At 66.6% G+C, this 54,672-nt stretch carries 58 protein-coding genes and 2 tRNA genes (2 of these 60 only partly in view); 38 read left to right on the top strand and 22 right to left on the bottom strand.

Translation table 11 applies throughout. The annotated features are described in order from the left end of the window. The 4 genes in view from ileS to ndk are tightly spaced (at most 39 nt apart) and all read left to right on the top strand, a layout consistent with a single transcriptional unit that may run on beyond the window. Positions 1-2,286: the 3' portion of an isoleucine--tRNA ligase gene (gene ileS / locus QNO03_RS03480; RefSeq protein WP_289601894.1), read on the top strand. Its footprint begins 1,017 nt before the window's first position; the window shows 2,286 of its 3,303 coding nt (coding positions 1,018-3,303); its start codon lies beyond the left edge, outside the window; it ends in the stop codon at positions 2,284-2,286. Then, positions 2,283-3,662: a bifunctional folylpolyglutamate synthase/dihydrofolate synthase gene (locus QNO03_RS03475; RefSeq protein WP_289601893.1), complete on the top strand. Its 1,380-nt coding sequence runs from the start codon at positions 2,283-2,285 to the stop codon at positions 3,660-3,662. Before ileS ends, QNO03_RS03475 begins: the two co-directional genes overlap by 4 nt. Positions 3,663-3,672: 10 nt before the next feature. Further along, complete coding sequence (locus QNO03_RS03470; RefSeq protein ID WP_229948759.1) at positions 3,673-4,149, top strand: DUF4233 domain-containing protein; 477 nt, start codon at positions 3,673-3,675, stop codon at positions 4,147-4,149. A 39-nt stretch (positions 4,150-4,188) separates the two neighbouring features. Next, positions 4,189-4,605, top strand: a complete 417-nt coding sequence (ndk, locus tag QNO03_RS03465; protein WP_289601892.1) for a nucleoside-diphosphate kinase — start codon at positions 4,189-4,191, stop codon at positions 4,603-4,605. A gap of 82 nt (positions 4,606-4,687) precedes the next feature. On the opposite strand, the gene QNO03_RS03460 is transcribed toward ndk, so the two are convergent. Next, a complete protein-coding gene (locus QNO03_RS03460; RefSeq protein WP_289601891.1) occupies positions 4,688-5,788 on the bottom strand; it encodes an SDR family oxidoreductase in 1,101 nt (366 codons plus the stop codon). Positions 5,789-5,912: 124 nt separating this feature from the next. Between QNO03_RS03460 and QNO03_RS03455 the strand changes: the two genes are divergently transcribed. After that, on the top strand, positions 5,913-6,551 hold the full coding sequence (locus QNO03_RS03455; RefSeq protein WP_289601889.1) for a CG0192-related protein: 639 nt from the start codon (positions 5,913-5,915) through the stop codon (positions 6,549-6,551). A gap of 7 nt (positions 6,552-6,558) precedes the next feature. Here QNO03_RS03455 and QNO03_RS03450 read toward each other — a convergent pair whose 3' ends face one another. Beyond that, positions 6,559-7,218 (bottom strand): vitamin K epoxide reductase family protein, encoded by a 660-nt coding sequence (locus tag QNO03_RS03450; protein ID WP_289601887.1) that lies wholly within the window; start codon positions 7,216-7,218, stop codon positions 6,559-6,561. A 438-nt stretch (positions 7,219-7,656) separates the two neighbouring features. Here QNO03_RS03450 and QNO03_RS03445 point away from each other — a divergent pair, with 438 nt between their 5' ends. From QNO03_RS03445 to QNO03_RS03375, 15 genes are all read left to right on the top strand, one after another. Continuing rightward, positions 7,657-10,962: an Rne/Rng family ribonuclease gene (locus QNO03_RS03445; RefSeq protein WP_289601886.1), complete on the top strand. Its 3,306-nt coding sequence runs from the start codon at positions 7,657-7,659 to the stop codon at positions 10,960-10,962. A 342-nt stretch (positions 10,963-11,304) separates the two neighbouring features. After that, the gene (rplU, locus tag QNO03_RS03440; RefSeq protein WP_146361875.1) at positions 11,305-11,616 is read left to right on the top strand and encodes a 50S ribosomal protein L21; all 312 of its coding nucleotides are present in this window, start codon (positions 11,305-11,307) and stop codon (positions 11,614-11,616) included. 84 nt (positions 11,617-11,700) lie between these two features. Further along, the gene (gene rpmA, locus QNO03_RS03435) at positions 11,701-11,964 is read left to right on the top strand and encodes a 50S ribosomal protein L27 (RefSeq protein WP_104053918.1); all 264 of its coding nucleotides are present in this window, start codon (positions 11,701-11,703) and stop codon (positions 11,962-11,964) included. Between the two features lie 107 nt (positions 11,965-12,071). Next, positions 12,072-13,649 (top strand): GTPase ObgE, encoded by a 1,578-nt coding sequence (gene obgE / locus QNO03_RS03430; RefSeq protein ID WP_289601882.1) that lies wholly within the window; start codon positions 12,072-12,074, stop codon positions 13,647-13,649. A 54-nt stretch (positions 13,650-13,703) separates the two neighbouring features. Further along, complete coding sequence (gene proB / locus QNO03_RS03425; RefSeq protein ID WP_289601881.1) at positions 13,704-14,915, top strand: glutamate 5-kinase; 1,212 nt, start codon at positions 13,704-13,706, stop codon at positions 14,913-14,915. Beyond that, positions 14,912-16,228 carry a glutamate-5-semialdehyde dehydrogenase gene (locus QNO03_RS03420; RefSeq protein WP_289601880.1) on the top strand — a complete coding sequence of 439 codons (1,317 nt, stop codon included), beginning with the start codon at positions 14,912-14,914 and terminating at the stop codon, positions 16,226-16,228. The genes proB and QNO03_RS03420 overlap by 4 nt, the downstream gene beginning before the upstream one ends. A 120-nt stretch (positions 16,229-16,348) precedes the next feature. Then, positions 16,349-16,582, top strand: coding sequence for a hypothetical protein (locus tag QNO03_RS03415; protein ID WP_229948743.1), 234 nt, complete (start codon positions 16,349-16,351; stop codon positions 16,580-16,582). 35 nt (positions 16,583-16,617) lie between these two features. Then, positions 16,618-17,241: a nicotinate-nucleotide adenylyltransferase gene (gene nadD, locus QNO03_RS03410; protein WP_269437828.1), complete on the top strand. Its 624-nt coding sequence runs from the start codon at positions 16,618-16,620 to the stop codon at positions 17,239-17,241. Between the two features lie 66 nt (positions 17,242-17,307). Beyond that, complete coding sequence (locus QNO03_RS03405) at positions 17,308-18,621, top strand: hypothetical protein (RefSeq protein WP_289601879.1); 1,314 nt, start codon at positions 17,308-17,310, stop codon at positions 18,619-18,621. A 24-nt stretch (positions 18,622-18,645) separates the two neighbouring features. Then, on the top strand, positions 18,646-19,032 hold the full coding sequence (rsfS, locus tag QNO03_RS03400; RefSeq protein ID WP_229948739.1) for a ribosome silencing factor: 387 nt from the start codon (positions 18,646-18,648) through the stop codon (positions 19,030-19,032). A gap of 10 nt (positions 19,033-19,042) precedes the next feature. Beyond that, positions 19,043-19,726, top strand: coding sequence for a histidine phosphatase family protein (locus QNO03_RS03395; RefSeq protein WP_289601878.1), 684 nt, complete (start codon positions 19,043-19,045; stop codon positions 19,724-19,726). A gap of 126 nt (positions 19,727-19,852) precedes the next feature. Further along, a tRNA-Ala gene (locus QNO03_RS03390) sits at positions 19,853-19,928 on the top strand. 49 nt (positions 19,929-19,977) lie between these two features. Next, positions 19,978-20,053 (top strand) — tRNA-Ala (locus QNO03_RS03385). A gap of 171 nt (positions 20,054-20,224) precedes the next feature. After that, a complete protein-coding gene (pnuC, locus tag QNO03_RS03380; protein WP_289601877.1) occupies positions 20,225-20,887 on the top strand; it encodes a nicotinamide riboside transporter PnuC in 663 nt (220 codons plus the stop codon). Between the two features lie 82 nt (positions 20,888-20,969). Continuing rightward, on the top strand, positions 20,970-21,704 hold the full coding sequence (locus QNO03_RS03375; protein ID WP_289601876.1) for an NUDIX hydrolase: 735 nt from the start codon (positions 20,970-20,972) through the stop codon (positions 21,702-21,704). Between the two features lie 31 nt (positions 21,705-21,735). Here the strand turns inward: QNO03_RS03375 and QNO03_RS03370 are convergent, their stop codons facing one another. The 3 genes from QNO03_RS03370 to QNO03_RS03360 are packed head-to-tail and all read right to left on the bottom strand — an operon-like array spanning position 21,736 to position 25,120. Next, positions 21,736-22,437, bottom strand: coding sequence for a lysoplasmalogenase (locus QNO03_RS03370; RefSeq protein ID WP_289601875.1), 702 nt, complete (start codon positions 22,435-22,437; stop codon positions 21,736-21,738). Between the two features lie 56 nt (positions 22,438-22,493). Next, positions 22,494-23,801 (bottom strand): D-arabinono-1,4-lactone oxidase, encoded by a 1,308-nt coding sequence (locus QNO03_RS03365; protein ID WP_289601874.1) that lies wholly within the window; start codon positions 23,799-23,801, stop codon positions 22,494-22,496. Then, positions 23,798-25,120 carry an amino acid deaminase/aldolase gene (locus tag QNO03_RS03360; protein ID WP_289601873.1) on the bottom strand — a complete coding sequence of 441 codons (1,323 nt, stop codon included), beginning with the start codon at positions 25,118-25,120 and terminating at the stop codon, positions 23,798-23,800. The genes QNO03_RS03365 and QNO03_RS03360 overlap by 4 nt, the downstream gene beginning before the upstream one ends. A gap of 176 nt (positions 25,121-25,296) precedes the next feature. Here QNO03_RS03360 and QNO03_RS03355 point away from each other — a divergent pair, with 176 nt between their 5' ends. Continuing rightward, complete coding sequence (locus QNO03_RS03355; protein WP_229948725.1) at positions 25,297-26,394, top strand: fatty acid desaturase family protein; 1,098 nt, start codon at positions 25,297-25,299, stop codon at positions 26,392-26,394. A gap of 62 nt (positions 26,395-26,456) precedes the next feature. Then, positions 26,457-27,530, top strand: coding sequence for an App1 family protein phosphatidate phosphatase (locus QNO03_RS03350; protein WP_289601872.1), 1,074 nt, complete (start codon positions 26,457-26,459; stop codon positions 27,528-27,530). A 40-nt stretch (positions 27,531-27,570) separates the two neighbouring features. On the opposite strand, the gene QNO03_RS03345 is transcribed toward QNO03_RS03350, so the two are convergent. Further along, entirely contained in the window at positions 27,571-28,671 is a 1,101-nt protein-coding gene (locus tag QNO03_RS03345) for an FUSC family protein (RefSeq protein WP_229948716.1), read from the bottom strand. 40 nt (positions 28,672-28,711) lie between these two features. Then, positions 28,712-29,650: a LysR family transcriptional regulator gene (locus tag QNO03_RS03340; RefSeq protein ID WP_289601871.1), complete on the bottom strand. Its 939-nt coding sequence runs from the start codon at positions 29,648-29,650 to the stop codon at positions 28,712-28,714. A 440-nt stretch (positions 29,651-30,090) separates the two neighbouring features. On the opposite strand from QNO03_RS03340, the gene nrdH reads away from it, so the two are divergent. The 4 genes from nrdH to nrdF all read left to right on the top strand — a co-directional run bounded on the left by nrdH (position 30,091) and on the right by nrdF (position 34,111). Next, positions 30,091-30,336: a glutaredoxin-like protein NrdH gene (gene nrdH / locus QNO03_RS03335; protein ID WP_227901614.1), complete on the top strand. Its 246-nt coding sequence runs from the start codon at positions 30,091-30,093 to the stop codon at positions 30,334-30,336. Positions 30,337-30,437: 101 nt separating this feature from the next. Further along, positions 30,438-30,947 (top strand): class Ib ribonucleoside-diphosphate reductase assembly flavoprotein NrdI, encoded by a 510-nt coding sequence (nrdI, locus tag QNO03_RS03330; RefSeq protein WP_442860252.1) that lies wholly within the window; start codon positions 30,438-30,440, stop codon positions 30,945-30,947. Then, on the top strand, positions 30,917-33,082 hold the full coding sequence (gene nrdE, locus QNO03_RS03325) for a class 1b ribonucleoside-diphosphate reductase subunit alpha (RefSeq protein ID WP_269437827.1): 2,166 nt from the start codon (positions 30,917-30,919) through the stop codon (positions 33,080-33,082). The genes nrdI and nrdE overlap by 31 nt, the downstream gene beginning before the upstream one ends. Before the next feature lie 54 nt (positions 33,083-33,136). Then, positions 33,137-34,111: a class 1b ribonucleoside-diphosphate reductase subunit beta gene (gene nrdF / locus QNO03_RS03320; RefSeq protein WP_229948712.1), complete on the top strand. Its 975-nt coding sequence runs from the start codon at positions 33,137-33,139 to the stop codon at positions 34,109-34,111. 82 nt (positions 34,112-34,193) lie between these two features. On the opposite strand, the gene QNO03_RS03315 is transcribed toward nrdF, so the two are convergent. Further along, a complete protein-coding gene (locus QNO03_RS03315) occupies positions 34,194-34,652 on the bottom strand; it encodes a DUF2975 domain-containing protein (protein ID WP_289601869.1) in 459 nt (152 codons plus the stop codon). Between the two features lie 134 nt (positions 34,653-34,786). On the opposite strand from QNO03_RS03315, the gene QNO03_RS03310 reads away from it, so the two are divergent. From QNO03_RS03310 to QNO03_RS03295, 4 genes are read left to right on the top strand one after another with little or no spacing between them, the layout of a single operon-like run. Next, complete coding sequence (locus tag QNO03_RS03310; protein WP_289601867.1) at positions 34,787-35,392, top strand: DinB family protein; 606 nt, start codon at positions 34,787-34,789, stop codon at positions 35,390-35,392. 9 nt (positions 35,393-35,401) lie between these two features. Further along, a complete protein-coding gene (locus tag QNO03_RS03305) occupies positions 35,402-36,370 on the top strand; it encodes an ABC transporter ATP-binding protein (RefSeq protein ID WP_289601866.1) in 969 nt (322 codons plus the stop codon). Then, the gene (locus tag QNO03_RS03300) at positions 36,367-37,161 is read left to right on the top strand and encodes an ABC transporter permease subunit (protein WP_289601865.1); all 795 of its coding nucleotides are present in this window, start codon (positions 36,367-36,369) and stop codon (positions 37,159-37,161) included. The genes QNO03_RS03305 and QNO03_RS03300 overlap by 4 nt, the downstream gene beginning before the upstream one ends. A 56-nt stretch (positions 37,162-37,217) precedes the next feature. Beyond that, entirely contained in the window at positions 37,218-37,679 is a 462-nt protein-coding gene (locus tag QNO03_RS03295) for a hypothetical protein (RefSeq protein WP_289601863.1), read from the top strand. 24 nt (positions 37,680-37,703) lie between these two features. Here QNO03_RS03295 and arfB read toward each other — a convergent pair whose 3' ends face one another. The 4 genes from arfB to QNO03_RS03275 form a co-directional block, all read right to left on the bottom strand. Next, positions 37,704-38,126: an alternative ribosome rescue aminoacyl-tRNA hydrolase ArfB gene (gene arfB, locus QNO03_RS03290; RefSeq protein ID WP_289601861.1), complete on the bottom strand. Its 423-nt coding sequence runs from the start codon at positions 38,124-38,126 to the stop codon at positions 37,704-37,706. Positions 38,127-38,196: 70 nt separating this feature from the next. Next, positions 38,197-38,742, bottom strand: a complete 546-nt coding sequence (locus QNO03_RS03285) for a DUF1697 domain-containing protein (protein WP_289601860.1) — start codon at positions 38,740-38,742, stop codon at positions 38,197-38,199. A 20-nt stretch (positions 38,743-38,762) separates the two neighbouring features. Continuing rightward, the gene (locus tag QNO03_RS03280) at positions 38,763-39,545 is read right to left on the bottom strand and encodes an alpha/beta fold hydrolase (protein ID WP_289601859.1); all 783 of its coding nucleotides are present in this window, start codon (positions 39,543-39,545) and stop codon (positions 38,763-38,765) included. A gap of 97 nt (positions 39,546-39,642) precedes the next feature. After that, a complete protein-coding gene (locus tag QNO03_RS03275; protein ID WP_289601858.1) occupies positions 39,643-40,071 on the bottom strand; it encodes a VOC family protein in 429 nt (142 codons plus the stop codon). Positions 40,072-40,170: 99 nt separating this feature from the next. Here QNO03_RS03275 and QNO03_RS03270 point away from each other — a divergent pair, with 99 nt between their 5' ends. Continuing rightward, complete coding sequence (locus tag QNO03_RS03270) at positions 40,171-41,154, top strand: helix-turn-helix transcriptional regulator (protein WP_289601856.1); 984 nt, start codon at positions 40,171-40,173, stop codon at positions 41,152-41,154. 15 nt (positions 41,155-41,169) lie between these two features. Here the strand turns inward: QNO03_RS03270 and QNO03_RS03265 are convergent, their stop codons facing one another. The 5 genes from QNO03_RS03265 to QNO03_RS03245 form a co-directional block, all read right to left on the bottom strand. Further along, a complete protein-coding gene (locus QNO03_RS03265) occupies positions 41,170-41,736 on the bottom strand; it encodes an MOSC domain-containing protein (RefSeq protein ID WP_289601855.1) in 567 nt (188 codons plus the stop codon). Positions 41,737-41,767: 31 nt separating this feature from the next. Beyond that, positions 41,768-43,072 carry a Y-family DNA polymerase gene (locus QNO03_RS03260; RefSeq protein WP_289601854.1) on the bottom strand — a complete coding sequence of 435 codons (1,305 nt, stop codon included), beginning with the start codon at positions 43,070-43,072 and terminating at the stop codon, positions 41,768-41,770. Further along, a complete protein-coding gene (locus QNO03_RS03255) occupies positions 43,065-43,484 on the bottom strand; it encodes a LexA family protein (protein WP_289601853.1) in 420 nt (139 codons plus the stop codon). Before QNO03_RS03255 ends, QNO03_RS03260 begins: the two co-directional genes overlap by 8 nt. A gap of 106 nt (positions 43,485-43,590) precedes the next feature. Next, on the bottom strand, positions 43,591-44,109 hold the full coding sequence (locus QNO03_RS03250) for a TM2 domain-containing protein (protein WP_289601852.1): 519 nt from the start codon (positions 44,107-44,109) through the stop codon (positions 43,591-43,593). A gap of 82 nt (positions 44,110-44,191) precedes the next feature. Continuing rightward, positions 44,192-45,199 carry an NAD-dependent epimerase/dehydratase family protein gene (locus QNO03_RS03245; protein ID WP_289601851.1) on the bottom strand — a complete coding sequence of 336 codons (1,008 nt, stop codon included), beginning with the start codon at positions 45,197-45,199 and terminating at the stop codon, positions 44,192-44,194. A gap of 130 nt (positions 45,200-45,329) precedes the next feature. On the opposite strand from QNO03_RS03245, the gene QNO03_RS03240 reads away from it, so the two are divergent. Then, positions 45,330-46,175: an aldo/keto reductase gene (locus QNO03_RS03240; protein WP_289601850.1), complete on the top strand. Its 846-nt coding sequence runs from the start codon at positions 45,330-45,332 to the stop codon at positions 46,173-46,175. Positions 46,176-46,200: 25 nt separating this feature from the next. Further along, the gene (locus QNO03_RS03235) at positions 46,201-46,545 is read left to right on the top strand and encodes a hypothetical protein (RefSeq protein ID WP_289601849.1); all 345 of its coding nucleotides are present in this window, start codon (positions 46,201-46,203) and stop codon (positions 46,543-46,545) included. Positions 46,546-46,586: 41 nt separating this feature from the next. Here the strand turns inward: QNO03_RS03235 and QNO03_RS03230 are convergent, their stop codons facing one another. After that, a complete protein-coding gene (locus QNO03_RS03230) occupies positions 46,587-46,916 on the bottom strand; it encodes a hypothetical protein (RefSeq protein ID WP_289601847.1) in 330 nt (109 codons plus the stop codon). 77 nt (positions 46,917-46,993) lie between these two features. Here QNO03_RS03230 and QNO03_RS03225 point away from each other — a divergent pair, with 77 nt between their 5' ends. Next, positions 46,994-47,698 (top strand): SOS response-associated peptidase, encoded by a 705-nt coding sequence (locus tag QNO03_RS03225; RefSeq protein ID WP_289601846.1) that lies wholly within the window; start codon positions 46,994-46,996, stop codon positions 47,696-47,698. A gap of 70 nt (positions 47,699-47,768) precedes the next feature. On the opposite strand, the gene QNO03_RS03220 is transcribed toward QNO03_RS03225, so the two are convergent. Beyond that, a complete protein-coding gene (locus QNO03_RS03220) occupies positions 47,769-48,743 on the bottom strand; it encodes an aldo/keto reductase (RefSeq protein WP_289601844.1) in 975 nt (324 codons plus the stop codon). Positions 48,744-48,841: 98 nt separating this feature from the next. On the opposite strand from QNO03_RS03220, the gene QNO03_RS03215 reads away from it, so the two are divergent. The 3 genes from QNO03_RS03215 (at position 48,842) to QNO03_RS03205 (ending at position 51,251) form a co-directional block, all read left to right on the top strand. Further along, positions 48,842-49,627, top strand: coding sequence for a thioesterase family protein (locus QNO03_RS03215; RefSeq protein ID WP_289601843.1), 786 nt, complete (start codon positions 48,842-48,844; stop codon positions 49,625-49,627). 3 nt (positions 49,628-49,630) lie between these two features. Further along, positions 49,631-50,371: a lipoate--protein ligase family protein gene (locus QNO03_RS03210; protein ID WP_289601841.1), complete on the top strand. Its 741-nt coding sequence runs from the start codon at positions 49,631-49,633 to the stop codon at positions 50,369-50,371. Between the two features lie 100 nt (positions 50,372-50,471). Continuing rightward, the gene (locus tag QNO03_RS03205) at positions 50,472-51,251 is read left to right on the top strand and encodes a pullulanase X25 domain-containing protein (RefSeq protein WP_289601839.1); all 780 of its coding nucleotides are present in this window, start codon (positions 50,472-50,474) and stop codon (positions 51,249-51,251) included. Here the strand turns inward: QNO03_RS03205 and QNO03_RS03200 are convergent. The 3 genes from QNO03_RS03200 to QNO03_RS03190 all read right to left on the bottom strand — a co-directional run bounded on the left by QNO03_RS03200 (position 51,248) and on the right by QNO03_RS03190 (position 54,312). Continuing rightward, complete coding sequence (locus QNO03_RS03200; protein WP_289601838.1) at positions 51,248-52,687, bottom strand: lipase maturation factor family protein; 1,440 nt, start codon at positions 52,685-52,687, stop codon at positions 51,248-51,250. The genes QNO03_RS03205 and QNO03_RS03200 overlap by 4 nt on opposite strands. A 61-nt stretch (positions 52,688-52,748) precedes the next feature. Then, complete coding sequence (locus QNO03_RS03195; protein ID WP_289601836.1) at positions 52,749-53,432, bottom strand: SDR family NAD(P)-dependent oxidoreductase; 684 nt, start codon at positions 53,430-53,432, stop codon at positions 52,749-52,751. Between the two features lie 157 nt (positions 53,433-53,589). Next, the gene (locus QNO03_RS03190; RefSeq protein ID WP_289601834.1) at positions 53,590-54,312 is read right to left on the bottom strand and encodes an SDR family oxidoreductase; all 723 of its coding nucleotides are present in this window, start codon (positions 54,310-54,312) and stop codon (positions 53,590-53,592) included. A gap of 61 nt (positions 54,313-54,373) precedes the next feature. On the opposite strand from QNO03_RS03190, the gene QNO03_RS03185 reads away from it, so the two are divergent. Further along, positions 54,374-54,672 carry the 5' portion of a MerR family transcriptional regulator gene (locus QNO03_RS03185; RefSeq protein WP_229948651.1) on the top strand. 58 nt of this gene lie beyond the right edge of the window, so only the first 299 of its 357 coding nucleotides appear in the window; its start codon is at positions 54,374-54,376; its stop codon lies beyond the right edge, outside the window.

Raw genomic sequence — 54,672 nt, 5'->3', positions numbered from 1 at the left:
ACCGACACCGAGAAGTGGGGCACCGCCAACGCCTGGCAGATCGTCACCGCTGACTATGTCACCACCACTGACGGCACCGGCATCGTCCACCAGGCACCCGCCTACGGTGAAGATGACCAGAAGGTCTGCGAGGAATACGGTATCCCCGTAATCCTCTCCGTGGATGAGGGCGGCAAGTTCCTGCCCATGTTCGGCACCGGGGAACTCGCCGACATCGCCGGACTGCAGGTCTTCGACGCCAACAAGCCGATCACCAAGGTGCTCAAGGCAGAGGGCCGGCTGCTGCGCCAGGCCAGCTACGAGCACAGCTACCCGCATTGCTGGCGCTGCCGGAACCCGCTGATCTACAAGGCGGTCTCCTCCTGGTTCGTGGAGGTCACCAAGATCAAGGACCGCATGGTCGAACTGAACCAGCAGATCAACTGGATCCCGGACAACGTCAAGGACGGCCAGTTCGGCAAGTGGCTGGAAAACGCCCGCGACTGGTCCATCAGCCGCAACCGCTACTGGGGCAGCCCCATCCCGGTCTGGGTGTCGGACGATCCCAACTACCCGCGCACCGACGTGTACGGTTCGCTGGCCGAGATGGAAGCCGACTTCGGCCGGCTGCCGCTGAACAAGGAAGGCCAGCCGGACCTGCACCGCCCGTTCATCGACGAGCTGACCAGGCCCAACCCGGACGACCCCACCGGCCAGTCCACCATGCGCCGCGTGGAGGACGTCCTGGATGTGTGGTTTGACTCCGGGTCCATGCCGTACGCCCAGGTGCACTACCCGCACGAGAACGCCGACTGGTTCGAGAGCCACAACCCCGGCGACTTCATCGTCGAGTACATCGGCCAGACCCGCGGCTGGTTCTACACCCTGCACGTCCTGGCCACCGCACTGTTCGACCGCCCGGCGTTCCGCAACGTCATCAGCCACGGCATTGTCCTGGGCTCCGACGGGCAGAAGATGTCCAAGTCGCTGCGCAACTACCCGGATGTGTCCGAGGTGCTGGACCGCGACGGTTCCGACGCTATGCGCTGGTTCCTGATGGCTTCCCCGATCCTGCGCGGCGGCAACCTGATCGTCACCGAACAGGGCATCCGCGACGGTGTCCGCCAGGCCATCCTGCCGCTGTGGAACGTCTGGCACTTCTTCAGCCTCTACACCAACGCCGCGGACAACGGCAACGGTTACGAGGCCAAGGCCTGCTACGACTCCAGCGAGCCGCTGGACCGCTACCTGCTGGCCGCCACCGGCGACCTGGTCCGCGACATGGGCGCTGCGCTGGACTCCTACGATGTGTCCGTGGCGTGTGAGATCCTGCGCGCCTACATGGACACGCTCACCAACTGGTACATCCGCCGCAGCCGTACCCGCTTCTTCGAAGAAGACACCCAGGCCTTCGACGTGCTCTACACCTGCCTGGAGACCGTGTGCCGGGTGGCAGCTCCGCTGCTGCCGCTCATCGGCGAGGAAATCTGGCGCGGCCTTACCGGTGGACGCTCGGTGCACCTGACCGACTGGCCGGACGCGGACCTCTTCCCGAGCGACCCCGCACTGGTGGAACGCATGGAAGCCACCCGGCGGATTGCCTCCGTCGGTTCCTCCCTGCGCAAGGGCGCGAACCTGAGGGTTCGCCTGCCGCTGTCCGAGCTGACCGTCGTCGCCCCGGACGCGAAGGCATTGGCCGGCCAGTTCGCCGCGATCATCGCTGACGAGCTGAATCTGAAGAATGTCCGTCTTGTGGACGCCTCCGACGCGGATCCGGCCGAGTTCGGCATCAGCCAGAAACTCGTGGTCAACGCCCGCGCCGCGGGTCCCCGCCTGGGTAAGAACGTGCAGACGGCCATCAAGGCCGCCAAGTCCGGTGACTGGTCCGTGGACGACGCCGGTGCGGTCACCGCCGGCGGCCTCGCCCTGGAGCCGCAGGAGTACACGCTGGAGACCGTCGTCGAAACGGGCGAAGGGGAATCCGCGAAGGCGGTTGCCGTGCTTCCCGGCGGCGGCTTCCTGGTGCTCAACACGGAGGTCACTCCGGAACTGGCTGCCGAAGGCGCCGCCCGTGATGCCATCCGCGCCATCCAGCAGGCCCGCCGCGACGCGGACCTGCACATCAGCGACCGCATCCGGACCCGCGTCACGACGGGGGAGCAGGAAGCGGCCGCGCTCGAAGCCAACGCCGGCCTCGTAAAGGCCGAAACGCTCACGGACGAGCTGATTGTCACCGGCGGCCTCGCCACCGGCGACACAGACGCCGACAGCGAGAAATACATCGTCACAGTGGAGAAAATCTCATGAGTTCAGCAGACACCCCGTCCGGTTCCATCGACGGGTTCTCCGTGGAGAGCGTTTATGCCGAACTGCTCAGCCGCGCCCCGGAGAACAAGATGGAGCCGCGCATGGCTCCGCTGTTCCGGGCGATGGAGGTGCTGGGGGAGCCGAACAAGGCGTTCCCGATCATCCACATCACCGGCACCAACGGCAAGACGTCCACGGCCCGCATGATCGAGGCCGGACTGCGGGCCTACGGGCTGCGCACCGGCCGGTACACCAGCCCGCACCTGAGCAGCGTCACCGAGCGGATCAGCATTGACGGCGAGCCTGTCAGCGATGAAACGTTTGTCCGGATCTGGGATGAAATCCACCCTTACCTGGACATTGTCGACGCCGAGCTGGAGGCCGCGGGCGAGCCCCGGCTGACCTACTTCGAAGCAGTGACCATCCTGGCGTTCGCCGTATTCGCGGACGAGCCCGTGGACGCAGCCGTGATCGAGGTGGGCCTTGGCGGCATCACCGACGCCACCAACGTGGGCGACGGCTCGGTGTCCGTGGTGACTCCCATTTCGCTGGACCACACTGAGCTGCTGGGTGACGACGTCGCCGACATCGCCCGGGAAAAGGCCGGCATCATCAAGGAGGACGGGTTCCTCATCAGCGCTGCGCAGCCCATGGAGGCCGCACAGGTGCTGCTGGAAAAGGCACACGAGGCCGGCGTCCCGTTCCGCTTCGAAGGCGTGGAGTTCGGTGTGGAATCGCGGGTCATGGCCGTGGGCGGGCAGATGATCACCGTCAACGGCCTGGCCGGCCGCTACGAGGACCTGCAGGTGCCGCTGCACGGCGCCCACCAGGCCGAAAACGCCGCGGTTGCCGTAGCCGCGCTGGAGGCCTTCATCGGCGGCGGAACCAAGGAGCTCGACGTCGAACTGCTGCGCACCGGGTTCCTGACCGTCACGTCGCCCGGCCGCCTTGAGGTGGTGCGGACCGCTCCCACGATCGTGGTCGACGCCGCACACAACCCCGCCGGTGCCAAGGCGGCAGCCGCGGCGCTGCGCGAGGCGTTCAACCTCACCACGCTCGTCCTGGTCGTGGGCATCCTGGCGGAGAAGGACGCCGTCGGGATCCTCAGCGAGCTCCGGGAGGAGCTCGGCGACCTGGTCAGCGGTGTGGTGCTGACCCAGTCCAGCTCGCCCCGGGCCATCCCGGCCGAGGAACTGGTCCAGGACGCCGTGGATGCCGGCTTCGCGGATGAAGACATCCAGGTCGAAGCCGGCCTGGACAACGCCCTCGAATGGGCCGTGGCCAAGGCCGAGGAGAACAACGACCTCTCCGGCGGCGTGCTCGTGGTCGGTTCCATTACCGTGGTCGCGGAAGCGCGCACCCTCCTCGGAAAGTAGGCATGCAGCTATGGCAAAACTGACCAAGGCGCAGCGCGAATGGCGCCCGGGCATGCCCAAGAAGCGCCGTTCCATCAAGGTGATGTTCGCATCCACGGTCCTCACGCTCGAAGCGTTCGTGGTCCTGTTCGGGACGCTCGCCGTTTTCGGCGTGCACCGCGACACTGTTTCCCCGCCGCTGCTGCTCGGCGGCGGACTGCTGCTGGCAGCGGCGATGATCGGAACCTGCGCCGTGCTCTCCAAGCCTGCGGGGCCGGCGATCGGCTGGATCCTGCAGCTGGTGCTCATTGCCACCGGTTTCCTGGACGCCATGATGTTCCTCGTGGGCGGGCTTTTTGCGCTGACCTGGTGGTACGGGCTGCGCGCCGGCCAGCGGCTGGACCGGGAGAACCGTGAACGCGACCGGATGCAGGCGGAATGGGAGAAAGCACATCCCGAAGAGGGGGATGCGGCTGCGGCCCCCGAACCACCCGTCGGCACCGACTAGGCTTAGAACCGATATCCGACCGTTCCAAGGAGATACCCCGTGAGCACCGAGCGCACACTTGTCCTGATCAAACCCGACGGCGTTGAGCGCCGGCTCACCGGCGCCATCCTGGCGCGCATCGAAGCCAAGGGTTACACCGTGGCGGAATTGAAGAAGACCGAGGCCACCCGAGAAATCCTCGAAGAGCACTATGCCGAGCACCAGGGCAAGCCGTTCTACGAGCCGCTGGTGGAGTTCATGCTCAGCGGTCCGGTCGTTGCCGCCGTCCTCGAGGGACAGCGCGTGATTGAAGGCTTCCGGTCCCTGGCCGGAACCACCGATCCGACGACGGCGGCCCCGGGCACCATCCGCGGCGACTTTGGCCGCGACTGGGGTACGGCAGTGCAGCAGAACCTGGTCCACGGCTCCGATTCGGCGGAATCCGCGGCCCGCGAAATCGGCATCTGGTTCAGCTGACACCGGCTTTAGCGTAAATAAGACAGGGAAAGGGCCGGCACCCATGAGGTGCCGGCCCTTTCCCTGTCTTCGATGCTCGAAGCTACGGGATCAGCTTTTCGTCCCGAAGGCGAGCAAAGAGTGCCTTGAAGGCATCCTCGGTACGGCGGTAGCCGGTGAAGCCCGCCACCCGGCTCTTGCTCATGTCCGTCAGCACCTCGACCTTCCGGCCCAGATCGGCATCTGTGTGCCACCACGAGGCCAACCGTCCAAGGTCGGGTTCGGCCAGGCCGTGACGGTCCGCGATCTTGGTCCAGGCATCGGACATGCCGGCCATCTGCTCTTCGAGCGGCCGCGGAGCGGACTCGTAACCGACCGGCTCGACGCCGAACTCCGCGGCGAGCCGCGGCCACAGGGAGCGCCAGCGGAAGACATCGCCGTTGACCACGTTGAAGGCCTCGTTGGCGGTCTGCTCATCCGTAGCCGCCCAGAGCATGTGCTCCGCAAGCAGTCCGGCGTCGGTCATATCGGTGACCGAATTCCACTGGGTCTCCGAGCCCGGGAAAACAAACGGCATCCCGAGTTCGCGGCACAGGGTCGCCTGCACGGCCAGGGTCTGGCCCATGTTCATGGCGTTGCCGACAGCGAAGCCGATGACAGTGTGGGCGCGGTGGACGGACCAGGCGAAGCCCTGCCGTTCGGCGGCCTCCATCAGTTCGTCTTCCTGGGCGTAGTAGAAGTTCTCGACCGGCAGGCGGGGCTCGTCTTCGGAGAACGGGGTGTCCGGCATGGGGCCCTCACCGTAGGCTTCAAAGGGTCCCATGTAGTGCTTGAGGCCGGTCATCAGGGCAACGTGCTCCAGCGGGGCGTCCGCCAGGGCGGTGAGCAGGTTGCGGACCATGGCCGAGTTGACGGCGATGTTCTGCGCCTCCGTCTCCTGCCGGGACCAGGAGGTGAAGAACACATGCGTCGGCTTCGCGCCTTCCAGCGCCTTGGCCAGGGTTTCGGGGGAGCTCAGGTCTCCGGCCACCGGTACGACGGCGGGGCGCGCCGGATCGGGGGCGCCGGGCTTCCGCGACAGGGCCAGGACTGTCCAGCCCTGATCCTCGAGCAGGTCCACCAGTGCGGCTCCGGCGATTCCGGTGGCACCGGCGACCAGCGCCGTGCGGGGGGATTCCTGGCGGGCAGGAATGGTTCTGAGCATGGTTCTCCTCATAAGTTGAAATGCAGCGCTGCGGTGCAAACGTCCGTACGCCTTCCCTTGCGGCAACGGCGAAGCGCCTGGGGAAATTCCTGACGGCTGCCGGAAAGACGCCTAGGCTATGCGCATGGCACTTATATACGACGCTGAACTGCGCCCGGGCAAAATGGAACTCATTTCCGGATGGCTTCCCGGAACCTGGTGGTTCCCCTCAACAGAGCCGGTCCCGGTCCAGAAGCTGGGGTCCTTCCGGTTCGACGACCCCGAGGGTGAGGTGGGCATCGAAACCACCATCGTGGCGGCCGGATCAACAGTGGTGCAGGTTCCGCTGACCTACCGGGGCGCGCCGCTGGAGGGCGCGGAGGAATTTCTGATCACCGAAATGGACCACTCGGTCCTCGGCCGGCGCTGGGTCTACGACGCCCTTGGCGATCCCGTCTACGCCCGGGCGCTGGAGGCCGCCGTGCTCGCGCGGCAGCCGCAGGCGGTCCAGTACATGGACAACGACGGCGTCCGTGAAGTGCTGCCCGAGACCATGCGGGTCAGCAGTACGGGAATGCCCAGCGGTGCCGAGCTGGTGGATGCCCCTGCCTCCGAGCCGGAGGGCTGGGCAGCTTCGGTCCTGACCTCGGGTGGCTGGGAGTTCTCCGTGGTCCGGGTGCTGGATCTGGACGGCCGCACGGCGCCTGATCCCGCGCTCACGGCGACCTGGAAGGGGCAGGACATTCCGGTGGTGCTGGCCTGGGGCCTCCCGCTGGGCAGCTGAGCGGGAGCTAGCCGCCCACGAACGAGTTCAGGAACCGGAAGAAGATGGACGCGGCCGTCGCGATCCAGAGCAGGACGACGATCGGCCAGGACCAGTCGGTAAGGAACCGGACCAGGTTCGCCGGTGCCGGGATGGTACCGGCGGCCAGGTTGCGGATGGTGGTGAAGACAAACAACGGAATCATGGCTGCCCAGACCACGATGCAGTAGATGCATAGGACGTAGATGTCGAACAGGGCCTGGCTCCACAGCCACACCACGAACACCATGCCCAGGGTCACGCCGATCTGCAGTTCGATCCAGTACCACCGGGCAAACTGCGCACCCGCCAGCAGTCCTGCGGCGGTGGTGATCACCACTGCAAAGGCCACGATGCCGATCAGCGGGTTGGGAAAGCCGAAAATCGAAGCCTGCCAGGTCTGGAACACGGTGCCGCAGGAAACCCACGGGTTGATGTCGCAGCTGGTGATGTAGTCCGCGTCGGCATAGACGCGGAGGCGCTCAATGACCAGGATTCCCGACGCGATCCAGCCGACGGCCGCGGTGAGGAGCAGGGTCCAGATGAAGGACCGGCGTTCCGGCCGGACCGCCGGAGCAGCTGTTGTCCCGGCGCCGGAGGCTTCGGCGGGAACGGTTCCGGGAGATGGACGGGCTGCGCTGGAGGGCACGGAAGCTCCTTACGGAGGAGGTGTCGGAAGTAACTATCTGCCTCGAGTCTATGCGCAGAGACGGGCCAAAAAGGCGGCCGTATGCGATAATGAAGCTTGGCTGATGGCGGAACCACATTCCGTCACCGGTCCAGCGACAGGCTTCCGGTTCTGCCGGTGACGCTTCCCATGTAGTTAGCCCATCAATCCGGATGGGAACCAGGGAATCCGCCGGACAGACCTACCCATGGCCGTAACGAAGATTATCCGTTCCACGGGGGTAGCAGGAAAAGCGCCGCTGGTCTTCGAGTGATACCGCGCCCCACAGCTGGCGCGACCTCGGATGACATCCAGACGACTTCCGGCTGGCGGGATGGCTGCGATGCCACCGCACAGCCGACACATTGCCTTGGGGCATTGGAATGTGGCCAGTGCCGCAGGGCCGGAGCTTAGGCCTAAATGAATAATCAGAACGAATTGACCAGTGAACTGAACGCAGAAGCTGCTTCGGTTTCCAACGGGCAGGAGGCGGTCGAAGAGCAGCAGGCGCCCGTCAAGAAGGCAACCCGCAGTCGGCGCAAGTCCGTCCCCGCTTCCTCTCCCGCAGAGCCTCAGTCCCTTCCGGTGGCAGCCGCGGAGACGTCTGCCACGGAAACCCCCGCCGCTGAAACACCTGCCGCAGAAACCCCGGCGAAGCCCAAGCGCACGCGGGCTCCCCGCAAGAAGGCAGCACCCGCCGCAGAGGCGCCTGCCGCACCGGAGGAAACCCCCGAAGCTGTTGCTGAATCTGCTTCCGCCGCCGCAGATGCGGCATCGGCCGACCTTTCCGCCGACGCCGCCCCCGCCGAAGCAGCGCCCGCCAAGACCGTCCGCCGCCGCCGCAGTCCGGCGAAGAAGGCCGCAGCCGAACCGGGTGCCCTTACTGAGAGCGAAGCCGCCGGCGAAGTAACGCTGGCAGCCGGGCCCGAGTCCACCAACACGGCCGAGCCCGCCGCAGAAGCTCCCGCTCCCAAGACCCGCACCCGCCGCCGTGCCAGCACCCCCTCGGGCCCGGCACGCTCCGCGGAATCCGCAGCCGGTGCCGGTGCCGCCGAAGCCGCGGCCGAGCCCGTGCTCCCCGCTGCGGCCCAGGAGGACGCGCCGGTGCAGGACAAGCCGCAGGACAAGGCCGACGCGAAGGCTGAAGCTGCCGGTCCCACCTCGGCACTGGATCCCTTCTCCGTACCGGAATCGCCCACCTCGGTGCTGTTCCACGCCCCCGACCTCACCTCTGTCCGTTCCGTGCCCGTAGTCCGGGCTGCCGAACCGGAAGAGACCGAAGAAGAAGACACTACCGAGGAGCCCGGCCGCTCACGGCGCCGCTCCCGCCGCGGCCGCAGCCGGCAGGGTTCCGACACCGTGGACAGCGGATCGAACGCCGCCGCGGACGACTCGCCGGCGGGTCCCGCCGACAACGAGGCCGACGGCGTCACGTCCCGTCGTCGTCGTCGCCGCCGCCGTGGAGATGCCGACCTGGAACTGACCGGGGGAGCGGACGATGATCCGCCCAACACGGTCACCCGTGTCCGCGCCCCGCGGGCACATGCCGACGCCCCGGTGTCGGACCGCGTCACCAGCGTCAAGGGCTCGACCCGGCTGGAGGCCAAGAAGCAGCGCCGCCGCGAGTCCCGCGAATCAGGACGCCGCCGCCACGTGATCACCGAGGCCGAGTTCCTGGCCCGCCGGGAATCCGTCGACCGCCAGATGATTGTCCGCCAGCGTGACGAGCGGATCCAGATCGGCGTGCTGGAGGACGGCGTCCTTGCGGAGCACTTCGTGTCCAACACCCAGCAGGACTCGCTGATCGGCAACGTGTATGTCGGCAAGGTCCAGAACGTGCTGCCCAGCATGGAGGCAGCGTTCGTGGACATTGGCCGCGGCCGCAACGCCGTGCTGTACGCCGGCGAGGTTAACTGGGACGCCGCCGGCCTCGACGGCCAGCCGCGCCGCATTGAACTGGCGCTCAAGTCCGGTGACTCCGTCCTGGTGCAGGTCACCAAGGACCCGGTGGGCCACAAGGGCGCACGCCTGACCAGCCAGATTTCCCTGCCCGGCCGGTACCTCGTGTACGTTCCGGGCGGCTCGATGACCGGTATCTCCCGCAAGCTCCCCGACGTCGAGCGCAACCGGCTCAAGAAGATCCTCAAGGACCACCTGCCGGAAAACGCAGGCGTCATCGTGCGCACCGCCGCCGAAGGTGCCAGCGAGGAGGAGCTGATGAATGACATCAACCGGCTCCGCGCGCAGTGGGAGAACATCGAGGCGAAGTCCAAGTCCACCAAGACCCTCCCGCCGGAACTGCTGTACGGCGAGCCCGACTTGACCATCAAGGTGGTCCGTGACGTCTTCAATGAGGACTTCTCGAAGCTCGTTGTCTCCGGGGAGGAAGCCTGGGACACCATCGAGGCCTATGTCACCTACGTGGCACCCGACCTGGTGGGACGGCTCGAGAAGTGGACCAAGGACGAAGACATCTTCTCGGCCCACCGGATCGATGAGCAGATCGCCAAGGCCCTGGACCGCAAGGTGTTCCTGCCCTCGGGCGGCTCCCTGGTGATCGACCGCACCGAAGCCATGACTGTGGTGGACGTGAACACGGGCAAGTTCACCGGCAGCGGCGGCAACCTGGAAGAGACCGTCACCAAGAACAACCTGGAAGCGGCCGAAGAAGTGGTCCGCCAGCTGCGGCTGCGCGACATCGGCGGCATCATCGTCATCGACTTCATCGACATGGTCCTTGAAGCCAACCGTGACCTGGTGCTGCGCCGCCTCGTGGAGTGCCTGGGCCGGGACCGGACCAAGCACCAGGTGGCAGAGGTGACGTCGCTGGGCCTGGTCCAGATGACGCGCAAGCGCATGGGCACCGGACTGCTGGAAGTCTTCGGCGAGACCTGCGAGCACTGCGAGGGGCGCGGCGTCGTCACGCAGGACGTCCCCGTGGAGCACCGCCGCAGCACCAGCCACACGGCCAACGGCCACGCTGTTGCCGACGACAACCACCAGCAGCACCTCAAGCAGGAGAAGCAGTCCCGCGGTGACCGCAAGCGCAACCGCAGCCGTGGACAGAACGGCAACGCTCCCGCCGTCGAGGAAGCGGCACAGCAGGACGAGCCGGTGCAGGAGGATGCCGAGCGGCAGGCGAAGGCCGAAGCCGCCCGTGCCGCCCTGGCCAGCATCGCTGCGGCAACCGCCGCCGCACATGAAGTAGTGGATGCGGCGGTCAACGGCAACGGAGGAGCCGCCGAGCCCGCAGCCGGAGACCAGCAGGTCGACGATTCGGGCACGGAGCCCGGTGCGGTGTTGAACATCCAGGGTGAAAACGTGGTGGTGCCCCGCCGCCAGCGGCGCCGTCCGGTCAAGGAAGAACCCACGCTGACGCTTGAAAGCCTCACCGAGGCCTTCAACGAGGTGGCCTCTGCTGTCTCCTCGGAACAGAAGGCCCCGCAGAGTGCGGCACCGCCGGCAGAGCAGACGTCCCAGCCTGACCGGGAACAGCCGGTCCGGGCGCAGGAGACGCCGGCCCGTCCGGCGCGGCGCCGCAGGGCTGCCAGCAGCCCGCAGGGCGCAGCCGAGGTGACGGCACCGGCTGCGGGGGAGTCCGCTCCTTCCGCAACGGTCCGGCACACGGCTACGGCCGCGGCCAAGGCACAGGTGGCCCCGGAGGAGAAGACCGCAGCTCCGGCCCCGGTCATCCTGGGCGTCGGCGTGCCGGCCTCCGAACTGTAGCCGCACAGGAACCGCAGCGGGCGGCCTGGTCCTTCGGGACCGGGCCGCCCGCGGGCGTTAAGCCGTCAGTCCGACCCGCCCCGGGTGCCCGATGCCCGGAACTGCCGCTGCATGGGATAAAGTAGAAACCGAGCAGTGGCACCGGTTCGGTGGCGCGTGGCCCGGCCGGCAGATGCAGCGCATTTGCGGGTTATGGGGCCGTTAGCGTAGCCTTGAACTTCGGTGCGAACGCCTTCCAACCGTTTATCGGTTCAGGCGGAACTGCATGGCGCTGGGCGGGCCAATCTGGCCCCACCCAAATGCGCATCCAAGTATTAAACGTCGAGAGAAGTGAGTTCCCAAGTGGTGTACGCGATTGTCCGCGCTGGCGGCCGCCAAGAAAAGGTTTCCGTCGGAGACCTCGTAACCCTGGACCGCGTCCCCGGTGGAGCCGGTAGCACCTTTGAGCTGCCTGCCCTGCTTTTGGTTGATGGCGACAAGGTCACCTCTGCTGCACAGGACCTGGCCAAGGTTACCGTGACTGCAGAAATCGTCGAGAACTTCCGGGGTCCGAAGATTGTCATCCAGAAGTTCAAGAACAAGACCGGCTACAAGAAGCGTCAGGGCTACCGCTCCTCGCTGACCAAGGTCAAGGTTACGTCCATCAACTCCTGATTCTCCTGCCGGCCCCAGGGCCGGGACCGCGGGTGTGATCCCGCCTGAGGGTTTCAATATCAGTTAGCAAAGGCAGGCAAAGAAATGGCACATAAGAAAGGTGCGAGTTCCACTCGCAACGGTCGCGACTCCAACGCCCAGTACCTCGGCGTAAAGCGTTTCGGCGGCCAGGTTGTCAAGGCAGGCGAAATCATCGTTCGCCAGCGCGGCACCCACTTCCACCCCGGTGAGGGTGTTGGCCGTGGAGGCGACGACACGCTGTTCGCCCTGGAAGCAGGCGCAGTTGAGTTCGGCAGCCGTCGTGGCCGCCGTGTCGTGAACATCGTGGCTGCAGCAGCCGCCGAGTAATCACCGGCAATTAGCTTTTCCGACGGGGCGGGCCTTGATGGCCCGCCCCGTCGTTTTTTAAGCCAAGTAGAATTGGCATGATCAAGTAGTTCCTTTGAAGGAGAACCATGGCCAGCTTTGTAGACCGCGTAGTGCTGCATGTTTCGGGCGGTACAGGCGGCCATGGTTGCGTGTCCGTCAAGCGTGAAAAGTTCAAGCCGCTGGGTGGGCCCGACGGCGGCAACGGCGGCGACGGCGGCGACGTCATCCTGCGCGTTGACTCCAATACCACCACCCTGCTGGACTACCACCACGCCCCGCACCGCCACGCCACTAACGGCGGCAACGGGATGGGTGACTGGCGCAACGGTAAGACCGGCGAGACGCTGATCCTCCCCGTTCCGGACGGCACGGTCGTCAAGAACAAGGCCGGCGAGGTCCTGGCGGACCTGGTAGGGGAGGGCAGCGAGTACATCGCAGCCGCCGGTGGCCAGGGCGGCCTCGGCAACTCCTCGCTTTCCTCGCAGAAGCGCAAGGCCCCCGGATTCGCGCTGCTGGGCGTCCCCGGCGAAGAGTCCGACATTGTCCTGGAGCTGAAGTCCATTGCCGATATTGCACTGGTCGGCTTCCCGTCGGCCGGCAAGTCATCGCTGATTGCGGCCATTTCCGCAGCCCGGCCGAAGATTGCCGACTACCCCTTCACCACGCTGATCCCGAACCTGGGCGTTGTCCAGGCCGGAGACGTGCGCTTTACCGTCGCCGATGTTCCCGGCCTGATTGAAGGCGCCTCGGAAGGCAAGGGCCTGGGCCACAACTTCCTGCGCCACGTGGAACGCTGCGCCGCCCTGGTGCACGTGCTGGATTGTGCCGCACTGGAAACGGACCGCGACCCCATTGGGGACCTGGAAGTCATTGAGCGCGAGCTCGAGAAGTACGAAGTGGACATGAGCTACGCGGGCACCGACGGCGACGTCGTGCCGCTGAACCGCCGTCCCCGCCTTATCGCACTGAACAAGGTGGACGTTCCTGACGGCCGCGACATGGCTGAGTTCGTGCGGCCGGAACTGGAGAAGCGCGGCTACCGCGTGTTCGAGGTTTCCGCGTCCAGCCACGAAGGCCTGCGTGAACTCGGGTTCGCCATGGCTGCCATCGTCAAGGACGCCCGGGACGCCGTGGAGAAGGCTCCGCCGCGCATCCAGCCGCCGGTCCTGAAGCCGCGCGGCGTCAACTACAAGGGCGGCTTCCTGATCCGCCGCGAGGAGCGCAACCTCGAGCCGCTCTTCCGCGTCCTGGGAGAGAAGCCGGTTCGCTGGGTCCAGCAGACCGACTTCACCAATGACGAAGCCGTGGGCTACCTGGCGGACCGCCTGGCTAAGCTGGGCGTGGAGGAGAAGTTGTTCAAGGAAGGTGCCAAGCCCGGTGACGCCGTGGTCATCGGCGAGGGCGACGGCGTCGTCTTCGACTGGGAGCCCACGATGATCGGCGGCGCGGAACTGCTTGCAGCTTCCCCGCGCGGCAGCGACATCCGTGTCGAAGACTTCTCCCGTCCGACCCGCGAGGAAAAGCGCGGCGACCACCAGAAGCGCAAGGACGCCCGCGCCGCCGCCCGTGACGAGCTGGAAGCCGAGCGCAAGGCCGGTATCTGGACCGAGTCCGTGAACTACAAGAACTCCCCACGGCCCGCAGAGGGCACCGACGGGGAGTAACAACACCTTCATGGTCCCGCAGCGACCGTGAACAGCGCATAGGCTGGGCAGGTTATGAGTGAACACACCGAATTCGCCGTACCTGCCCGCCGTGCGTTAACCGCCCGTTCCGGCCTGGCCCGCGCCCGCCGGGTGGTGGTCAAGGTCGGCTCCTCGTCCCTGACCTCCGTGGCCGGTGGTATTTCCGATGCCGCCCTCCGGTCCCTCGCGGACGTGCTGTCCGCCCGGCATGCCCAGGGCACCGAGATCATCCTGGTGTCCTCCGGCGCCATTAGTGCCGGGCTGGCCCCGCTGGGCCTCACCAAGCGCCCGGCGCAGCTTTCCTCCCAGCAGGCCGCGGCCAGTGTGGGGCAGGGCCTGCTGATGGCCCGCTACACCGCCGCCTTCGGTGCACACGGTGTGACGGTCAGCCAGGTGCTGCTGACCGTTGAGGACCTGATGCGCCGCGCCCACCACGCCAACGCGCACCGGGCCATGGAGCGGCTGCTGAACTTCGGCGTCCTGCCGATCGTCAACGAGAACGACGCCGTTGCCAGCCACGAGATCCGCTTCGGCGACAATGACCGGCTCGCCGCCCTCGTGGCGCACCTGGTGAAGGCCGACGCACTGATCCTGCTCTCCGACGTCGACGCCCTGTATGACGGTCCACCCTCCGAGGGCGCCCGCCGGATCCCCGAGGTCACCGGGCCCAGGGATCTGGCGGACGTGCGGATCGGACGGGTCGGCAAAGCCGGCGTGGGCACCGGCGGGATGGCCACGAAGGTCGAAGCCGCCACCATTGCCGCCGAGTCCGGCATTCCCGCCCTGGTCACGTCCACCGCCAACGCAGCGGCAGCGCTGGCCGGCGAGGACGTGGGGACCTGGTTCACCACCCGCGGCAGGCGCCGGTCCATCCGCCTGCTCTGGCTTGCCCACCTGGCCCGCATCCAGGGCACCCTGGTGCTCGACGACGGCGCCGCAGGTGCAGTGGGGGACCGGCACCGGTCCCTGCTCCCGGCCGGAATCGTTGCCGTGGACGGACAATTCGAACCCGGGGACGCCGTTGCGCTGGCGGATACCGCCGGCCGGGTGATCGCCCACGGGCTGACCAACTACGGCTCCGACGAGCTGCCCTCCATGCTCGGCCGGTCCACCCGGGAACTGTCCCGGGAACTGGGCCGCGGATATGAACGGGCGGTGGTCCACGTCAACGACCTCGTCCTCCTGCACCGGAATGAAGCGCAGCCGGGACCGCAGGCCGGGAACGGCCCTACACTGGGGACATGACTAACACCATCGATGCTGCTGCAGGTGGACCGGAGACCGCCGAGACTTCGGCCGACAGTGTCGAAGCCCGGGTCCACGCCCTTGCAGACCGTTCCCGGACCGCAGCGCGGCGCCTCGCCGGAGCCAACCGTGCCTGGAAGGACCGTGCCCTGCTGCGGATTGCGCAGAACGTGAACGCGGAGCAGGACGCCATCCTGGCGGCCAATGCCGAGGACGTGGCCGCAGGCCGGGCCAACGGCACCTCGGCCGCACTGCTAGACCGGCTCTCGCTGACCCCTGCACGCATCACCGCGCTGGCTGCCGCCCTGGAGAATCTCGCAGGCCTTCCGGATCCGGTCGGATCGGTGGCCCGCGGCCAGACGCTGCCCAACGGGCTGCGGCTGCGCCAGGTGCATGTTCCGCTGGGCGTGGTGGCTGCCATCTATGAAGCCCGCCCGAACGTCACCCTCGACATTGCCGGACTGGCGCTGAAGAGCGGCAACGCGGTCCTCCTGCGCGGCGGCAGCGCTGCCGCCGCAACCAACAGCGTGCTGGTCGGCATCATCCGCAGCTCCCTCGAGGACGTGGGGCTGCCCGCTGACGCCGTGCAAAGCGTGGATCAGTACGGGCGTGAAGGTGCCAACGTGCTGATGAAGGCACGTGGCCGTGTCGACGTGCTGATTCCCCGCGGCGGCCGCTCCCTGATCCAGTCCGTCGTCACCAATGCCACCGTTCCCGTCATTGAAACGGGGGAGGGCAACGTGCACATCTTCCTGGACCGCAGCGCCCCGGTGGAGATGGCGGTCGATATCCTGCTCAACGCCAAAACGCAGCGGCCCAGTGTCTGCAACACCGTCGAAACCCTGCTGATCGCCGAAGGTGCTCCCGCGGCACCCGACGTCCTGGCTGCGCTGGCCGCCGCCGGCGTCCGCCTGCATGCCGACCCCCGGGCCATGGAACTGCTCCCATCCGGCGTCACCGCCGAACCGGCCGACGACGGCGACTGGGGCCGTGAGTACATGGACCTGGACCTGGCCGTGGCTGTGGTGGACACCCTGGACGACGCCGTGGCGCACATTCGGCGCTGGACCACCGGCCACACGGAAGCGATCATCACCAATGACCTCGCCAACGCCGAGCGGTTTATCGCCGAGATCGATTCGGCCGCGGTGATCGTTAATGCCTCCACCCGTTTCACCGACGGGGGAGAGCTGGGGCTGGGCGCGGAAGTGGGCATTTCCACGCAGAAAATGCATGCCCGCGGACCCATGGGATTGAAGGAACTTACCACCACCAAATGGATCATCCAGGGCGACGGCCAGATCCGCCGCTGACGCCGGGAGCCGGACCCGCGCCGCGTCTGGCTGCGATGTGCCCGCGGTTGCGCGTACCATTGACCAAGAACCCGTTCCGCCGGTTGTCCTGCGGAACCCATTGATCTCTAGGGGAAATACATGCTGATCCAGCTTACGGGCGCCGTGTTTACTGCTGCCGAAGAACACCACGTTGACCTGCCGGCGTCTCCGTACGTCTACGGCGGGGTGATCTTTGCAGCGCTGCTGCTGCTGATGCTGATCACGGTGTCCTTCAGCAACGTGGGCAACCGCCACACGGCCGAGCCGGAGCACGTCGATCCCCAGCGCCAGTTTCCCGACAAGCATGACCACGGCCAGGCCATCCGGGACTGACCTGGTACGTGCAGCCAGCGGAGGCGTTCTTCCCCATGGGTGAACGGCAGCGGACGGAAGCCAACGGACAACGCAGGTTCCGTCTGGGAGTCATGGGCGGAACGTTCGATCCGATCCATCACGGCCACCTGGTGGCGGCCAGCGAAGTGGCCGCAATGTTCGATCTGGATGAGGTGGTCTTTGTGCCCACGGGTGATCCGTGGCACAAGCCGGCCGCCCAGCAGGTAAGTCCGGCCGAGCACAGGTATCTGATGACGGTGATCGCCACGGCGTCGAACCCGCGCTTCACCGTAAGCCGGGTCGACATTGACCGGGCCGGTCCCACGTACACCATCGATACCCTGCGGGACCTGAAGGCGGCACGGCCCGAGGCTGAGCTGTTCTTCATCACCGGGGCCGATGCCATGGCACAGATCCTGTCGTGGAAGGACATCCAGGAGCTGTGGTCACTCGCGCATTTCGTGGGAGTGACAAGGCCCGGGCATGTGCTCAAGGATGTAGGCCGCGACGACGTCTCCCTGATGGAGGTGCCGGCCATGGCGATTTCCTCCACGGACTGCCGGCGCCGCGTGGCTGAAGGCAACCCCGTGTGGTACCTCGTGCCGGACGGCGTGGTGCAGTACATCGCCAAGCACCGGCTGTATGCCGCCGTCAGCTAGACACCGGATTCCGCGGAAACCGAAACAGAACCAGTAGCGTCAACACATAAACCGGATGGGTAGGAAATGACTAACGGTCCAGAGTCCGCGCCGCGGCGCAGCCGCCGGGCGGCCGACGTACCCGTGGATTCCCCGGCCGGGCCGCGGGAACGTGAGTCCCAGCAGCGCGCCCGCGACAGGGAGACGCTGCGGACGTATAAGGCCCTGGCCGAGATCCCTGAGCGTTCGGTTCCCGAGACTGCTCCGCCCACCCGCCGCCAGCTGAGGCTGCAGCAGCAGCAAAGGCTTGCAGCAGGCGGCGACCGGGCCGCGGAGGTCCAGCCGGCGGACGGACCAGAAACCGGGCCCACCGCATCCGCTGCCACCGATGCACCCCTGCGCAGGGAACGGCGCCGCCAGTCGCCGTCGACCCCGGTGGGGGACAACCAGCGGGACAACCAGCGGGACACCCAATGGGACACCCAGTCGGCCGCAGCCGGGCCGGCACCGCGCCGGGACCGCACACCATCCAGTGACCAGGCGCCGCTGTCCCGCCGCCAGTCCCGCAGCACTTCTCCGGCCGTCGAGGCGTCCGGAACCCCGGCCCCGGATGCCCACGCAGCACGCGTGTCGGCGCCGCAGGCTCCGGTACGGGACGCCGTCGGAACCCCCGCTGACGCCACGGACCCGAACACCGACGTCGAGGGCATGAGTGTTGAACAGGCACTGGTGGCCCGGCAGGCACTCGAAGGCCAGGCCCGCAACCACGTTGCCGCCATGGAAGCCCTTGGAGCGGAGGATCCGCAGGCCGTCGACCTGGAACTGCTGGCGCAGCAGAAGGCCCTCGCCGAACGGGCCAAGGTCCTGAACCGCCGCACCCAGGCCATCCAGAAGCTGTCGCAGGAAAACGAGCAGCGCAGGCCTTCGTCCGGTGACCCCACCACCGCGCATAACCTGGCCATGGTCACACCGCTCGAGTTCGTCAGCGTCCCCGGCATGGAACACCCCGTGATGAAGGCACCGCCCACATCACACGTGCCCATCGTGACGTCCTCGACACCGGTGGCCGATCCCGAAACGCCGCCTGCCGGAGCCCTGCCCGTTGTTCCGGCCCAGCGTCCGGCATCCGTGCCGCGCCGGGTCCCTGCCGGGGCCACTGATGTGCGCCATTCACGGATCCTGGCCCGCGCTGATGCGCTGGTCAACGCACCCCTCGAAACCGAGGAAGCTGCGCGTCCCATCGGCGCCCGCAGCGCCTTCGGGCTCGACCCCCTAGATGTCATGACGGCCGGACTCGGCCGTATCCGGAGGCTGCGGTTCGCGGTCGCCGGTGTTGCAGGTCTGGGCACACTTGCCCTGATCGTCGGAGTACTAATGATCGTCGGCGGCCTTGGCGGCTGACCGATTACCCCAAGGAGAAACACTTTGAGCGCCACCGAATCTTCCATTGACATTGCGCGGGCGGCGGCCAAAGCGGCGTCGGCCAAGATTGCCGACGACATCGTCGCAATCGACGTCAGCGAACGGCTCGCCATCACCGACGTGTTCCTGATTGCCTCGGCCTCAAACGAGCGCCAGGTCAACTCCATTGTTGACGGCATCGAAGAGGAACTTGCCAAGATGGACCTGAAGCCGGTCCGCCGCGAAGGACGAAGCGAAGGACGCTGGGTCCTGCTCGACTACGCCAACGTCGTCGTGCATGTCCAGCATGAGGAGGACCGGGTGTTCTACGCCCTGGAACGTCTGTGGAAGGACTGCCCCGAGGTTGACCTTCAGCTCGAAGACGCCCCCGCCGCCGTCGAGTCCGAATAACCCCGCACTCATGAGTGCTCCTGCGCCCTGGGACCCCGGAACTGAATCGCGCCGGGTCGTTTTCTGGCGCCACGGCCGCACCGAATGGAACCGGGTGGGCCGGTTCCAGGGACAGCAGGACATCGCCCTCGACGTCGACGGGGTGCGGCAGGCTGCGGAGGCCGCCGCAGTGCTGCGGTTCCTTGAACCCGCCAGTATTGTCTCCTCGGACCTCAGCCGTGCCCTGAACACGGGCCGGGCCCTGGGCACCGCAACCGGCCTGGCCGTCGCGCAGGACAAGCGCCTGCGCGAAACCTTTGCCGGGACATGGGAGGGACGCACCTTTAAGCAGATTGCCGAGCAGGATGCTCCGCTGCTGGCCGCCTGGTCAGCAGGGGTCGGCAGCGCCCGGGCCGGCGGTGGTGAAACGCGTATCGACGTGGGCAGGCGCGTGGCCGAGGCCGTGACCGAGGCCGTCCAGGCACTTCCCGCAGGAGGCACCCTGGTGGCGGTAAGCCACGGGGGAGCCATCCGTGCCGGAATCTGCGCCCTGCTGGGACTGCCCACCGAGTCCTGGGCGGTTATCTCGGGCGTCTCCAACTGCCACTGGTCCGTCCTGCAGGAAAGTCCGGACCGGCACGGGAATTCGGCCTGGCATCTGGCCCAGCACAATGTGGGGCTGGACTCCCTTCCCAGCGGTCCGGTCGAGGGCTGACAAACGGTCCTTCCGGCCCTTGGGACGGCGGCTGGCTGGATTTTGCGCTCCTGTTGATTTGTACTAAGGTAGAGGAGTTGCTTCGCCCCGGTGAACGGGAAAACGGCGCAATAAACCTTTAGTTTTGGGGCTGTGGCGCAGCTGGTAGCGCACCTGCATGGCATGCAGGGGGTCAGGGGTTCGAGTCCCCTCAGCTCCACCAAAACCTTCGGGAAACCGGAGGGTTTGCGGTGGAAGATCACTGAATGTTTGGGGCTGTGGCGCAGCTGGTAGCGCACCTGCATGGCATGCAGGGGGTCAGGGGTTCGAGTCCCCTCAGCTCCACCAACTAACCGCTGGAACACGGGAAATCCTGTGTCCGGCGGTTTTTTAGTGCCCGCAACACCCCTCCTCCGTTGTGACGCAGCTCTCACTACTGGTCGCCACTAGCTCTTCCGTTCTCCCTCCAGCGGCCTTAGGCTCCTCATTGTCACACTGACAATAAATCAGGAGAGCGCCATGAATGCAGTACTGGACTGGATGAACTCGCCCGCGGCAACCCTGCTTGGAGCACCGGTCAGCTGGATCGAAGTCATCGGGTTCGTCACCGGTGCGGCCTGCGTCTACGGCGTCGCCCGGCAGAAGGCCTGGAACTGGCCCGTGGGCATCATTAACAACATCGCGTTTATGGTCCTCTTCTTCGGAGCCGGGCTCTACGGCGAGACCCTCCTGCAGGCCGTGTTTGCCGCTGTCGCCGTTTACGGGTGGTACAACTGGGTCCGCGGCGCCAGGGACACGGAGCAGAAGAGCGACCTGCCGATCCGTGACGCAAGCCGGAACGAGGTTGTTGCCGGCATCGCCGCCGTCGTCCTGGCCACCGTGGGGATCGCTATGATCCTCACCCACGGAACCGACTCGGAGGTTCCCTGGCCCGATGCCTTCGTCCTGGCCGCGTCGCTCCTGGCCACTTACGGGCAGGCCAGGAAGATCTTCCAGCACTGGTACGTCTGGATTGCCATCGACCTCGTCAGCGTTCCGCTGTACTTCTCCCGCGGACTCAACCTCACCGCCATCCTCTACATCGGCTTCACCGCCCTCTGCGTCTACGGCCTTATTGACTGGAAGCGCACGCGCACCGCGGCAGTACACCCGGCTGCCGCGGCCGGAAAGATACCGGCATGAGCCTATTTGCCCGGGGTGGCGTGATCGGCTTGCGATGCCGGCAGCGAGCGGGGGCTGGATCCTTGTTGCCGGCGGGAGCCTGATGACACGCGAAGAAGAGCAGTTCCTGCACGCGCCCAGGGCGTATCCCTCCGTCGCGCTGACCGTGGATCTGGTCGTCTTCGCCGTCAAGGGAAGCACCCTCCACGCAGCCTTCGTCCGCCGCGGCGGGCACCCCTTCAAGGGTGCATTGGCTCTGCCGGGCGGCTTCGTGGGACCGGATGAGGATGCCCTCACGGCCGCGTGGCGCGAGCTGCAGGAGGAAACCGGGCTGGATCTGGGCTCGCACCGCGCCTACGTCGAGCAGCTCGCCACCTACAGCTCACCTGTCCGCGATCCGCGCATGCGCGTCGTATCCGTCGCGCATCTGGCGCTGCTCGGAACCGACGGCAGCGCCCTGCCCGCGCTGGACCCGGGCACCGGCACCGCAGCCGCGCAGTGGCTGCCCGTGTATGACGTCCTCGCCAAGGAGACGCTTGCCTTCGACCACCGTGAGATCCTTAGCGCCGCTCTTGACCGCCTCGCCGGCAAGATCGAATACAGTCTCACCGCTGCCAAGCTCCTGCCTGAAGAGTTCACCCTCAACCAACTGCGCCGGGTCTACCAGGCCGTGTGGAACACCGACAAGCTCGACGCCGGCAACTTCACCCGCAAGATGGCTGGCGCCCTGCGCGACACCGGACGCAAGGTCGTGCGCGGGAAGGGCGCCCCGGCAGCGGTGTTCACCGTCAAGGACGAGTACCTCAGCCCGCCGATGATGCGCCCAGCTGAGGGTTGACCCGAAGCGGATGGTCAGCCCTGACGGACCCTCAGCGTCCGTCCCGCCAGGTCCGCAGCAGCCCGGCAACAATGAGTCCCTGCCCTGCGCAATAGGTCAGCATCACCAGGGGATTGGACCAGTCCGGCATCTGTTCGGGCAGGAAGATCCGGCCGGCCAGGACCGTATCCGAGGCCAGGAACAGCAGGCCGCCGGCTGCCACCATGGGCCGGCACCGCGCGGCCGTCGCAGCCGTACCCGCGAGGACAATGCCGTATGCGGCCACCGCGGGAGCCAGGCCACCTAGCGCCGGCCAAAGGACCACGAGCATCAGGACCCACCACAGCGGGAAGACCAGGGCCCACCGGGGAAGCCGTCCGGCACCTCCGTAGCGCGCCAGCAGCCAGATATAGCAAATGTGCGCCAGTCCGAACGACCCGAGCATGACGGGCAGCTCCGGAGCCGACGGGAAGAACGTACCCGCGCCATCACCGATCCAGGAGAAAAACAGGGCGGCCATCAGCAGCACCCCCGGCAGGACACCGCCGGCAGCCCGGACAAGGCCGCGGCCGCCCCACAGGGCCGCAACGGCAAGCAGCGGCATCAGCGTCAGCTTGGTTGGTTCCGCAATGTCTGGGGCGTCCACGGCGCGGGCGGCGATGTGCACTGCGGACGCAGCAATAAACGGCAGGAACCCCCACCACCAGGCGCGGGACGTGGCAGAGGTCTGGCTATGGGTGGGCGCGGCGGTCACGGCACTCCTTCGGGTCGGCTGCAGCCCATCGTACGGTGCCTCCGGCACTGTGGCAGTTAGGCGCCCAGCACCCGGTCCAGATAGGCGTTGGCGAAGACCCGGCCCGGATCCAGCTGCTCCCGTACCGCCAGGAAGTCCTTGAAACGCGGGTACCGCTCCGCCAGTGCTGCCGCTTCCAGCGAATGCAGCTTGCCCCAATGCGGCCGCCCGCCGTGGGCGAGCATAATTTCCTCGACGGCGTTGAAGTACTCGGCGAAGTCCTCCCGGTAATAGCGGTGCACGGCTATATAGGCTGTATCCCGGCCATATGCGGTGGACAGCCAGCGGTCATCGGCCGCCGCCCAGCGGACCTCCACGGGAAACGAGATCCGCCAACGGCGTTCCTCGATCAGCTCCCTCAGGGCGGAGAAGGCCGGGCCAATGCGGTCGGCAGGAACGGCGTACTCCATCTCCCGGAACCGCACGTTGCGCCGGGAGGTGAAGACCCGCGCAGAGGCGTCCGAATAGTCCCGGCCACCGAGCAGCCGTGCCGCTGCGGCGTTCACGGCAGGGACAACCGCCGGTAGTGCACTGCCTACGGCACAGGTACCTCGGAACACGGTGTTTGCCAGCAGGGAGTCGTTGACCCAGCGCGCGGCGGGACCGGGCGGACGGCAGCGGGCGGAGCCGGGCAGGCGGGTGTTCGACTTGGTGGCAGCGCGGTCGGTGTGCGGAAACCAGTAAAACTCAAAATGGTCGGCTGCTTTCACCCGGTCGTTTAGTCCCTCAAGCACATCCGCCAGGGGCTCGGATCGCTCCTCGGCCTGGAGTACGAACGCGGGTACGCATTGAAGGGTGACGTCGGCGATGACACCCAGGGCACCCAGTCCGAGGGCTACGGCCGGGAGTAACGGATCGTCGCCGCCCACCCTGAGCAGGCCGCCGTCGGGCTGGACCAGGGTCACGCCCACCACTTGGGTGGCCATCCCGCCGAACCCGGCGCCCGTTCCGTGCGTTCCGGTGGAAACTGCACCGGCGACGGACTGCCGGTCAATGTCGCCGAGGTTCGGCATCGCCAGTCCGTAAGGTTCCAGCAGCGCCGGGATCCGATGCAGCCGGGTGCCGGCCTGTAACCGCACCCGGCACCTTCCAGCGTCCACTGCGACCACCCCCTGCAGGGCGCTGAGGTCCAGTTGGACGCCAACGGTGGCGGCAATGTCGGTGAAACTGTGGCCCGCCCCCACGGCCTTGATCCGCTGCCCGGCACCTGCGGCGTCGGCCACGCAACGCTGGAGGCCGGCGGTATCGAGCGGACGCTCCACGCGAAGGGGTTGCGCAGTAACGTTCCGTCCCCAGTTTTCCCACCCGGCGCCCGACGCCCTCACAGGAACGCCTTCCCCTCGCCGCGGTAGGTGGGCAACGTGTCCACGATCTTCCCGCCGGCCACGACCTGGTACTCGTTGAGGTGTTCGGCCGGCTCGCCGCTCTTGGCGTGCCGGAACCAGACGCGGTCACCGGGATACAGTGTCCCGGCAGCCGCACCGCGCAGGGGAGTCTGTACCTCTCCCGCCCCTTCCCGCGGGAGGAAACGCAGATCCGGCGGCCAGACAGGCCGCGGGAGACGGCTGGCTCCCGGTGGCCCCGAGGCGATCCATCCGCCGCCCAGCACGGTGGCGGTGTCCGACGTCGGACGGCGGACGACGTCGAACGCGTAGGCAGCTGCGGGGGCCGGCGTAAACGCACGGTAGTTGTCGAACAGGTGTCCGCCGAAAAGTCCGGAACCGGCCGTAATCTCGGTGACCGCCGGGTCCGCCCGTGTGGCTTCGATGGAGCCGGTGCCGCCGCCGTTCACGAATTCGAGCGGGGCCAGATCGCGCAGCCGCCCGGCAATAAGCTGCCTGCGGCCGAGGAGCTCGGCCATGGACCGCGGCTGCAGGTGCCGCATGAGGACATTCCGTGGGCCCGCCCCGGGAACCGCGTCGCCCACGCCGGCCACTTGGGCTTCGTACATCATCAAACCCACCAGCCGGAAGCCGGGACGGGCGGCGATCCGGCGCCCCAGCCCGACGGCGTCGTCCGGGGTATGCAGAGGAGACCGGCGGGTGCCGATGAAGCCCAGTGCCGGCGCCTGCCAGGAGGCATCCGCATCCAGACAGATACGCACCTCCGGGCGTTGACCCGCCGGTGCCACATCGTCCACCAGGTCCAGCTGGGACTCGTCGTCGACCATCAGTGTCACCCGGGCGGCCAGCCGTTCGTCGCCGAGGAGCCGGGTGAGGGCCGCCCGGTCCGTGCTGGGATATCCCACCACGACATCAGCGCACCGCTCTGCCAGCCACAGGGCTTCGGGGAGCGTGTAGCTGAAGACGCCTTGAAAACCGGGGAGCTGAAGCAGCGCCTCAATGACGCCGCGGACCCGGAGGGACTTGCTGGCGATCCGCAGGGGCATGCCGCCGGCGCGCCGGAGCAGGTCCGCAGCATTGGACCGAAGCGCCTCCAGCCCCAGCACCGCCACCGGTGCGGGAAGTACCGCGGTGGCCTCCGAGAGTGCGGGCCAATAGGTTTCGGGGGTCAGCCAGGGACGGGATACGGCAGTTCCGGATGTGTCCGGCGTTCCCGGCACGCCGGGCGGGAACAGCTGCAGAGGGGGAGCCGGAGTCCCGGCGTCGTTGCGGTTACCCATGGTGACCTCCGTTGTCTGCACCTACCCTAAACGCGGAACGCCGCTCCCTCCAGCTCGCAACGCGCGGCCACGGCCGGCATGCGGGCATGCAGCAATGTCACAGGTAAACACCAGACTTTAGGGTTAGGGTGGTCACATCTCTAGAGCGAATCCGCTCGCCACGCCGGCTGGGAAGTCGTACACCACCAGAAGGCCGCATGAGCATAACCGCTTCCTCCACTGCACCCGTTGAAGAAAACCCGAGCGAAAAGAAGCCGCGCCGGAACAACGTCACCAGCACCTACTCCGGTCTGCTCAAAGCAGTCCGTGACGAAGGCCTGCTGAAGCGCCGGAGCTCTTTCTACATCACAACGTTCGTTTTTCTGTGCATCGGCCTGGTCGCTGCTGCAACGGGGTCGTTCTTCATCGGGGAGAGCTGGTTCCAGCTGCTCATCGCCGCCGCACTGGGCATTCTCCTGACCCAGTTGGCCTTCATTGCCCATGAGGCATCGCACCGGCAGGTCTTCGAATCGGGACCGGCAAATGACCGGGCCGGCAAGTTCGTGGCGAACGCCGTCGTCGGCATCAGCTACCAGTGGTGGATGAACAAGCACAGCAGGCACCATGCCAACCCCAACACGGTGGGCAAGGACCCGGATATCGACATGGATACCATTTCCTTCCTGCCGGAACAGGCCGCAAAGCAGAAGGGCTTCATGGCCTGGTTTGCCCGCCGCCAGGGCTGGCTGTTCTTCCCGCTGCTGACGCTTGAGGGAATCAACCTGCATGCAACGTCCATCAAGCACCTGTTCCAGAACAAGCAGGTCAAGGGACGCATCTCGGAACTGGTCATGGTCTTCACCCGGCTCGGCCTGTATCTAGGCGCCGTATTCTTCTTCCTGCCCGTGGGAATGGCTTTCGCCTTCATCGGGGTGCAGCTCGCCGTCTTCGGCGTATACATGGGCGCTTCCTTCGCGCCGAACCACAAGGGCATGCCCATCCTGCCCAGGGACTCCAAGGTCGACTTCCTCGGCCGCCAGGTGCTGACGTCCCGCAACATCGTGGGCCGCGGCATGAACACCCTGATGGGTGGACTGAACTACCAGGTGGAGCATCACCTCTTCCCGAGCATGCCCCGGCCGTCGCTTGCCCGGGCCAGCGAACTGGTGAAGGAACACTGCGCCAAGCATTCCATTCCCTACACCGAGACCACCCTCGTGCAGTCCTACGCCATTGTGGTCCGGTACCTGAACGAAGTGGGCCTCTCCGCCCGCGATCCGTTCGACTGCCCGGTCCGGTCCAAGTACCGTATCTAGCCTGCGGATCCGCTGGAGCAACGGCGGATACCCGCGGTCGAAGCATCTGACAGACTAGGAATATGACAAAAAACCCCGCAGTCCGTCCGGCGGAGAAGACTCCCGTGGCCCATCTCGGCATGCGCATGGAGGACTCCCTGCATGCATGGCGCGACGAACGTGCCCGCAAGCGGGGGGACGTGCAGATCGTCCTCCCCTTCACCGGATACGGCTCCACTGAATGGGTGCGGGTACTCGGCAGGGTCATCCTGGCCAAGCCCGGCTACTTTGACGGCGCCGAGAAGTCGATGGCGTCCAAGGCGATCGCCGACGGCATCCGCGGTTGGCGGAACTTCATGAGCCCGCCGGTGAATAAAGCCACGGTCACCGTCGTGGTGGGCGACCAGAAGCACGTCGTCACCGCGGACCGCGGAGGAGTGGTCGACGCCGTCCTTCCCGCGGATCTTGCGCCGGGCTGGACCACCGTACTGCTTCGTTCCGAAGACGGCGAGGAAACCACCGCGCCGATCTACGTGGTGGATCCCGCAGCTGAGGTGGGGGTGGTGTCCGACATTGACGACACCATCATGGTTACTGCCCTTCCGCGGCCGATGCTGGCAGCCTGGAACACCTTCGTCCTTGACGAGCATGCCCGTACGCCCACGCCGGGCATGGCAGTAATGATGGACCGGCTGGCACGGGAAAACCCCGTGGGCCCGGTGCTGTACCTTTCGACCGGCGCGTGGAATGTTGCCGCCACCCTCACCCGGTTCATCACCCGCAACCTCTACCCGGCGGGTCCGCTGCTGCTGACCGACTGGGGCCCCACCACGGACCGCTGGTTCCGCAGCGGACAGGCGCACAAGCGCACGCAGCTGGAACGGCTGGCCCAGGAATTCCCGGACATCAAATGGCTGCTGATCGGCGACAACGGCCAGCACGACGAAGAGATCTACGCGGACTTCGCCCACCGCCATCCGGAGAACGTCCGGGCCATCGCCATCCGCCAGCTCTCGGCCGGGGAAGCGGTGCTCGCCGGCGGGCGAACGGGCAAGCCGGGGGAGACTCCGGTGGATGTCCCGTGGATCTACGCGCCCGACGGCGCCGGAATGGCCCGCCAGCTGGCCGACATCGGCCTGCTGACCGACGAGGGGTAACCCTGGCTTGCCGGTACCGGTCCGGTACCGGCCCGCGGGCCTAGGCGTCGTCGTCGGCCTCCGTGTTGATGATCCGCAGGATCCGGCGGAGGTCCATGGCCAGGGCCGCCGCCGCGTCCACCGGGCTTTCGGCTGAGCCGGAAGTATTAACCAGGCGCACCAGCTCCACGAGTGCCTCCGTCGCCGTCGACTGCTCCTCGCTCCCCGGATCCCAGATCTCCACTGCCTCGCCGCAGGCATTCACGGCATTGGCCAGCGGGGCGGTCAGGGAGGCCGGGACGGCTACGTGCTCCGGATTGCGCCAGATGGCATCCGTGAGGACTTCGGTCATGTCCTTCACATGCCGGGTGGCACGTTCCATGGCCCGCAACGCCCGGTAGTCCGCCGTGAAATCGCGCCGGTATTTGCGGCTGCGGATGTTCCCGTGGCGGCTGTTGTCCGCCAGCTCCACTGCTTCGCGGACCTCCCGGGTCAGGGCGTCCAGTTCGCTTTCGCGCTGGGCCCAGTCCTCGTGTTCGGGCGGCCAGGTTTCCTCCATTGCCGTTCCCATGTCCCGCAGCTGGCGCGCCAGCGACTTCCGCAGCGTCACCAGTCCGTTGACCGCGCCGTTCAGGTGCAGCGGTGGAAAGACGAGGGCGTTGACGGCCAGGCCGACAACCACTCCCACCAGCATCTGCACCCCGTAGCCGAACGAGTATCCGTCCGGGTCGTCACCGCCCAGAACCAGCACAAACAGCGCGGCCATCGGCACGTATTCCCGGCCGGACGCGCCCAGGAAGCGCAGCCCGCCCAGCAGCACGCCGATGCCGACGATCACGGAAATGGTCCAGACGTTCGGGGTGCCGATCAGCAGTGCCCCCAAGGCCAAGAGCATCCCGGTAGCAAGGCCGGCGAGGGTCTCCATGCCGGTGCGGAATGAACCGGACACTGTGGGGTACATGCTGACGATGGCGCCCAGCGGCGCATAGTACGGGTACTGCGACGCTACCCCCGGGACATGCGGGGCTACTGTCCAGGCGATGCCGACGGCCAGGGTGGCCTTGAAGGCGAGCTGGAAACGGGTGTAGCGCAGGACTCCGGTCACCCGGTTGGTAACGGCACTCAATGACCGTTTGGGGAGTGTTTTTTCACCAGTGGTCATGCTTCGAGTATGGCCCGGGCCCTCCTCCGGAAACGACTTTTCAGCCCTGCTGAAGGCCGGATGTGGGGAGCGGCACTATGCTCCGCCGGCCCAGCACATCGGCCAGCCGGTCCAGGAAAAGGCCGACCTGGACATTCTGTTCGTGGATGAGCAGGGCGAAGATGCTCCGTGCCAGCCTGATCTCGGCGACATCCAGCACGACCGTACCGGCAGGGCGGTCCAGCATCGCCAGTTCCGGCACCAGCGCCGCACCGAGACCGGCGGAAGCCATCGCCAGGCTGGCGTTGAAATCGTCGCAGTAGGCGGCCACCCGGGGGTGGAGGCTGCAGCTGGCGAAAAGCCGTTCAATCACCAGTGCATCTGGGGTGCCGGGGTGATGCATTATCCAGGGCATTCCCGCGAGCTGATCGGCGGTCACCTCGGCGCCGCTGCGGATACCCCAGGATGCGGGCAGCACCACCCGGAAGTTGTCGTCGCCCAGCCACCGGCGGCTGATCGAGGAGGGCCAGGCGAGCCCGCCCTGCCCCACCTGGTACACCAGCGCGACGTCGAGGTTCCCGCCGGTGCGCAGCCCCTGGATGGTCTGCGCGGGTTCCGCCACGGATAGCAGCAGGTCAATGCCCAGGTCGCGCCATCCGGGCGAGGCAAGCAGTTCCGGCAGGGCGAAGGTGGCCAGGCTGGGGAAGATGCCCAGCCTCAGCTCCTGTCCGGTGCCCGGCCCGGGCCGGGCGGCTGATGCCAGCAGCGCGTCCATATCGGTGAGCACCTTCACGGCGTGCCTGGCCATCACGACGGCGGCTTCCGTGGGGGATACCGTGCGCGCGGAGCGTTCGAACAACCGCGTCCCGGTGTCCTTCTCCAGGGCGGACATCTGCTGGGACACTGCCGAAGCGGTGCAGCCCAGCCGCAGGGCCGCCGCGGCAAACGATCCGGTGCGGATCACCTCCAGCAGCGTCTTCAGGTGCACGGGGTTGACCATCCGTGTGCGCTCCTTCCCCACCCCGGCGGGGCGGACCACCATATCTAGTGTTGACCGGCACTAGAGCCGACACGCCCACCGTACGCGACACGCATGAATCTTGCCTGTCCGGTCACATGTGCATCCGGTTCTGCACAGGCTGTGGAGAACCCGCGCCGCGGCGCGGAAATCCCGCCTAATTACGCGGCGTTCCCTGTGCACAAACTGTGGACGGACGCCCTGCGTAATGACATACTTGTAATACATCATGTAGGGGTTCCACCTTAGGGGGCGCACTAGATGTAGTGTCTGGGCATGGAACTGGATGTAGTATTTAGGAACAGACTTCGAGAGCTTCACCAAGCTCCACAAGCCGCTATCCAGCACCATGGATTCCAGTAGCACCAGCACCACCAAGCAGCACAGAACAGACTTCATGCTTCACTAGGGGAGACCACGCCATGACCGTTACGGTTTACACCAAGCCCGCCTGCGTACAGTGCAACGCCACTTACCGTGCCCTCGACAAGAAGGGCATCGTGTACCAGAGCGTGGACATGTCGCAGGACCCCGAGGCCCTCGAGCGCGTCCGCTCCATGGGCTACATGCAGGCGCCTGTTGTCGTTACCGAGCAGGACTCCTGGTCCGGCTTCCGGCCCGACAAGATCGAAGAGCTCGCCCAGGCGCAGGTTTCCTCCGTAGCCTAGGCCTGCGCCGCCTAGGTGCTTCTGAGGATCTACAAGTCCCCGGTTTCCCCTAAGCAGCACCCCGTACCACCCGCGCACTACCCGTCAGGAGCGCAGCAACCATGACACTGGGGATGGCAGGCCGGGCCGGCATCGCGCCGGCATCGGCATCCGCAGGGGATGGGCAGCCGGAAACGGATGCGTCCCTGATCTACTTCTCCTCAGCCTCGGGATACACCCGCCGCTTTGTGGACAAGCTAGGGGTCCGCGCGGCCCAGCTCCCGCTCCACACCTCCCAGCCAACACTGCTGGCCCTCCGGCCCTACGTGCTGCTGCTTCCCACCTACGGGGGAACCGCAGCCCAACCGGGGGCGGCAGCCCGGGGAGCCGTTCCCAAACAGGTCATCAAGTTCCTGAACAATGAGCGCAACCGCTCCTTGATCCGGGGAGTGATCGGCGCGGGCAACACAAACTTCGGGGACTCCTATTGCCTCGCGGCGGACATCATCGCCGTGAAGTGCCAAGTCCCCGTGCTGTATCGATTTGAACTCATGGGCACGTCCGAGGACGTTGCCAAGGTTAACGAAGGATTGGAAAAGTTTTGGACACATCAGTCGCAGAAGCCGGCGTGACGGACTCCAAGGAGCTCCCGGAGGCTTACAAGGGGCTGGGCTACCACGAGCTCAACGCCATGCTGAACCTGTACGGCAAGAACGGAGAGATCCAGTTCGACGCCGACCGCGCTGCTGCGCGCCAGTACTTCCTCCAGCACGTTAACAACAACACGGTCTTCTTCCACGACCTGGAAGAGAAGCTGGAATACCTGGTCAAGAACGAGTACTACGAGCCGGAAACGCTCGACCAGTACTCCATGACCTTCATCAAGGAGCTGTACACCCGCGCCTACAAGAAGAAGTTCCGCTTCGAGACCTTCCTTGGTGCGTTCAAGTTCTACACCTCGTACACGCTGAAGACCTTCGACGGCAAGCGTTACCTGGAGCGCTACGAAGACCGCGTCTGCATGGTTGCCCTGCACCTGGCCCGCGGCGACGAGCAGCTCGCAACCCAGATGGTGGATGAAATCATCGAGGGCCGCTTCCAGCCGGCCACCCCCACCTTCCTTAACGCGGGCAAGGCACAGCGCGGCGAGCTGGTCTCCTGCTTCCTGCTGCGCATCGAAGACAACATGGAGTCCATCGGCCGCTCCATCAACTCCGCACTGCAGCTGTCCAAGCGCGGCGGGGGCGTTGCCTTCGCACTGACGAACATCCGCGAGGTCGGCGCGCCGATCAAGCAGATCGAGAACCAGTCCTCGGGCGTCATCCCCGTGATGAAGCTCCTCGAGGACAGCTTCTCCTACGCCAACCAGCTGGGCGCCCGCCAGGGTGCCGGTGCCGTGTACCTGCACGCCCACCACCCGGACATCAACCGGTTCCTGGACACCAAGCGCGAGAACGCGGATGAGAAGATCCGCATCAAGACCCTCTCGCTCGGCGTCGTCGTCCCGGACATCACCTTCGAACTGGCCAAGCGCGACGAGGACATGTACCTGTTCTCCCCGTACGACGTCGAGAAGGTCTACGGCATGCCGTTCTCCGACATCTCGGTCACCGAAAAGTACTACGAGATGGTGGACGACGCCCGGATCAAGAAGACCAAGATCCGTGCCCGCGACTTCTTCCAGACCCTCGCCGAGATCCAGTTCGAGTCCGGCTACCCCTACATCATGTTCGAGGACACGGTGAACCGGGAGAACCCGATCGAGGGCAAGATCATCATGTCGAACCTGTGCTCGGAGATCCTCCAGGTCTCCCAGCCGACCACGTACAAGGATGACCTGTCCTACGACGAGACCGGCAAGGACATCTCCTGCAACCTTGGCTCGCTGAACATTGCCAAGACCATGGATTCCCCGGACTTCGGCCGCACCATTGAAACGGCCATCCGCGCGCTGACCGCGGTGTCGGACATGAGCCACATCGGCTCGGTGCCGTCCATTGCCAAGGGCAACGACATGTCCCACGCCATCGGCCTGGGCCAGATGAACCTGCACGGCTACCTGGCGCGTGAGCGGGTCTACTACGGCTCCGAAGAGGGCATCGACTTCACCAACATCTACTTCTACACGGTGGTTTACCACGCCGTGCGGGCATCGAACCTGCTCGCGATCGAGACCGGCCGGAAGTTCGCCGGCTTCGAGCGTTCCAAGTACGCCACGGGGGAGTACTTCGACAAGTACACCAACCGGGAATGGGTCCCGCAGACCCAGCGGGTCCGCGAACTGTTCGACGGCGTCCACATCCCCACTCAGGCGGACTGGGAGGCGCTGAAGGCTTCGGTCATGGAGCACGGCATCTACAACCAGAACCTGCAGGCCGTACCGCCCACCGGGTCGATTTCCTACATCAACAACTCCACCTCCTCCATTCACCCGGTGGCGTCGAAGATTGAAATCCGCAAGGAAGGCAAGCTGGGCCGCGTGTACTACCCGGCGCCGTACCTGACCAACGACAACCTGGAGTACTACCAGGATGCGTACGAAATCGGCTACGAGAAGATCATCGACACCTACGCCGCTGCCACCCAGCACGTGGACCAGGGCCTGTCCCTGACGCTGTTCTTCAAGGACACCGCCACCACCCGCGACATCAACAAGGCGCAGATCTACGCGTGGCGCAAGGGCATCAAGACCATTTACTACATCCGCCTGCGCCAGCTCGCGCTGGAAGGTACCGAGGTTGAGGGCTGCGTTTCCTGCATGCTGTAAGGCCTGCCGTCACCGCATCCCTCTCCCCGAATTTTTGAAGACAAGGAACTATTCATGACCGAGAAGCTGAAGCTGATCGAAGGCGTCGAGGCGATCAACTGGAACCGGATCCAGGATGAGAAGGACGTTGAGGTCTGGAACCGTCTGGTCAACAACTTCTGGCTGCCGGAGAAGGTGCCGCTGTCCAACGACGTCCAGTCCTGGGCCACGCTGACTCCGGAAGAGCAGCAGCTCACCATGCGCGTCTTCACGGGCCTGACCCTGCTGGACACCATGCAGGCCACCATTGGTGCTGTCTCGCTGATCCCCGATGCGCTGACCCCGCACGAGGAAGCGGTCTACACGAACATTGCGTTCATGGAGTCCGTGCACGCTAAGAGCTACTCCTCGATCTTCTCCACCCTGGCTTCGACCAAGGAGATTGACGAGGCGTTCCGCTGGTCCACGGAAAACCCGAACCTGCAGAAGAAGGCCCAGATCATCACGGATTACTACCGTGGCGATGATCCCCTGAAGCGCAAGGTGGCTTCCACCCTGCTGGAGTCCTTCCTCTTCTACTCGGGCTTCTACCTGCCGATGTACTGGTCCTCGCGGGCCAAGCTCACAAACACCGCCGACCTCATCCGCCTGATCATCCGTGACGAGGCCGTGCACGGCTACTACATCGGCTACAAGTTCCAGCGCGGACTGGAGACCATCCCCGAGGAACGCCGCCAGGAGCTCAAGGACTACACGTACGAGCTGCTCTTTGAGCTGTACGAAAACGAAGTCCAGTACACGCACGACCTGTACGACGGCGTCGGCCTGGCCGAGGACGTCAAGAAGTTCCTGCACTACAACGCCAACAAGGCGCTGATGAACCTGGGCTACGAAGCCATGTTCCCGTCCACCCTGACGGACGTAAACCCGGCCATCCTTTCGGCCCTGTCCCCGAACGCCGACGAGAACCACGACTTCTTCTCCGGCTCCGGTTCCTCCTACGTGATCGGCAAGGCCGTGAACACGGAAGACGACGACTGGGACTTCTAATTCCTGGGCTGGACCAGTCCAGCTGAGCTGACGCAATGCCGCCGTGGCGGGCCTTCCGGGTCTGCTGCGGCGGCAGCGCTGTTTAACCCACGGAATGTTCTTCTTCCAGCCAACCCAGGACCCCGTATCTCAGGGCAAAGGCCACGGGGACGAGGGCGAGGAAGATCAGCAGCCCGAAAAGCATTGCGGGGCCGCCAATGTGTTCGATAAACCCTGCATGGGCGAAGACACCGGCGCAGAGCACCGCCATCACGCCCAGCGAAACCGCCGCGGTGTTGGCCCATCCCGTCGACCCACGTGCCGCGGACCTATTCACTACTGAGGCCGAAACCAATTGCCAGGCTGCCAGTAGGGCCACCTCGAAGGCGACCACCGCTGCCCCGATGACTGTGACGTACGGGGAGGCAAGATACGCAACCTCCGGATAGGCATCGGCGGCGCCGGCCGCCAAGCGCGGAACAGCCACAACCTGAAGCAGCACGGCCGTGAGGGCGAACGCCACGACGGCGCAGCGGAGGGGGAGGGCTTCCTGCCGAGTCATAGCGCGATCCTCGCCCTGCCTGACAGGGCTGTCAACCACGGTGGCGTAGCTCCTTTTTCCTTCCCGCTGCCGAACCAGCAGTAAAGACCGATTACGGGTGGACCCTGCTCATCCGGCCCCTTAGCCTTCCGCCCATGACTGAACAAGACCCCGCACCGAAAATCGAACCTCCACTGGCCGGAACGGAAATCGAGACCCTGTTGGGTTCCCTGGACCGGCAGCGCGCCACCTTCGCCTGGAAGACCGGCGGCCTGGATACAGCCGGCCTCACCGCCACTGTCGGTGCCTCCGCCATTACCCTGGGCGGGCTGCTCAAGCACCTGGCCGGGGTAGAGGCCGTGAAGTTCACATGGCAGCTGAGGCGCCAGGACCCTGGAGCCCCGTGGAATGCCGCTGACTGGGAACACGACCCGGACTGGGACTGGCGCACCGCAGCAGACGACACCCCGGAAGAGCTTTATGCCCTGTGGAGCGACGCCGTCGGACGCTCACGGCAACGCCTTGCCGCCGCACTGGACGACGGCGGACTCGACCAGCTGCTGCCCGCCATCGAGGGCCAGACCGGGAGCCTGCGCCGCATGCTGATCGACCTGATCGAGGAATACGCCCGGCACGTGGGACATGCGGACCTGATCCGCGAGGCCGTGGACGGACTGGTGGGCGAGGATCCGCCGGTGGACGTGTCATGGCCTGCGCCCGCGGCTGCCGTCTCCTATCCGGCTCCCACCGCAGGCGCGTAGCCTCGACCCATGGGAATTGGCGCTGCCTCACCCGCTGTGCGCACGCGTGGGCTGCATAAGTCCTTCGGCCGCGTTGAGGCACTGAAAGGCATCGACTTGGATGTCCCAGCGGGAAGCGTCTTCGGGATCATTGGTCCCAACGGTGCCGGCAAGACCACCCTGATGCGCCTGCTGCTGGACCTGCTGCGGCCCAGCTCCGGGGAAGTAACCGTCCTCGGGGCTAATCCCCGCCGCGGAGGCCCGGCCCTGCGCCGTCAAATCGGGTTTCTGCCGGGAGATCTGGTCCTAGCGGACAGAGTCAGCGGACGGGAACTTCTCCGCTTTTTCTCGCGCATCAGCGGACCGGTCGATCCAGGAACCGTTTTGGCGCTGGCGGAACGGCTCGACCTGGACCTCGGCCGCCCGGTGCGTGCCCTGTCCAAGGGGAACCGGCAGAAACTCGGACTCATTCAGGCATTCATGCACCAACCCCCGCTGCTCATCCTGGACGAACCCACCAGCGGATTGGATCCGCTGGTTCAGCAGGAGTTCCTGGCCCTGGTGAGGGAGGCAAGCAGCAACGGCCAAACCGTGCTGCTCAGTTCGCACGTTCTCAGCGAGATTGAGGAGGCCGCTGACACTGTGGCCATCCTCCGGTCGGGGACGGTGGTGTCAGCCGCCAGCACCGCCGACATCCGGGCTTCCGCCGGCTGCCGTGTGCGGATTGGAATCACTGCGGCAGAGGCACCTGCGCTGATTGAACGCCTCCGGCGGGTGCCCGGATTCGAACTGCTGCAGGTGCCCGCCGACCCCGGGCACGGGGATGCAGCCTCACTCCATGCCCGGTTCGCGGGGGACATGCCGGACCTGATCACGGCTCTGGCGGGATATCACCTCCTCGACCTGGTGGTGCAGGAGCCCGACCTCGAGGAGGCCGTTCTGCGGTTTTACGGGCCGGAGAGCGCTGCCGGGCCGGCCGGCGGCGGTGCCGCCGGATGAGCCGCCTCCCCTTGTTCAGCCGTTCCCTCGCCGCGTCCTGGCGCCCGCTTCTGGGATGGGCGGCGGGTATCCTGGCTGTCCTGAGCCTGTACCTGCCCCTTTATCCGTCCCTGGCCGGCCAGGATTTTCAGGATCTCCTGCAGAGCCTGCCGCCCGAACTCATTTCCGCGCTGGGCTATGACGAGCTGACGACCGGCGCGGGCTACACCCAGTCAACGTTCTTCGGCCTCATCGGCTTCGTCCTCTTCACCATTGCCGCCATTTCCTGGGGCACCCGGGCGATTGCCGGCGACGAAGAGAGCGGGACCCTGGAACTCGTTCTGGCCCACGCCGTCAGCCGGGTGCAACTTGTCCTGGAGCGCAGCGCCGCCATTGCTGCGCGCCTGTTGCTGCTCGGCCTTTTCACCGGCCTGGCCGTGCTGGCCTTCGACCGCCCCGCACAGCTCGTACTGATTCCCTCCCATGTCTGGGCCGGGTGTGCGGCGCTCGTTGGGCTGGCACTGCTGACCGCGTCAGTCGCCCTGGCTGCCGGGGCATTCACCGGCCGCCGTGTCTGGGCACTTGCGGCTGCCGTTACGGCCGCCGTCGGCGGGTATGCCCTCAATGCAGTGGCGAACCAGAATCCGGACCTGGACTACCTCCACTCCTGGACACCGTACAACTGGGCCTTCGGTGCCAGCCCGCTCAGCAACGGGGCCGATTGGGCCGGGCTTGGTGCCCTGTATGGAACAAGTGCGCTGCTGGTGCTGCTCGCTGCCTTCGCACTCACCCGGAGGGACATTGGCACGTGATCGGGTGCCCTGTGCAATGATGTGCCTCACCAATCACGACGACGGGGCGGACGTTGATGCGCGGAACACGGGGATTTGGAGCAGCGGCGGCTTTGGTGCTGCTGCTGTCCGGCTGCACGGCGGCCGGTCCGGAGGATGAGGGCAGCCAGACGGCTCCGGCCGGGGACGGCCTGTCCTCGTTTGCTTCCGTCGACGACGCGTACGACGCCGTAGCCGCCGTCCTGGACTGCGACCCTGCCACCACCGCCGAACCCGTGACCATCGAGATCGACGGGCATCTGCCGGCGTACCGGATGTGCACGGAGGCCGTTGAGGTCATCCATTACGAAAATGAGGCAGACCGGTCCAAGGCCTCGGACCTGGTTCACGGTGCGGAAAGCGGACCTCCGTACTTCGCCGAGGGCAGTAATTGGCAGGTGCTGGTTCTGCCTGGCCGTGAGGGGCAGGTTCCGGGCCCCGATGAAATCACCGCTCTGGCCCGGGAGCTGGGCGGCCGTTACGTCAGGATGTCGGGCTAGCTTGATGCCCAAGCCCCGGCGGAATCAATCAGCCGGCGGCCGTTGCCGTTGCCGCTTCGTGGCAGCCCGTTGTTTCTTTGCATCGAGGCGGCGGTAGTTCGAGCCCCGGGTGGGTTTGGTGGTGCGGCGCGGGGCAGGTCCGGGCGCCAGCCCGTCTGCCGCGAGGGCGGCGAGCTTGGCCAGGGCTGTTTCCCGATTGCGCAGCTGGGAACGTTGCTCGGAGGCCGTCACGGTCAGCACGCCAGACACCAGCCGGCGTTTCAGCCGCTGCAGCAGCAGCTGACGTTGCTGTTCCGACAGCACCGCAGAACCGGCTACGTTCCAGGAGAGTTCGACGCGGCTGTCCGAGGTGTTGACGTGCTGGCCGCCGGGGCCGGACGACCGGGAGAACCGCCAGTCGAGTTCAGCCGCGGGAATCGTGAGCGCGGGAGACACCACCAAATCCATCCCTCCAGCGTCGCACGGTTGCGGGGCGGGAGACGACTCCGGGGCCTTGGTGATCTCCCCGCTCATCGGGTCACCCGGGCAGCAGGTCCCACAGTTTCTGCGTGGTCTTCCAGCTGCGGATCGTCATCGACTTATACAGCGGGGAGGCCGCGATGGCGCTGAGCCGGCTTTTGGTCAGCTCGGCGCTGAGCCGCTGGGAGTAGATGACGCCGTCCCCGGCCCAGACCGTGTCTATGCCTTCCCGCGGCCGGAACGCGCTCAGGGCGGTATCCCTGTCGATGCCCATGAGGAAGATCGCGTCGGAGTGATAGAGGTCCGGCCGTTCGCCGAAGTTGTCGGGCCGGTGCTCGACGACGGCCTGCAGCTGCGCGCGGTCCAGCACCAGGACCTTGACGAGTTCGTCATCGAGGTCGAAATGGTCGGTGAGGGCGGCTTCGATCCTGCTGCCGATCGAGGCGGCGTCATCGTTTGACGCCAGGAGAACATTCCCGCTCGCGATATAGGTGGTGACCTGCTGGTACCCGAGGTCCGCCAGTTGCCCCCGCAGGGCCTGCATGGGGACCTTGTTCCGCCCGCCGACATTGATGCCGCGTAGGAGGGCGAGGTAGGAAGGCATGTTCCCACCCGGGTTGTCCGTCACTGCACCGGTATGCGGCGGCGGATTTCGCGCACGGTGCCCGACGGATCGGGGGAGTGGTCATGGGATTCCGGCACTGTCACCAGGACCGCGTGGGGCATGCGCTTGGCCAGCTTCTCGGTGGCGTCCATGATCACCGGGTACGTGGTGGTTCCCCGCAGGATCGTGACGGGCACCGAGACCTCCGCCATCGCCGTCGTGGGGGTCGATACGGCCTGTGAGAGGCGCGCGTCGTAGACGGTGGACTGGGCCAGCGGAACCAGGGCACCGAACATGGGGCTGGACCGGATCTGCTCGATGAACGGTTCGGACAGGCCGATGCCTTCCCGCTGGAAGGTGGTCACGGCATCGGCAGGGTTACCCGAATCAACCAGGGACTGGAGCCGGTCCGGAAGGTCGTCCGAGGGTTCCCCTTCACCGAAGCGGAAGGGCGGCTCGGAAAGGAACAGGTGGCTGATGGGTGCTCCTTCCGCCGCAGCCAGCAACGCCAGCATCGCCCCCGAAGAATGTCCGAGGACCACCGCGTCACCGCCAACGGCGTTCAGGACCGCCGTCAGGTCCTCCACCTCCCGCTGCGGAGAGTAGGGGGACGTGTCGCTGCTTTCCCCGCGGGCACGGCGGTCCACGGTCACGGCCTGGAACCCGGCGTCTTTCAGCGCGTCGGCCAGCGGGGCGCCGGCGTCGGAAGTTGAAAAGGCGCCGCCGACAATGATGACCGGCGGCCCGTGGCCCACCTGGTCAAAGGCGATGCGGGTTCCGTCTGCAGAGGTGGCATACAACATGACCCAGATCAGACCACACCGCAGCCGCCCGGGCAATCAGTGGTTCCGCAACGGCCGTCCCGGACCGGCAACTAAGTACCGTGTGCCGGGCTCCGCCCTAGCCTGCAGGGTCATATGCGACGGCGACGTCCAGCACCCAGACGACGCCGAAGCGGTCCTGCACCATTCCGTAGGCGGGGGAGAAGGCCGAGGGCGCCAGGTCCTGCAGCACGGTTGAGCCGTCCGCAAGCCGGTTCCAGAGATCGGTGATCTCCTCCGCCGAGTCGCCGCGGACCGAGACGAAGAAGGATTTGTCCCCCTGGTCATAGGGAACGCTGGACGGGACGTCGTAGGCCATGACCGCGAAGCCGTTTCCGCCGAGGACCTGCCCGAACTTCACCTGGCCGGCCTCCTCCGGCCGCTCGACGCTGTAGGCGTCCTCGTTGGTCACGACGACCAGGGAGCCGCCGAAGACCGAGTGGTAGAACTCCAGCGCCGCCTTGGCCTCGCCGCGGAAGTTCAGGTGGGGTGTGGTGGTGACAGACATGGGTTGCTCCTTCTGGATAGCCCGGGTATTTCCCGGTAACACCCAGTCTTCTCGCGGTAGAGGTCAGGTTCTGGCCGCTACTTCGGTTATTTTTTTCGTATGACCACCACGACGTCGCGGCTCCTGCAGCTGCTTTCACTCCTGCAGACTCCCCGGAAGTGGCCTGGGCAGGCGCTGGCGGACCGCCTCGAGACCAGCCCCCGGACCGTGCGCCGCGACGTCGACCGGCTCCGGGAGATGGGATACCGCATCTCCGCGCTGAAGGGGCCGGACGGGGGTTACCGCCTGGAGGCGGGGTCCGAGCTGCCGCCGCTGCTTTTCGACGAGGACCAGGTGCTGGCGCTCGCCGTCGCGCTGCAGTCCGCACCGCTCACGGGTGCGGGCATCGAGGAGGCCGCCGCCCGGGCGATGGCCACGGTGCGGCAGGTGATGCCCTCCCGGCTCCGCCACCGTCTGGACGCACTGCAGTTCACCGCGCTGCCCGCCGGTTCCGGTGCCGCCGGGTCTGTCCAGCCGGAGGTGCTCCTGGCCCTCTCCACAGCCGTCCGGTCCCGTCAGGTGCTGCGCTTCGACTACGCGGGCACAGCGCCGGATAACGACGGCGGGTTCGTCCCGCCGCGCCGGGTGGAACCGCACCATCTGGTGGCCACCCGGGGACGCTGGTACCTGGTGGGCTGGGACCTGGACCGGAACGGCTGGCGGATCTTCCGGGCCGACCGGATTACGCCGAAGCTTCCCGCCGGTGCCCGGTTCCGGCAGCGGGACCTGCCGGGCGGCAGCGTTCAGGCTTTTGTCTCTGCCCGGTTCCGGGGAGCGGAACCGGGTGGGGTCCCCGGCTGGCCCTGCCGGGGCGCCGTGGTCCTGCACCTGCCGGCGGAAGACGTCGTGCCGTTTGCCGGGGACGGCATAGTTGAATCCCTCGGCACCGGCCGGTGCCGGCTGGAAGCGGGCTCCTGGTCCTGGATCTCGCTGGCGGCTTCGTTCGGCAGGTTCGACGCCGGTCTTGAAGTGGAGGGTCCGCCCGAGCTGGCGGCAGCCTTCGGGGAACTGGGCGCCCGGTTCACCTCGGCCGCAGGGCGTTGAGGCATAGACCCAGGCTTAGGGAAGCCGGCCAGGCCTCAGCAGCGAAGGGACGGCCGCCCGGGCCGGGTCCAGCGGCACGGGGCTGATCAGCACGGCCGGCCCGCGGTGAAGTGTTCCGCTGCTCAGCGGCCGGCAGCGCAGCCCGCCCCGGCCCCGCATCGCCTTGTGCGCGCCGGGCGCCAGGACCTGGTCCATCCAGGCGCACGGGTGGGCCTGCCTGCCGCCATGGAATTCCACCCGGCCATCCGCAGACTCCAGAACGAAGTCCTGGCCCAGCAGCGGTGCCAGTTCGGCGCCGCTGAGCACAACGTTCCGGCGGGGGAGTAACGGGTCGAAGGGGCGCGCACCAAGCTCTGCGGCAATGGCGTCCAGCGACTCAATGGCGAATAGGGTCACGGCCGCATCCATGTGGGCTGCCTTGCCGAAGAACCGGTCGCCCACGATGCCTTTGCCGGACACCACCTCCACGCTGTCCGCATCCGTGGTGGCGACGTCGGCCGCACCATCCCTGGCCCGGCCGAAGTAGGCATGCGCGGGAGAGACCAGCAGGTGCAGGATCTCGACGTCGTACGCATAACTCATGCCTCCACGCTATCCGGTGCCCGGACGGTCCCTAGACCGCCTTGACCACCGGCAGCTCGCTCCACTCCGTGGTGTACCGCGGGGAGGAGTACCGGCGGGCCATGGTCCATTCCGGCGTCGCCGTGGACATGCCCGCCAAGCCGAGGCCGATGCTCGCCGCGCCGTATTTGTCCGTGACCTTTCCCAGCAGCTCGCCCAGGTTCCGGCGTTCCTGGGCGGAGACGAACTCGTCAAAGAGCGGCTGCGCGCCGGCGGACTCCAGGCCGCTGAGCATCACCCCGGCCTTCGTGTACGGCACGCCCTCCACTACCTGGGCCTCCAGGGCGCCGACGGCGGCCCGGCTGAGGATGACGGGATCCGACGTCGGGGACGCCAGCCGGACGGTGGCCGAGGGGAACGACGCCGCCCGCTCACTGAAATGGGAGGTCCCGGCATATGCGGTCAGGATGCTCGCCTGCTGCCCCTCGCGCTCCAGCCGGGCCGCTGCCTGCTGGGCGTAGATGCTCATGACCTGGCGCATCTCCGCGCCCGTGGTGACCGGAGTGGAGAAACTGCGGGAGAAGATCAGCTGTTTGCGGTCGGCCCGCTCCTCCTCGTGCGGGATGCACGCGGTGCCGTTGAGCTCCAGGACGGTGCGCTGCAGGGTGACCGAGAACTTCCGGCGGATCAGCGCCGGATCGGCGGCGCGCAGGTCCGCGACGGTGGAGATTCCCATCGCGTCGAGTTTGGTGCCCAACCGTGAGCCCACACCCCACAGGCCCGTGACCGGGACCCGGGACATGATCGCCTCCACCGCTGCCGGGTCCATGGTTTCCAGGTTGCAGACGCCCTGCAGATGCCGGTTCTGCTTGGCGATCCGGTTGGCGAACTTGGCCAGGGTCTTGGTGGTGCCGATGCCCACGCAGACGGGCAGGCCGGTGTGCGTGGCGACGGCGGTGCGGATGGTGGCGCCCTGTGCCGCCAAACCGCGCGGAGTACCGGCGAGCCCGAGGAAGGATTCATCAATGGAATAGACCTCCTGCCACAACGCGTAGCGGCCCAGCAGCTGCATGACCCGGGAGCTGAGGTCCCCGTACAGCTCATAGTTGCTGGAACGCTGGATGAGGCCCACGTGCGGGGCGGACTCGGCGAGCTTGAACCAGGGTGTGCCGGTCTTGATGCCCAGCGCCTTTGCCTCATCGGAACGGGCCACCACGCAGCCGTCGTTGTTGGACAGCACCACCACCGGCACGCCGGCGAGTTTCGGATCGAAAGCGCGCTCACAGGAGACATAGAAGCTGTTGACATCCACCAGGGCGATCCGCTGGGAGGCTCCCGGGGTGGAAGACTCAGACATGGTGCAGGCAGCGGGTCACAACGCCCCAGACGGACAGTTCCGATGGTTCGGCCACCAGGATGTCCGGGTACCCGGGCGCTTCGGCGTGCAGCACGATGCGCCCGCCGCCCAGGAGCAGTCGGCGGACCGTCAGTTCCCCGTCCACCACGGCCACGACGACGGCGCCGTCCCGCGGTGTGAGGGAACGGTCCACAATCAGTTCGTCGCCGTTACAGATGCCGGCGCCCGCCATGGAGTCACCCTCCACCCGTACGACGTAGGTGGAGGTGGGATCGCGGATCAGGTGCCGGTTGAGGTCGATCCGGCCGTCGAAGTAGTCCCGGGCCGGGCTGGGGAAACCGGCCGCGGTGGCGGCGTCAGTCTCCGCCGGGGGCGCCGGGCGGCGCGAACGGTCCGCTGAGAAAACCGCCATGCCGAGGCCTCCCTGGGGACATCACTAGAACATACTTTCGAACCCAGCGTAGCACCCGGACAGCCTTCCGCCCGGGAGCACGCCCGGGCGGAAAAGCCCCAGCGGATTACTTGAGCGGGATCCCCTGCGCGTCGGTGCGGAACGTCCGGGCGTTGGCGAGGATCATCACGCCTTCCACGAAGCCCCACACAGCGCCCAGGCCGGTGAAGCAGGTGAGGACAACCTGGGCGATTCCCACACCGTTATTGCCCAGATAGAACCGGTGGACGCCGAAGCCGCCAAGGAAGACGCCCAGCAGCCCGGCAACGAGGCGGGATTTCTGCTGCCCCTGTTGCGGGTGGCGATAACCGGACTGGTGGTAACCCTGGCCGGGGGCATGCTGCTGCTGGTTCGGATAGCCCTGGACCTGCTGGTTCGGGTAGCCCTGGGCCTGCTGGCCGGGGTAGCCCTGTCCGCTGCCCGGGTACTGAGCGGGGCGGTCCTGATAGCCGGGAGACTGCTGCTGAGGGGGCGTTGGACGCGGAGCCGGCTCGGCCTTTTTGGGGTAGGCGTATTGCCCGTCCCAGTCATCGGGCTCCCCGTGGTTGTCGTGGTTGTTTCCCGGGTAAGGCCCGTTACCTGACATGGTTTTCCTCCAAAGATTTATGCTGTCTGCACTCTAACAGCCGGCCTGCGCCTCGGGTACGGACTTCACCCCGGCCATATACCTAGGCGCCGGCGCGGACCCACCGCGCCATCCGGTCGCTGAGGTCCATCCAGCCGGTATCCAGTGTTTGCTCCTGCGGATGGGCATCGTGCCACTGCACGATTTCGCGGGCACCTTCGGCAAAGGGGATCACTGCCCGGTAGCCGGGGACCAGGGACTTGATTTTGCTGTTGTCGAAGATCACCGAATGGCTCTTGTCGCCCAGCAGTCCCGGACCGCGCCCCGGATCCTGCTGCGCGATGGTCTCCGAAGCCACATGCACGAGCAGCGGTTCCGGGACGCCGGCCGCCGCCGCCAGGGAACGGTAAATGGCGTCCCAGGGCAAAAACTCATCGGACGTAATGGTGTAACTCTCGCCGATGGCAGCCGGCCGGCCCAGCAGTCCCACGAAGGCCTTGGCAAAATCGCGGCTGTGGGTCAGCGTCCACAAGGACGTGCCGTCACCGGGTACCACCACCGGCAGTCCGGCGCGCATCCGGTGGATGTCCGTCCAGTGCCCGGACAGCGGGACCATCGTCGCGTCATAGGTGTGGGACGGGCGGACGACCGTGCCCGGAAAACCCTCGTTCCGGTAGGCCTGCACCAGGATCTCCTCCCCGGCGATCTTGTCCCGCGAATACTGCCAGAACGGGTTGCGCAGTGGGGTGGACTCCAGTACCGGCAGCCGGGCCGGCGGCTTCTGGTAAGCCGACGCCGAGCTGATGAAGACATACTGGCCGGTCCGGCCCCGGTACAGCTCGACCGCGGCTGCCACATGACCGGCGGTGAAGGACAGGAAGTCTGCGACGGCGTCGAACGTGCGGCCGCCCAAGGCGGTCCGGACAGCCGCAGGATCGCGCACATCGGCGGAGAGGACCTCGACGCCGGCCGGCACCGGACGCTTGGTGGAGACGCCGCGGTTGAGCACCGTGACCCGGTGCCCCAGGCTGGAAGCGTGCGCGGCGGCAGCGGAGCTGATCACGCCGGTTCCACCGATGAAGAGCAGATCGAGAGCCGTGGAATGTGTCATGGCAGGTTTCCTCAGGTGATTCCTTGACTGGGGGCAGGAGCCGGGCTTAGGTGGAGGTGCCCGGCTCCAACTGCACCCAGCCTAGATGACCTAGATGACCTAGATGACCTCGCCGCAGGAAAGGCATCCCATGACAGAGAGTCCCCGCCCCGTTGTCCCCGAACTGACGCTTGGGAACTCCGTGCGCATTCCACAGTTGGGCTTCGGCGTCTTCCAGGTTCCGCCGGGGCAGACACAGGAAGTGGTGGAGGATGCCCTGGCGGCCGGGTACCGGCACATCGACACTGCGGCCGCCTACCGCAACGAGGCCGGCGTGGGAGCGGCCATCGCGGCGTCGGGCATTCCCCGGTCCGAGATCTTCGTGACCACCAAGCTGCGCAACGGCGACCAGGGAAGGGCGAGGGCGGCGTTCCTGGACAGTCGGCGAGCGCTGAACCTCGACGTCGTCGACCTGTACCTGATCCACTGGCCGGTGCCGTCCCAGGGAATGTTCGTGCAGGCATGGAAGGACCTTGAGTCCCTGTACCGGGACGGCTACATGCGGGCGATCGGGGTCTCGAACTTCCTCGCCGGCCATCTGGACGCCCTGTACGAGCAGAGCCAGGTGCTGCCGGCGGTGAACCAGATCGAACTGCATCCCGGTTTCCAGCAGGCAGCGCTCGCCGCCGACACCATGTCCCGCGGCATCGCGGTGGAGGCCTACAGTCCGCTGGGGCAGGGCACCGAGCTGTCCGGGACCGAAGTGGCGGCGCTCGCTGAAAAGTATGGCGCCACGCCCGCGCAGGTGGTGCTGGCCTGGCACCTGGGGTCGGGGCGGATCGTCATTCCCAAGTCGGCCGACCCGGGGCGGATGCGGGAGAACCTCGCCGCGGCCGCGCTGGACCTGGCGCAGGAGGACCTGGATCTCCTGGACGGGCTCGACGGCGGCCGCCGGATCGGCGCCGATCCGGCGACGGCGGCGTTCAGCCAGCTCTGACTCCGCAGACCGTCCGGGAGGACAGATGCCCCCTTCTCAGACAGTGTTGGACCTCCTGCACCGGATCGCTGCCGAGCTGCAGGTGGACGGGCCGCTGACCGTGGGCACCATGTTCCGCAGTCCCGGCCTGCGCACCGGCTCCAAGATTGTGGCCTTCCTCGGTTCCGGCGACTACCTGATCGTGAAGCTGCCACAGCCCAGGGCGGCGGAGCTCATTGCTGCAGGCGCCGCGGAGCCGGTCACCATGGGCAGGCGCACCATGCGGGAATGGATCGAGGTACCGGCTGCCGCAGACCTTGAAGCTACGGCACACCGGTGGACGGAGCTCACCCGCGAGGCGCTGGAATACGTCCGCAGCCTTCCGGGTTAGCACGGCACCCAGCATCCCTTCGGAACATCCAGGCAGTGCCTTCAGACGCTGTCCCGGGCCGTGCGGTCCCCGAGCGTCTCCTTGCGGGAGTTGTTGGTCCGGCGGGTCACCGCGGACGCCCATACCCAGGTGGCCCGCCGCAGCCCGGCATCTTCCCAAAGCACCTGCACGGCTCGGGAGGACCAGCTGCACGCCTCGCCCTTCACCCGCTCGGCGGCTCCGGGGAACCGGATCCAGGCCCACACCGGCACACCGGGCACCGAAGTGGTGACCGGATTGTGCTCGAAATCCAGCTCTTCCGGAGTAAGGCTGATCGGCTCGGCCCGCCTCGCGTAGCGGGCCGCCAGCCGCTCGGCGGCGTCCTGGTTCATATAAATAGAATATATGTTCGAATATCGGTCCGGATACCGCGGGTGTCCACGGCAGGGCATGGTGCACAATAGGTGCCATGTGCGGACGCTATGTGATGGCAAGGGCGACGTCGGACCTGGTCTCCGCGTTCGCCGTCGAACAGACAGTGGGGCAGGACGTGCAGCCCTCCTGGAACGTCGCGCCAACCGATGATGTGCGGATAGTCACCGAGCGGTACTCCAACGAAGCAGCCGTCCGGAGGCTGGCGACGGCGAAATGGGGGCTGGTGCCTGTCTGGGCCAAGGATCCCAAGATCGGGTCCCGGATGATCAACGCCCGGCGGGAAACCCTCCTGGAAAAGCCGGCGTTCCGCAAGGCGGCCGTGAAGCGCCGGGCACTGGTGCCGGCGGACGGCTACTACGAGTGGGAGAAGTCCCCGGACGGAAAGATCCCCACCTACCTGTATTCGGGGAAACAGGATCCGCTGGCCTTCGCCGGACTGTACGAGTTCTGGCCGGATCCGGCGCTGCCCGAGGACCACGAGCACAAGTGGCTGCTGAGCGTCACCATCATCACCACGCAGGCCACGGACGCCCTGGGCCACATCCATGACCGCACCCCGCTGATCATCCCGCCGGACCTTTACTCGGACTGGCTGGACCCGAAACTGACGGATGGGGCCGACGTCGCCCAGCTCCTCGACGCCGTGCCCGAGCCGACGCTCACCCCGCGGGTGGTCTCCTCCGAGGTGAACTCGGTCCGCAACAACGGGCCGCAGCTGATTGAGCCTGCGAGCGCCTGACCCAGTGGGCGCCGGCAGCTGGCGGCTGCCACTGGACCCGGCGCTGGACCCGGCACCGGGAGTCCTCACCTCACCAGGCGTAATCCTCCGGGGCGGGCGAGTGCCCGGGGAAGATCTCGTCCAGCCGGTCCAGCGCCGCTGAATCCAGGGTCACATCCAGGGCCAGCAAGGCCTCATCCAGCTGTTCCTGGGTACGTGGACCCACCAGAGGCGCGGTCACCGCCGGCTGGTGCAGCAGCCAAGCCAGGGCCAGCACTCCGGGCAGGATCTCCAGCTCCGCGGCCAGTGCCTCGTACTCCTGGATCTGCTCCTCGTGCTTCACCAGCAGGTCCCGTACCCTGCCCTCGGCCCGCCGGCCGCCGCCGTCGGCCTCTTTCTGCAGGATCCCGCCCAGCAGGCCGCCCTGCAGGGGAGACCATGGCAGGATTCCCAGACCGTACTGCTGTGCGGCCGGAAGGACTTCCAGCTCCACGGACCGGTTGATCAGGTTGTAGATGGACTGTTCGCTCACGAGCCCCGCGAAGTTCCGGCGGCGGGCGTTTTCCTGGGCCTGGGCAATATGCCAGCCCGCAAAGTTGCTGCTGCCGTTGTAGATGACCTTGCCCTGTGTGACGGCCACCTCCATGGCCTGCCAGATCTCGTCCCAGGGCGTGTTCCGGTCCACATGGTGGAACTGGTAGAGGTCAACGTAGTCCGTCTGCAGCCGCTGCAGGCTGGCGTCGAGGGCGCGGCGGATGTTCAGTGCGGAGAGGAAGGTGTCATTGGGGCGTTCGCTCATGGAGCCGTAGAGCTTGGTGCCCAGGACGGTGTCCTCCCGCCTCCCGCCGCCCTTGGCGAACCAGCGGCCGATGATCTGCTCGGTCCAGCCCTTGTTCTCACCCCAGCCGTACACGTTAGCGGTATCGAAGAAGTTGATGCCGGTGTCCCGGGCGAAATCCATGATGGCGTGGGCGTCCGCCTCCTCGGTCTTCGGTCCGAAGTTCATGGTGCCCAGGCACAGGCGGGACACGGACAGGCCGGAGCGGCCCAGATGGGTATATTCCATCCGGCCAGTGTGCGCTCCGTTACGCCCCTGGACCAGCCGTCCGGACGCGCTGGGGTAGCCTGAAAGCCAATTCCGGAACAGCAGGGAGAAGCACGCACGTGGCTGAATCGTATTACCGCTCACTGGGCAACGACGCCTATGAGGCAACCATCCATACCCAGGGGGCCTGGAACCCGCAGGAGCAGCACATGGCTCCCATCTCCGGGCTGCTGGCGCACTGCCTGGAGCAGTTCCAGCCCCGCCCCGAGCTCCGAATGGCCCGGATCAGCTACGACATCTTCGGGCTGATCCCGCGCACCACCTTCGAGGTGAAAACCTCCGTCCTGCGTCCCGGCCGCACCATCGAACTGGTGCAGGCCGAAATGGTGGCCGGCGGCCGCACCGCTGTGCGGGCCACCGCCTGGCGCATTGCCCGCGGCTCAACGCCGGAGGTCGCCGCCCTCGAAGACGAACCCATGCCCGGCCCGGCGGAAGCCGGCAGCCACGAGGGCATGACGGCCTGGCCGGGAGCGTTCATTGAATCCGTGGAAAAGCGGGCACTTCCCGGGCTGCGGCCCGGCCGCGGCCGCGCCTGGCTGCGCACCCCGCACGAAATGGTGGAGGGCATGCCGACGTCGGACCTGGTGCGCCTGGTGGGCATGGTGGATACCGCCAACGGCATTTCCACCCGGGTACCGCCGGGCGGGGACAGCTACATGTTCCCGAACGTGGACCTGCAGCTGCACCTGCACCGGGATCCCCGCGGCGAATGGCTGGGCCTGGATACCCGGGTGACCTTCGGCACCGACGGCATCGGCCTGACCTCGGCGGTGCTGCACGACCTGGATGGACCGTTCGGGCGCAGCGAACAGATCCTCACCGTCCGGCCGCTCGGCGGAGCGTAGGCAGTGCCCGCCGCGCTGGAGGTGTTCCGGCAGGACGAATCCCTGGGAGCTGCGGCAGACCTCGACTTCGCGCTCGCCATGCTCGACGCCGTCCGCCGCGGCGAACTCGGTCCTGCCCTGCGGATCTACCGTCCCCGGCCCACGGTGGCCCTGGGACAGCGCGACGCCAAGCTGCCCGGCTTCACCGCCGCGCAGGACGCCTGCCGCAGGCACGGGTTCGAGCCGCTGGTCCGCAAGGCCGGCGGCCGGGCCGCCGCCTACCATTCCGGCTGCCTGATCGTTGACCATGTGGAGCCCGACGGTGACGCGCTCGCAGGCTCCCGCAGGCGGTTTGCCGACTTCGGGGAACTGCTGGCAGGCGCGTTCCGCAAAGCAGGCGTGCCCGCGGGGGTGGGCGAAATTCCGGGGGAGTACTGTCCCGGAGAGTTCACCGTCCACGGTGGACCCGGGGGCGGGGAGCGGATCAAGCTGGTGGGCACCGCCCAGCGGGTCGTTGCCGGCGCCTGGCTCTTTTCCTCGGTCCTGGTGGTGGAAAACCCCACACCGCTGCGCCGGGTCCTCACCGACTGTTACGCCGAACTGGGACTGGGCTGGGACCCGCGGACCGCCGGTGCTGCCAGCGACCTTGTGCCGGGGCTGGACCTGGAGCAGATGGAGGACGCCGTCCTGGCGGCCTATGCCGGCTACGCCCCACTGACCCCGGGGGACTTCCCCGGACTGCGGGGGAGAGTTGCGCAACACTAAGGCCGTGGTACTTCGTCGCGGCCGCCCGCGGGGATAGTGTTGATTGAGGTCAGCAGGCTTATCCGAAGCCGCTATCAATATTCATCACAAAGGAATTCCATTGGGCTCTGACACCGTTGAAAACACTGCGCTGCGGCTGCGAGCGGTCCTTGAGATCCTCGCCGCAGAGGACCCGTCAGCCACCGGCAAGGTCAGCCGGGATAAGGTGCTCGGCGCTGCCCTGGACCGGGTTCCGCTTGCAGGACGCGAAGCGGAGACCCTGGCCAGCGGCACCACCCGCGGCGAGCGTGCCCTGGTCAACGCCACCACCAAGCTGGTCAAGGCCGGCTGGATCCTGAAGGAAGCCCGCTCCGGCTGGAGCATCACCAACCAGGGCCGCCAGGCCCTCCAGGACTTCCCGGAGCCGGCGCACCTCTCGGCAGCACTCAACGGCAAGCCGGCCGCGGGCCCCGCAGAGATCTCCCCGGCCGAGGAAGTCGTGGAAGAAGCCCTGCGCGACGCCGTCGCCGTTCCCTCGGCCCCCGCGGAGCAGCACGGCTCCCACCCGGAGACCGACGACTATGAGCCGTCCTTCCCCCAGCCGGAATCCGTCGCCCTCGCCGGTGACTTCGGCGCCGCGCTCGGCATCGAGGACTGGGACCCCGCCGGGGCGCAGTTCGTGTTCGACCGCCACGACGAACTGTGGAAGCTCACGCTGGACCTTCCCGAAGGCACGTACGCCTACAAGGTGGCCCTGAACGGTTCCTGGGACGAGAACTACGGGTTCGATGCGCACCGCGACGGCGGAAACATTGAAACCCACCACGAGGGCGGTCCGCTGACCTTCCTGTACGACCACGCGACGCACAACGTGGTCACGAAGTCCGAAGTCCGCGCCTAGTACCGGCGCTGCACAGGACCCGGTCCTTCGACCGGGTCCACCAGCAGCCCCGCCGGCTCCCGGACCCACCACACTCGTTCACGGCGGAGTTCCGCCGGGGTGGAATAGCGGTAGCGGTAGACCCGGGCCCGGATCCAACGGGGCGGCTCGCCGTCGAACGGATCCCTGCGCAGCAGGCGTAGGGTCCGGCGGTCGCCGGCGAGCAGTTTCCGCAGCAGTTCCGGGAACCAGGCGCCGGAGGCACCAAGGCCCAGGAACCACATCATCCAGTCCAGCCGCAGATGGTAGGGCGCAAACTGGCGCGGCATCCGCTGTGGATCTCCCGGCTTGCCCTTGAATTCGTACTCCTGCCAGTGGGCCGCAGGTCCCGGCGGATCGTTGGTGCCTTCAATAACCACTTCGTTCCGGTGCCGGGTGATGCTGCCGAACGCGCCGTAGGCGTTGGACAGGTGCCAGCGGTTGAAGCTGGCATTCATCAGCTGGTTGCGGCTCAGCAGGTTCTTCAACGGCGCCCACGCCCAGTACAGGACCGCCAGGGTTACGGCGAGGACGACGACGGCGAACGCCGCCGGCGTTGTGTCCGCCGGTGCGGCGAACTGCACCCCCGGGAGCACCGCCTGCACGGCCGAATCGCTCAGCGCGGTGCACGCCAGGAGGATCGTCAGGACGTTCAGCCAGGCGAAGTTGCCCGAGAGCACCAGCCAGAACTGTGTGGCGATCACGACCGCCGCCGCGATGGAGGCCACCGGCTGCGGAAAGAACAGGAAGAACGGCACCACCAGCTGGGCGAGGTGGTTGCCCAGCACCTCCACCCGGTGCAGCGGCCGGGGCAGGTGGTGGAAGAACCAGCTGGCCGGGTTCGGCATCGGCTGGGTCTCATGGTGGTAGTACAGGGCGGTCAGGTCCCGCCAGGCCTTGTCGCCGCGCAGCTTGATCAGGCCGGCACCGAATTCCAGCCGGAACACCAGCCAGCGGAAGGCCCAGAGCACCGCCACCGGCGCGGCGACGTCATTCGACCCCAGGAATGCGGCCAGGAACCCGGCCTCCAGCAGCAGCGACTCCCAACCGAACCCGTAGAACGTCTGTCCGATGTTCACCACGGACAGGTACAGCCCCCAGATCACCAGGAACGCCGCCATCGGCAACCACCACGGCCCGGACTGCGGTACTCCCGCCACCAGCAGGGCCGCAACTGCGGCCCCTACCCAGACGACGGCGAGCAGGAACCGGTCCGAGTAGTGCCAGTGGAAGAGGGCGGGAATGCCCCGCCCCTTGATCCGGGCCAGGAAGCGCGGGGCCGGCAGCAGGCCGTTCTCGCCCAGCAGCGCCGGAAACTGGGCGGCGGCGGAGAGGAAGGCGACCAGGTACACGGCCGCGATGCCGCGCTGCAGCACCTGGCGGGCGAATTCGTATCCTTCGGCGTTGAACCATTCCATGGCATCTTCAGCCTAGCCCTCGATGACGGCCTGGCCGCTGCCGCTTTCGGCCGGGTATCTCCTAGAAGCGCAGCTCCCCGTGCTCGTCCCGGAGGGTTCCGGACGGGCCCTCCGGGTCAAGGGTGGCGAGGCGTACGACGACTTGTGCGCTTTCTTCCGGTGGCCTCCCGATTCCGAAGCCGGCCGTCATATCCGTGGCAGTCGTGCCGGGTTCGAGTGCGTTGAACTTGATCCCGGGGTGGGCCTTGGCATAGTGAACCGTGAGCATGGTCGCTGCCGTCTTGGACGCCGAGTAGAGGGCAAGCGGCAGGCCGAACTCCGGCCGATCGGGGTTGGTCACCGCCCAGAAGGACCCGGCGCTGCTAGAGATGGTGACCACATTTGCGTTGGCGGATCTGCGCAGCAGGGGGAGTGCTGCCTGCGTGACGCGGACAATACCTACTGCATTGGTATCGAAGGACCGGAGAGCGGAAGGGCCGTCCATCTCCGTCTCGAGGATGCCTGCGTTGTGGACCAGGACATCGAGTCGGCCCTCGGCGGCATCAATGCTCGCCAGTGCACTGCTGACTGAGGCGTCGTCCGTTACATCGAGCTGCACGAATCGGGCGCCCAGCCCTGCTGCGGCTTTCTCGCCCCGCTCGGCATCACGGGCGCCTATGTACACGACATGCCCCAACTCCAGCAGTTGCCTGGCAGTCTCGAATCCGATGCCCTTGTTCGCACCCGTGATTAATGTGACGGTCATTATCTGTCCTCTCGTTAGTGCTCCAGCTGAGCCACTGCAACGGTATGGATGCCGGGATTCACCGGCCAGAGCCCTGCCCAGCCGGGGGTTTGGCAGGACCTCCTCTGTTGCTGTTCCACCTGCCCTGCCAGGCCCTAGGCTGGCTCCACTGAGTGACTCAGGCGAAGGGGCCCATGCCTGCGTAAAAAGCTTCGGGAGGCAAGGTCAGCTGTTCTTTGACGGCCTGCGTGTTGGCATCCAGAAACTCGTGCGACCCCTTAATCAGGGCATCGAGCACATCCGAGATGATCGCGTGGGGGTCGTTCTTGGGAATGTCCCAGTCCTTCATCATGTCGGTATCGGTGGAAGAGAGGTGCACGCCGATCACGTGTGTGCCCTGGCCCGCAAGCTCCAGCCGCGTGCTGTTGGTGAGCTGCCACTCGGCGGCCTTCGCGGCAGCGTAGGCACCGTTTCCCGGATACGAGCGGAAGGACAGCAGAGACATCACATTCAGAATCGCGCCGCCCCCGTTGGAACCGAGGACCGGCGCGAAGGCTCGTGTCATTTCCAGGGTGCCCCAGAAATGGGTGTCCATTTCTGCCCGGATACGGCCGATGTCCCCGGTGAGCAGATTCGTGGCCGTAGCAATGCCCGCATTGTTGATCAGAAGATTCACATCCGTGGCCGTTGCGGCCGCCGCCTCAACGGTGGCCGGATCGGTGATGTCCACCACGAGCGCCTCAACCTGGCCGGGTGCTCCCAACTGCTCAAGAAGGCCGGCCTTCCCGGCCTGACGGGTGGTCGCGTAGATCTTCCGTGCACCCCGCTCAACCAACTGGGTGACGAACTCCCGTCCCAGCCCCCTGTTCGCTCCGGTTACCAGTGCAACTGTCTCAGTCATGTTCATGGCTCCACGGTAAAACCTGACGTCAGTGTCAGATTCAAGTCGAGGAAGGATCCATATGCGTATCGGGGTACTCGCTGCCCGCACGGGTGTAAGCGTGAGGTCGCTGCGGTATTACGAAACCCAGGGGCTGCTGGTCTCTTCCCGCACCGGCGGCGGACACCGCGAATACGAGGACTCCGCCGTCGACCGGGTGATCCTCATCCAGGAACTACTGGCCGCCGGTCTGACCAGCGCGGTGATCGTGCAACTGCTCCCCTGTATCTACTCGGGAACGACAACACCTTCCATGGTCAAACGACTTGACCAGCAACGTGACCTCCTCGACCGGCGTGCCCGTGAGCTCCTCGCCACCAG

The sequence above is a fragment of the Arthrobacter sp. zg-Y877 genome, assembly GCF_030373105.1.
In the GTDB taxonomy this organism is placed as follows: Bacteria; Actinomycetota; Actinomycetes; order Actinomycetales; family Micrococcaceae; genus Arthrobacter_B.
This window is presented reverse-complemented; position numbering and strand designations above follow the sequence as displayed.

Excerpts from the sequence above, each read along its gene's own strand:
- QNO03_RS03475 (WP_289601893.1), top strand. The coding sequence starts at position 2,283 with ATGAGTTCAGCAGACACCCCGTCCGGTTCCATCGACGGGTTCTCCGTG.
- QNO03_RS03470 (WP_229948759.1), top strand. The coding sequence starts at position 3,673 with ATGGCAAAACTGACCAAGGCGCAGCGCGAATGGCGCCCGGGCATGCCC.
- QNO03_RS03460 (WP_289601891.1), bottom strand. The coding sequence starts at position 5,788 with ATGCTCAGAACCATTCCTGCCCGCCAGGAATCCCCCCGCACGGCGCTG.
- QNO03_RS03455 (WP_289601889.1), top strand. The coding sequence starts at position 5,913 with ATGGCACTTATATACGACGCTGAACTGCGCCCGGGCAAAATGGAACTC.
- QNO03_RS03445 (WP_289601886.1), top strand. The coding sequence starts at position 7,657 with ATGAATAATCAGAACGAATTGACCAGTGAACTGAACGCAGAAGCTGCT.
- rpmA (WP_104053918.1), top strand. The coding sequence starts at position 11,701 with ATGGCACATAAGAAAGGTGCGAGTTCCACTCGCAACGGTCGCGACTCC.
- obgE (WP_289601882.1), top strand. The coding sequence starts at position 12,072 with ATGGCCAGCTTTGTAGACCGCGTAGTGCTGCATGTTTCGGGCGGTACA.
- proB (WP_289601881.1), top strand. The coding sequence starts at position 13,704 with ATGAGTGAACACACCGAATTCGCCGTACCTGCCCGCCGTGCGTTAACC.
- QNO03_RS03420 (WP_289601880.1), top strand. The coding sequence starts at position 14,912 with ATGACTAACACCATCGATGCTGCTGCAGGTGGACCGGAGACCGCCGAG.
- QNO03_RS03415 (WP_229948743.1), top strand. The coding sequence starts at position 16,349 with ATGCTGATCCAGCTTACGGGCGCCGTGTTTACTGCTGCCGAAGAACAC.
- nadD (WP_269437828.1), top strand. The coding sequence starts at position 16,618 with ATGGGTGAACGGCAGCGGACGGAAGCCAACGGACAACGCAGGTTCCGT.
- QNO03_RS03405 (WP_289601879.1), top strand. The coding sequence starts at position 17,308 with ATGACTAACGGTCCAGAGTCCGCGCCGCGGCGCAGCCGCCGGGCGGCC.
- QNO03_RS03395 (WP_289601878.1), top strand. The coding sequence starts at position 19,043 with ATGAGTGCTCCTGCGCCCTGGGACCCCGGAACTGAATCGCGCCGGGTC.
- pnuC (WP_289601877.1), top strand. The coding sequence starts at position 20,225 with ATGAATGCAGTACTGGACTGGATGAACTCGCCCGCGGCAACCCTGCTT.
- QNO03_RS03375 (WP_289601876.1), top strand. The coding sequence starts at position 20,970 with ATGACACGCGAAGAAGAGCAGTTCCTGCACGCGCCCAGGGCGTATCCC.
- QNO03_RS03355 (WP_229948725.1), top strand. The coding sequence starts at position 25,297 with ATGAGCATAACCGCTTCCTCCACTGCACCCGTTGAAGAAAACCCGAGC.
- QNO03_RS03350 (WP_289601872.1), top strand. The coding sequence starts at position 26,457 with ATGACAAAAAACCCCGCAGTCCGTCCGGCGGAGAAGACTCCCGTGGCC.
- QNO03_RS03345 (WP_229948716.1), bottom strand. The coding sequence starts at position 28,671 with ATGACCACTGGTGAAAAAACACTCCCCAAACGGTCATTGAGTGCCGTT.
- QNO03_RS03340 (WP_289601871.1), bottom strand. The coding sequence starts at position 29,650 with ATGGTCAACCCCGTGCACCTGAAGACGCTGCTGGAGGTGATCCGCACC.
- nrdH (WP_227901614.1), top strand. The coding sequence starts at position 30,091 with ATGACCGTTACGGTTTACACCAAGCCCGCCTGCGTACAGTGCAACGCC.
- nrdI (WP_442860252.1), top strand. The coding sequence starts at position 30,438 with ATGACACTGGGGATGGCAGGCCGGGCCGGCATCGCGCCGGCATCGGCA.
- nrdF (WP_229948712.1), top strand. The coding sequence starts at position 33,137 with ATGACCGAGAAGCTGAAGCTGATCGAAGGCGTCGAGGCGATCAACTGG.
- QNO03_RS03315 (WP_289601869.1), bottom strand. The coding sequence starts at position 34,652 with ATGACTCGGCAGGAAGCCCTCCCCCTCCGCTGCGCCGTCGTGGCGTTC.
- QNO03_RS03310 (WP_289601867.1), top strand. The coding sequence starts at position 34,787 with ATGACTGAACAAGACCCCGCACCGAAAATCGAACCTCCACTGGCCGGA.
- QNO03_RS03305 (WP_289601866.1), top strand. The coding sequence starts at position 35,402 with ATGGGAATTGGCGCTGCCTCACCCGCTGTGCGCACGCGTGGGCTGCAT.
- QNO03_RS03300 (WP_289601865.1), top strand. The coding sequence starts at position 36,367 with ATGAGCCGCCTCCCCTTGTTCAGCCGTTCCCTCGCCGCGTCCTGGCGC.
- QNO03_RS03295 (WP_289601863.1), top strand. The coding sequence starts at position 37,218 with ATGCGCGGAACACGGGGATTTGGAGCAGCGGCGGCTTTGGTGCTGCTG.
- arfB (WP_289601861.1), bottom strand. The coding sequence starts at position 38,126 with ATGGATTTGGTGGTGTCTCCCGCGCTCACGATTCCCGCGGCTGAACTC.
- QNO03_RS03285 (WP_289601860.1), bottom strand. The coding sequence starts at position 38,742 with ATGCCTTCCTACCTCGCCCTCCTACGCGGCATCAATGTCGGCGGGCGG.
- QNO03_RS03280 (WP_289601859.1), bottom strand. The coding sequence starts at position 39,545 with ATGTTGTATGCCACCTCTGCAGACGGAACCCGCATCGCCTTTGACCAG.
- QNO03_RS03275 (WP_289601858.1), bottom strand. The coding sequence starts at position 40,071 with ATGTCTGTCACCACCACACCCCACCTGAACTTCCGCGGCGAGGCCAAG.
- QNO03_RS03270 (WP_289601856.1), top strand. The coding sequence starts at position 40,171 with ATGACCACCACGACGTCGCGGCTCCTGCAGCTGCTTTCACTCCTGCAG.
- QNO03_RS03265 (WP_289601855.1), bottom strand. The coding sequence starts at position 41,736 with ATGAGTTATGCGTACGACGTCGAGATCCTGCACCTGCTGGTCTCTCCC.
- QNO03_RS03260 (WP_289601854.1), bottom strand. The coding sequence starts at position 43,072 with ATGTCTGAGTCTTCCACCCCGGGAGCCTCCCAGCGGATCGCCCTGGTG.
- QNO03_RS03255 (WP_289601853.1), bottom strand. The coding sequence starts at position 43,484 with ATGGCGGTTTTCTCAGCGGACCGTTCGCGCCGCCCGGCGCCCCCGGCG.
- QNO03_RS03250 (WP_289601852.1), bottom strand. The coding sequence starts at position 44,109 with ATGTCAGGTAACGGGCCTTACCCGGGAAACAACCACGACAACCACGGG.
- QNO03_RS03245 (WP_289601851.1), bottom strand. The coding sequence starts at position 45,199 with ATGACACATTCCACGGCTCTCGATCTGCTCTTCATCGGTGGAACCGGC.
- QNO03_RS03240 (WP_289601850.1), top strand. The coding sequence starts at position 45,330 with ATGACAGAGAGTCCCCGCCCCGTTGTCCCCGAACTGACGCTTGGGAAC.
- QNO03_RS03235 (WP_289601849.1), top strand. The coding sequence starts at position 46,201 with ATGCCCCCTTCTCAGACAGTGTTGGACCTCCTGCACCGGATCGCTGCC.
- QNO03_RS03230 (WP_289601847.1), bottom strand. The coding sequence starts at position 46,916 with ATGAACCAGGACGCCGCCGAGCGGCTGGCGGCCCGCTACGCGAGGCGG.
- QNO03_RS03225 (WP_289601846.1), top strand. The coding sequence starts at position 46,994 with ATGTGCGGACGCTATGTGATGGCAAGGGCGACGTCGGACCTGGTCTCC.
- QNO03_RS03220 (WP_289601844.1), bottom strand. The coding sequence starts at position 48,743 with ATGGAATATACCCATCTGGGCCGCTCCGGCCTGTCCGTGTCCCGCCTG.
- QNO03_RS03200 (WP_289601838.1), bottom strand. The coding sequence starts at position 52,687 with ATGGAATGGTTCAACGCCGAAGGATACGAATTCGCCCGCCAGGTGCTG.
- QNO03_RS03195 (WP_289601836.1), bottom strand. The coding sequence starts at position 53,432 with ATGACCGTCACATTAATCACGGGTGCGAACAAGGGCATCGGATTCGAG.
- QNO03_RS03190 (WP_289601834.1), bottom strand. The coding sequence starts at position 54,312 with ATGACTGAGACAGTTGCACTGGTAACCGGAGCGAACAGGGGGCTGGGA.